We start from the raw sequence: 57,671 nt of genomic DNA, 5'->3' as shown, positions 1-57,671 counted from the left end.
GTAGCCTTTTGCATTACAACAGAAATATTATCATTTAATTCTTCATCAGAATAATTAAGGATATTCTTGTCATTAAGAATAATATCACCACTTGTAGGTTCATAGAAACCACAAAGTAGGTTCATTACACTTGTTTTACCACTACCTGTACCACCGATAATACCAACAGTATCACCTTTATCAACAGTAAAGCTAATGTTATTTAAGCTATATTCATTGTTCTTGTTGTAGCTTAGGGAAACATTTTCAAATGTAATATAGTGGTCACACTTTTTGTCTTTACCCTTAGGCTTCTTATATTCTTCCATAGTAAGAATAGCATCAACTCTGTTCTTACTTGCAATAGCTTTCATTTCTGTGATAATTAGGTTAGCTAACTTAATAAGTTCAACAAGAATCTGTGACATATAGTTATAAAGGGCAACAACTGCACCTTGACTGATAACACCAACATCAACTCTGATTGCACCGATATAAATTAGGAAAATTACACCAAGGTTAATTACAACAAATGTTGCAGGATTCATAATAGAAGAAATCCAACTTGCAACATTCTGTAGTTTTACAAGGCTTTGATTTTCTTCTTCAAATTCAGCAATCTCTTTATCTTCTCTTGTAAAGGCTCTGATAACTCTTACACCTTTTACATTTTCTTTTGTTCTAAGTAAAACAGAATCCAGCTTATTCTGTACACCCTTAAATCTAGGAATAGTCAGTGACATAATCACAGCAACTATAATTGCAAGAACCGGTACTACTACTGCAAAAACCAAAGCACCCTTAACATCAACATAAAATGCCATTATTGTTGCACCAAAAACTATAAACGGTGAACGCAGTAACAGTCTTAGGAACATATTAATACCGGTCTGAATTTGGTTAACATCACTTGTCATTCTTGTAATAAGTGTTGCAGAACCGATAGAGTCAAGCTGACTGAATGAAAGTGACTGTATCTTCTTAAACAATGCACTTCTTAACTTTGTTGTTGCACCTGTAGCTGACTTAGCAGCAAAGAACTGAGCAGATACAGCAGAGATAAGACCTACAACTGCAAGTAAAACTAACAGTAAACAACGGTGAAAAATATAGGCTTTGTCACCACTATTGATACCGTTATCAATAATATCAGCTACTACAAGTGGAACTAAAAGTTCAAAGGAAGCCTCCAGTAGCTTAAAAAGTGGTGCTAAAATTGACTGCACCTTATAATCCTTTAAATAAGACAAACTTTTCATAAATCATAATCCAATCTATTTATTATTACGGAAAACAAGCCACCAAATTACTTGGTGGCTATATTCAACTTAAAGTGAATTTATAGTGTTTTCAATTCTTTCCTTAACATTATCTTTACCAATAATCTGGCAAATAGTACATAGGTCAGGAGTATTTGCTTCACCTGTAATAGCAACACGAATTGCCTCAGAAACCTGAGCAACATTGCCCTTGAAACTTTCAGGTGACTTCTTGTATGCTTTCATATCAGTAGTAAAACCAAGTTCTTCTGAAAGTGTCTTTACCTTATTAAACCATGTTGAGTTGTCATCATTTTCATCATAAGATTCAAGATACTTTGTTAAGATAGCCTTCACTGTTTCATTATCAAAGTCATACTGATTCTTTGGTACAAATGTTTCCTTAAAGAAGTATGATAGACTAGCCATAATCTGTTTTGCATAAGCAAAGTCTTTTCTTCTTCTCTTTTGGTTAAGGCCCATACAAAGTGTTAGAACCTTTTCCATATATTCCTTGTCACCGAAGTACATATCGTAATGTTCAGCATCATATTCCTTAGTCCATTCTTCTAGGAAAGAATAAACTTCTTCAAGTGACATTTTTGCAAATTCTTTCTTACAAATATCATGGAACTTCTGTAAATCAAACAATGCACCACTCTGTGACATTTTCTTTACTGAGAATGGGAATTCATTAATATCCTTGTTAGGGTTTTTGTCATGCCATTCTTCAAAGTTACTGTTAAGTAGTGTTAATAGATAAATCTTAACAGTATATGGGTGGTAACCGTCTTGACGATAGAAGTCTAGAGAAAGTTCAGGGTCTTTTCTCTTAGATAGCTTTCTCTTCTTGCCTGTTTCTTCGTCAATCTTCATTAGGTGAGCAGTATGAGCATACTTAAACTGTCTAAAACCTAATACCTGATTTAGCTGGAAGTGAGTTGGTACTGAGCTTAGCCATTCATTACCACGAATTACAAGTGTTGTACCCATTAATGTATCGTCAACTACATGGGCAAAGTGGTATGTTGGAACACCGTCACTCTTTAGAATAACAATATCGTGAGTATTCTCAGGGAATGAGATTTTGCCCATAATCTTATCTTCGATTGTGATTTCTTTATCTTCACTACCAGGGGATTTTAGTCTTAGAACCCAAGGCTTACCTGCCTTTAGGTTTTCTTCAATTTCTTCAAGTGTAAGTGAACGACACTTTGCCCACTTACCATAGTAACCCGGAGTAGCATTTTCTGCCTGTTGAGCCTCTCTAAGTTGTGCATTATCTTCTTCAGTACAGAAACAAGGATAAGCTAAGCCTTTCTGAATAAGCTCCTTAGCAAACACATGGTAGTACTCTACTCTCTGACGCTGATAATAAGGACCATAGTTATTGTTGCCCTTATCTTCTTGACCTGCACCTTCATCAAATTCAATGCCAAAGTACTTCATAACATTGATAATAATATCAACTGCACCATCAACTTTACGCTTTAGGTCAGTATCTTCAATTCTTAAATAAAACACACCATCTGATAGGTGAGCAATTCTTTCATCTGCTACTGCAGAATATAGGTTACCAAGGTGAATAAAACCTGTTGGTGACGGTGCTATACGAGTAACCTGAGCACCTTCCTTTAAATTTCTTTTAGGGAATTTTGCAAAAACTTCTTCCCTAGTCATTTTACTATCAGGTAGTAAAAGTTCAGCTAACTTGTTGTAATCCATATTATCACCACAAACTCTAAATTTTTTCATTTTTTAATTTCAAACTATCAAAGTAAAATTTCTACTAAACTAAGTAAAAATCATACTTACACATACTAAATTATTATAAGATTATAGTAGTATTTTGTCAAGAATTATCCCCTTGTTTATAAATAATTTGTATCTGTGTTGTAAATAGATATGACCCATTTTAGGGTAAAAATAAAATACGATTTAATATTTCGCTTGTTTTACTGACTTTTGATTATGAATATTAATTAATGAATGGATTTCAATTCTAACTTTTCACTCAATAACTGCATTGGACTTTGTATTCAAGTGTTCTCATTGTCTTGTTATTACTCCATTCTAAATGTCCTTTTAACTTTGTATTTAATTCTTCAATATTTTTGAATGTTTCCCAATCATAGAAATATCTTTGGTCGTTTCTATGACTTCTTTCTACCTTCCCATTGTGCCAAGGTGTTCGTGGTGGTATTAATTTATGATTTATACCTAATTTGTTCAATTCTATTTCAAAAGGACTTTTCACTTCACTGCTTTGATATTTATATGTGAACTCTCTTCCGTTATCTGTTTGAACCGTTTTTATTTTAAACGGAAATTCTTTTAATAACATTTTCAAGAATTTAGTTGAGTTTTCCGGTGTATGTTCTTCAAACCCATATACAAATCTCATTCTTGTACATTCATCTATTGCAGTCCATTGATAAAAATGCTTTCCGTCCCTTAAAGCCTTGCCTCTTAAGCAATTGTATGGCACTTCTTTTACATCTATCTGCACCTTTTCTCCAGGTATTAACAGCTCCGGATATCTTCTATGATTACGGCTCTTTTTCTTGGTCTTTTTATATTTTACTAAGCCCATTCTTTTTGCAGCATATATCATTCCTGAATAGCTTCTTGTATATCCTTTTCTCTTTAAATCACTGTATACTCCATCCCATCCATATCTTTCATAGCACTTTTAAAAGAATTTCTAATTTGTCTTTCTTCTCTTTTGTGTGTCTGTTGGGATGACTATGTGGTCTGCGTGATTTAGGCAATAGCGATTGCCAGGTACCGTCATATTGTTTACACCATCTCTTTACGCTTGAAAGACTTACACCGTACACTCTACTTGCTTCGCTTTTTCCTTTCTTAGTGCGTATTTTACTATGGCTTGCTTTTTCTTTGCTTCTTGTGTTATTATATTCATGAGGAGTACTTCTTTCTTAGGTTAATGTTTTTGAGCGATTCCATTATACCATATTTTGAAGTTACTCCTCTTTTTTATTGGGTCATATCATTTTAGCACATACATATCCCCTTGTTTATAAATAATTTGTATTACTATAAAAAGGGTTGCCATATAACACAACGACAACCCTTAAAACTTTAATATTAATTTTATTATTCTGCTGAATTTTCTGTTTCTAAATACCTTTTGTAAGCATCTTCAAGAATCAAATATTTTTGTTCATCGGTAGCTTCCATATTCCACTTAGTACCATTCTCAGCAGTATCATCGTAAATCTTCTCTATCATTTTTCTATCATTTTCAGAAAAATCATGTATCATGCCAAGTCTTTGGGTTTCTGTATCTATGTAAATATTAGAACCTACCTGTACATCATTATATGACTTAACACTGGTGACAAAGATAACTTTATCCTTAATTTCCTTTATATTTAGAATATTGTTTAAACCGGATACAAAAAATCCATCTTCACAACTGATTTTGTAAAAGGCAACATTAGTTATAGGACATCCTTTAACACCATCAATTGTATTATAATCATCCCATTCATCTCTATTATTGTACAATACATCAATAATTTTCTTGTCTTCACTAGACAAAGTAATATCTTTAGTAATTACTGTATTAGTAATTTCTGTTTGTTGCATATTATTTGTTTCTTCAATATTTTCAGTATTTGAACTAACATTACTACTAATACTATTACCGGTTTTTGAACAACCACAAATTGATAATAAAAATATTAAACATAGTGATAAAACAATTAACTTTTTCATTTTGGTTTTACCTCACCACATCCACAAGTACCCACATAATTTTGGTTTTCTCTTCCACACTTTGGACATATCCATACATTACTAGTTTTAGTTTCTTTTTTATTGATTATTTCTATCAAGTCTGTTTTACATTTAAAACATTTTGTATTATTACTACTATTAAGCTCCCCACACTTTGGACAAGCAATAAATCTTGGTTTGTCTTTTTCAGCATTTTCTTCACTGTTCACATTAGTATTTTCACTCTTACTTGATTCACCTGCACAAAACATTACTATACTTAATATAAGAAAAATAATACCTAATACAATAAAAATGTAAAACAATGTTGAGTACATTTCCACTGCTTTTGAACTTCCACCAAGAGAACCGACTGAGGACATTTTTCCATTTATTATGCTTATTACTTTTGCCGGTTTAGCACTATGTTCTCCACGATAAGCAAAATAAGCAAAAATAAAATTGGCAATACTTAAAAATATAAACAATGCCCCACTACAACCACTTTTTTCTTTCATATATTGTACCTCCTATTCTACATTAGAATGTAGTCTTTACTATAATATACTACATTCTAATGTAGAGTGTCAAGAGGTTTTTTCTTTGTTATTCTCAATATAGAGGTGTTAATAATGAATAAAAGACCAAATCAAAATGAATCCGGAATTATATTTAAATTGGACAAAGTTATGAAAGAAAAAGGCTATTCAAAAAACAAACTATGTGTAAACTGCAATTTAAGATTTGAAACTGTACAAGGCTACTATAACGGTAATATTAGCAGAGTTGACCTTTATGTTCTTGCGTCCATTTGTAAAGAACTACATTGCAATGTTCAAGATATAATTGAATATGTAGGAGATTGATTGATACACACAACACATCTTTTGTCGATTGACTTTATATTGTGAAAATGTTATAGTATTCTAAAGGAAATAGGTGATATTATGAAGAAATGTGAATTTTGTGGCAAAGAAATTTCTTATTTTGATATGTACTGTCAGGATGAATGTCAAGAAAATGCCAACAAATTTTATGATTTAAGAGATAAATACGGCAAACTATTTGCATTTTTAGATGCTATATTTGTATTTTTAATTCCTATCGGAATTATGGCAGGTTCACTTTTTGGTGCTATTGGTGACAGTCTGATAGTTATTGGTTTTGGTGGTTTAGGAATTATGCTACTGCTACTTCCTTTTCCAACAGAAAGTATGATTAGAAAACATCAAATCAAAAAAGCAATACTTATGTGCAGAATTTTTGCATTGATACTTATTTTAATTGCAATTATAGGCATTTTTGTAATGTTCTAAAAATCAATAAAACTGAATATTTCTTATTTTTAGGTCAAAACTAATTTTGAAATCATTTATGGAGGTATATATATGATTGATAAAATAGCTTTGACCCTTTTAATTATCGGTGGTATTAACTGGGGTCTTGTGGGCATTTTTAAATTTGACCTTGTGGCATTTTTGTGTGGTGGTCAGACCGGTGTAATCAGCAGAATTATTTACATCATTATTTGTCTATGTGCAATTTGGTGCATTACTTTGCTTTTCAAAGATACCACTAACGCAAATTCCATTACCGATAACAATTCTAAATAGCAATTTCAAAAGCAAATCAAAAACAATATTAAATGTAGGTTTAAAAGAAAATCAAATAACATTTAGGATTAAAAAATCGTAACCGTCAAATCATCCTAAAAAACCCCTGCGAGTTTGTTCTCGCAGGGATTTCCACATATGTATCAAATTTTAACTTTGCACTCCTCTGGTGCATTCCAAGGCAGTAGAATATCAGCCGTTTCATTTTCCTTAATATTAGGGAACTTTTTGAAGATATAGGTCAGATATCTAAACGGATTCAGATTGTTCTCTTTGGCTGTTTCGATTATGCTGTACATAACAGCACTGCCAGTAGCTCCTGACTCAGTATTGGCAAACAGGAAATTCTTTCTGCCCATCACAAAGGCTTAATGCTTCTTTCGGCTCGGTTATTGTCAATTTCTAATCTGCCGTCCTCTAAATATCTTCTGAGATATTTCTCGTTATTCTTAAGATAGGTAAACGCACCACCAAGTTTGCTTTTAAATGCTATGCTTTGCTTTTCAGCCCAGCACAAAAGCGTCAAGAATTGGCTTTGATTTTTCTTGTCGCACCTTTAGTATTTCTTCATAGCTTTTATCAGCTATTTCTTTTCTATTGCATATAGCTGATTGCAGTAATCTAAAGCAATTCCAGCTGTTGAGTTTGCTCGTTCGTCCTTGCTTATCATTTCTAATGCTTCAGCAAATTTTCTTCTGCAATGCGCCCAGCAACCAACAACTGTGAAGTTATCTCCAAGTTTGTGATATCCCTGATAACCATCTGCGTGTATGTAGCCATTAAAACCTTCAAGAAAGTTCTCCGCATTTTCAATCTTTCTGTTTGGTTTGTAATCATACAGTACGATATTCTTTTCAGAGCATCCACTCGTTCTGTACAGCCACATATATGCTTTCTTTGGAGTAGGCTTCTCTTTGGTTTTCAGTACCTGCAGTGTTGTTTCATCTGCATGGATTACTTCCTCTTTTATGAGAAGCTCTCTTAACTTCTCATATATTGGTTCTAACCACAGCTGACTCGCTTTAAGTATCCAGTTAGACATTGTCTGTCTTGTTAATTCAACACCTTGCCTTTTCAGGTCTTGTTCTTGTCTATAGAGTGGTGAGTATATCACAAACTTCTGTGTCATAATGTGAGCCACTGCTTCTGGTGAAGCAAAGCTGCCTTTGATTACTGGCTTTTCCTGTGGTGTTTTACTATTGGGGTCTCAATACCGTGTTTCTCACAATTCTTGCAGGCGTAGGTGTAATATACATCCTCCTGAATAATCACCTCAGCAGGTTTGATTTTTAATGTTTTCTTTACTTCCTTACCAATAACCTCAAGCTGTTCATTACAGTTAGGACATACCTTTTCTTCTTCGGGAAGAGTATGCTCTACAACAACTGTCTTGATGTTTTCTGGTAATTTGTCAAGAGTAGCTTCTTTCTTTTCGGGTATGAGAAGCCACCTTAACCTCTTCCTTTGCTTCTACATCTGAGTAGAGCTCTGCTTCGTTATGAAGAAGACTAAGCTGTTCGTAAATATATTCCGATTGTTCACTTTTTGAGCCATAGGTCTTTTTATTATTTATCTTAAGCTGCTCCATCAGCCACTTCACCTGTGTTTCAAGTTCTGAACAGTGCTCTTTTAATGATTTTAGTTCATTATATTCATCCAGTGAAATAGTAATTGTTTCACTGTTTTATCCTTGATTATCATACCTATATTATACCACAAAACAAGGCAAAAGTACAGTATTTAAGCCATTTTATGAGAACTTTATTCCACTTATTTTTTGTGTTGACTTAGGCTGGATTATATTAAGTCCCTCCATTAACCAACGATATTGCTGAGGTGTTATTGTGACACATTCTTCAGATTTTCGAGGCCATTGAAACTTACCTTTTTCAAGCCTTTTATACAGAAGCAGAAATCCGTCACCTTCCCAATACAAACCTTTAATTCTATCCGTTCTTCGTCCACAGAAGAGAAACAAAGCATTTGTACAAGACTCAAGCTTAAACTGCTTTTCTATTATTGTTGCAAGTCCGTCTATTCCTCTGCGTAGATCAGTATATCCACTTGCAAGGTATATCGGGCAATTACAATTAAAATCATTAAGCATTTTTCATTGCCCTCAACACAGCTGTTATTGTAGCTTCGTCAGCACCATTATTGATTTCTACTGTGAAATCATTTCTTTGATAGAAATCATAGGTGAGTTAGCGTTTACTTCTGGTTCTACTGACACTTCTATGAATTGAGGTCTGTTTTTTGAGTGTAGGCTTCGTATACCTTTTTCTGTCTGCTCCAAAATGTACTTACAGGAATATTGTTATTTCTGCACCACTGCGCAACACTTAACCCACTGTTGTTGCATTTCTCTACTTGGTTTGCCCAAAGAGCCAGGTTCTGTTCTTTTCTTAATGTTCTGATACCTTTGTTCATACGAAACTCTCCAATCGTTTTTTGTTGTAGTCTATTGTAGATGTTCGTCTACAACTTATTTACTTGGATATTTTCGCATGTTTTCAAATCCGCTTCAAGACGCTGGCTTATTTGACGGTTACAAAAAATCAAACATTATAGTATTATAAAAGGTATTATAAAATATCAATTGTAAAATCAAATAACCCTAAAGTAAAAACGGCCGGTACATAAGTACCGGCCGTTTTAGTTTGTTTAATATTAATTTATAGTGTTACTTACAATAGTCTTATGCACTATTGTTCTACTTTCAGTAAAAATTTTTTGAACAGACTTTCTCCATAATTCTGGTATACTGTTCTAGTCAGTCCAATTATCTTGTATATGCTTATATGCTACAAATGGCTTATCAGTTTTTGGAGCATTATATCCTAAAACATCCTCAATACAATTTTCTAACACAACTAATTTACTATCATCACTTAAGGCTTCTCTTATTGGTTTATTAAAACACTCTGCGCCATTCACTCCAAAGTCACCATCATGTATAACATAGACATCTATAGTCATAGCTTTTAAATATTTAACTAATGGAATAATTGCAGCTTTTCCACGAGCCCTTACTATATGCCAATCAGAAAATATTTGATTTTTTAGAGAGTGTGGCATTCTGTTTATGGTCTCAGTCAAAACAACTTGTTCAGTGTCACCTTCCACAATCAAGACTTTTTTAACAAAAAAACATCTAGCAATTGATTCATCAATTTTTAAAATCATTTTAATATAATTTTTTGAATCTCCTTGTAGTTTTATAAACTCATCTGTAACATTAAAAGGCATAGATTCAACCAATTCAGCTTTTCCGTCTTCTGATATATCATCCCTTATAGTAGTCCATAAACTGTTAAGTACTTGAGATGGTTTTTTGCTAATATCAATCATATACGGAGAATGGGTTGTACAAACAATTTGATTATCTGCATTCTCTGCCAAGTTATATATCGTATCTCTCATTTTACTAATAGCATTCGGATGCAAATAAATTTCCGGTTCTTCAAATCCGATAATCAAAGGTCTTGTTTCAGAATTATTTTTTCGATTATCCCTTAAACTTTTATACCTTAATAAAGCAAACACTGTGGATCTAATAAGTCCGGTTCCCTGTAAATTGGCAGGTGTTGTAATATTGCTATTCATTTCTATACGGAATGTTGGCTTTATTACACTATCAGCATCACTTAAATTAGCTAATGTTGTAATTCCCGTACCAGGAAATATTTCCGATACAATGTTATTAAGTTCCACAATCATTTTAGAAATTTCAGTACTAGTATCTTCAGGATTTAATTCTTGGCTTAATTTATCCAAATATTCTTGAGCCTTTTTGTAATTTTCTGAAGATTCTCTTATTTCAGAAAATAATTCATTTAAGGTCTTTTGAAGTGTACCTGATGATCCTGTTATTTCATCTTCTCTATCCTGTGCCGGTATGAGTAAGTACTTAGGCAATTTACTCAATACATTCTGAGGAATACCACCGGGATTTTCTACCCATACTTCTTCAGTTTCATCAAAATCAAATATTTCATCTACTGAATCAAACATTCTTTTTTGCTTGTTCGTCAACTTCTTATCCCTATCTAATTGGTTTATTTCATCTGATAAATTACCTTCATCTAAACCATTATCCAAATAATCTTGTACAGTCTTACAATCTCTATAATTAGGTTTAATTTCTTTTTTAAATTCTTTGGTTTCAATTTTTGCTGAAGATGCACCAATACTAAAAGTTTTTCTGTATATAAAACTCAACCCGGTTTCACCGGCAACCTTGTTAATAGATGGTATTACTCTGCCTTTAAAGCCTCTCCATAACCTAGCTTCAGTAGGTAAATCACAGAATTCTGCTGTCAAAATAATATCATCAGCAATTCGTTTATTCTCTCCCTCTGTAGTGATACATGAAAAATATTCATTCTGATTTACTTTTTTACCATTCAACAAATAGTCAAGGGCATACAAAATACTACTTTTCCCAACATTATTTTCACCAATTAAGAATGTAGAATCAGAAAAAACAATTGTAGTATCGTAATGTTTTCTAAAGCCTTGAATTCTCAGTGAACGCAAATACATTACTACTCCTTCTTTCTTAAAAAACAATGAAATATATAATTAATTTTTGCATAATAGATGTTAATAAATATAAGATAAACTATTTATATTTTTCTTTTACATGTCCTGTCACATCTGCAATTTCAGGAAAGAGCTGACCTCTGTTAATTGAAAACTTGTCCAGCTGTTTTAAAATGCCCTTTTTAGCTTGTTTTTCTATTATATAAATTTGAATTTTTTTACCCTCTCTATACCTATACTTATTAATTACATTATTTGTTATATCAAATAACCCACAAATTATAAAAGCACCATCCTGCTTAATAATTCTATCATTCTTTTTCTCAGCAAGAACAAAAAAACAGTTTAAAATATCCTCTTTAACTATCTCATCTCTAAAGGCAGGTTTTTCTAATTTTACTTCATGAAGAAGTCTAATTGCTTTACAATTAAAATCACTTGTACTAAGAGTCTTATCCTTCGCCCATGTAAGCAATTTCTTCTTCATATTAGAATCTAATAGTGGTAAACTAGCTAATATTGAAACCGTATCGCTTTTTGGATACTTAATTTCATCAGTTTTCACATCAAAAACAACTAATTCACCTTGACTATTAAAATTATCACAACATGCAAAATAAAGTGCTACTAAAGGATTTCTTGTAATATCTAAAAGTCTTGTAGGTAATCCATAGTGTTGCATTTCAACTAAATAGTCAAGATGGGTAGAGGAGTTTTTAAATGAATCAGGACACTCTATTACAGTCTCATTGTATAGGTCACATTCATGCTCATACCAACTATTTAAACGCATTACCGAAGGAAGCAAAACATAATTCACATTAGAGTGACCTCTGTAATATATACTGTTTCCGGTTTTTCCGATTGATTGTAATATTTTATTTGCTTTATCAAAAGAAGTTATTAAATTAATCTCTACTTTAGATTTTATGTATATAATAGCCTGAGCAAATGACAATTCATCCAATTCAAAAGAAAAGCTAAGTTCACTTAACATTTCTTTTGTAGCTACTCTTCGCTGTTCTGCATTATTATAAATTCTATAAATCCAATAAACTATTGCCTTTGCTTCAATAGCACTCATTTCCATTTTCTCATTATAACAAACTAAATTATTTTTACTAAAAGAGTACCAATATTCGTTTGCCTTATCTCTTTGTGGATATGAATTTTTATAAAGATAAGCAAAAGGTGATTTCATTGCAGACAAAGAAGAATAAATCTCATTTTTATTTATTCTTGCAAATATATACTCAGACATATCACAATAGTAATCCTGTCTTAACTTGTTTATACATACTATTTCAAAAGCTTTTTTAATAATTGTATTTTCAATCAGATTGTTTTCAAAAAAGAAAAAAAACATAAATACTTACCCCTTTTCTTAAATTAAAGCATATTTATCATTAAATTTTAATACAATTATTTTTCCTCTCCTACACACAACTTCGACAAATAAAGGATAACTTTAAATTATCTATGGGAAAGGAAGTTAAAAATGATTAATGAAAAAATTGTATTAGTAACAGATAGTAACACAAAAATAAGTAAGGCTTCTATTTCTGACCGTAATTTGGAAGGAAACAGTTGCATATCCACTCAAAAAATTTCGGATGCAATCAAAAACTGTTGCAAAGAATTTGAAATGTATACGGAAATTGAAGATTTTGTTGATAATATTAAACAGCATAAAAGTAATTTGATATTCCCAATGAAATATGGTAAAAATACCCCTGATTCAAAAAGCATAGTTCCCGGTATATGCGAAGGAATGAATATGCGATATATCGGAGCAGATGATTATACACATATGATTTGCAACGATAAATACACATCTAAATTATTTGCAAAACAGTTTGGAATAAAATCTGCACCTTGTTTTTTAGTAAGGAATTTAGATAACAAAGATTATGTTATTAAATCTATAAGATCTTTAAAACTTCCCCTTGTCATAAAGCCAAATTTCGGAGGTGGCTCTACCGGAATATCTAATAATAATGTTTGTGTTGATTACGATAAAGCTATTACACTTTGCGAAGAATTATTTTACTATCACAAAATGCCTATATTGGTAGAGGAATATCTAGACGGACAAGAAGTTGAGTTAATTATAGTTGGTAATAAAAATCAAGTTGTCTTTAGTCAAGAAGTACAATTGACAATGGCAAATAAAGAACTTTTCGATAAAGAAATTTGGGGATTTGAAACCAAAAAAATTGATGACTCAAGTATAGGATTTAAATTAAGTAGCTATATTGATGAAAATACTAAAGAAAAACTTCATTGCTTATTCAAATCTTTTCATAAAATAGAATTTATGAGGGTGGACGGAAGATTTCATAAGGGCGAATTTCATTTAATAGAATTATCCCCTGATTGTTATTTAGGTGACGATTGTGCATTCTATTATGCGTTCCAAAAACAAGGATATTCTTTATCAGAAATGTTTGAATTTCTTATAAACAATGGCCTAACTCACTATCAATTGTGAACTCCCAATAACCTAAGAAATCAACTCTAAATGGAAATTTTGAATAAAAAGAATTACTATCACATAACCCATTTATACCTTCTGCAAGGCTTCTTGTAAATTCTTTTGTGTTAGGATTATTTATTATTGCTATGATTTTTTTGTAATAAAAATTTGTCATTTCAATATTTTTTATTCTTGAATAATAAAAAAATAAATCTTGATAAACAATATGTAGAAACTCCTCATATTGAAAGTTTGAATATAAATCTTCTATTTTTTTAACATAAAAAGATGCTGTATCATACTTATCTGTCAGGCAATAATAAATTAATAAGTTACAGTATATGAGTACAGTTTCATATACTGTAACTGATAATAAAGATGAATCAAGTAAAGCTTTTTCAGTTTTTTGATCGTATTTATTACCCAAAATGTCAATTACAGCAATGTTATTCAAATAATAGCATATTGTAGTACTACTTTGATCCAATGATAGAGCACTTTTTAGTGATTTTTTTGCTTCTAATAGATTTCCTTTATAAGCATAAATCATTGCTAAAGACATATATACGGACGAAACATTTAGGTTCATTTTTTGAGTTTTAAATATTTTTAATGCTTTCATATAATATTCTATTGCTGTTTCATTATCATCACATAATTCAGCATAATTTCTAAGTACATATGCATACTCCTTGAATTTCATATAAAAAGGATTATTTAAAATTTCTATACCTAGTTTTCCAGATATATTAGAACTGTGCATTTTCATACAATAATTCATTAGTGCTAATTCGAGAATAAGTTTCAGTCTGCTATTGGTTGGTGCATTTTCAATTAATGACTGTAACTTAACTTCAGTTTCAAATGATTCACTCAAGGAATAGATTAACCCTTGCAATGCCAAATGATAGTTATTATCGGCATCAAAAATAGTATTAAGGTTTTTCTGTGCTTCATCTGCAAGTTTATTTGAGATGCAAACTTCAATTAATAAGATTGTTAATTCATATATACCTTTTTGTATAATTATACTATTTGCTGTAATTTTTAATATAGATTCTCGATATTCCACTAGCTTATTAACTAATAATTGTGGATACTTTTGATTATTTAAAAATTCTTTTAATCTAGGTAATAAAGAAAACAATTCTTCATCAGAAAACTTCATACATAGAAATAATAACGTAACCGTCAAATAAGCCAGCGTCTTGAAGCGGATTTGAAAACATGCGAAAATATCCAAGTAAATAAGTTGTAGACGAACATCTACAATAGACTACAACAAAAAACGATTGGAGAGTTTCGTATGAACAAAGGTATCAGAACATTAAGAAAAGAACAGAACCTGGCTCTTTGGGCAAACCAAGTAGAGAAATGCAACAACAGTGGGTTAAGTGTTGCGCAGTGGTGCAGAAATAACAATATTCCTGTAAGTACATTTTGGAGCAGACAGAAAAAGGTATACGAAGCCTACACTCAAAAAAACAGACCTCAATTCATAGAAGTGTCAGTAGAACCAGAAGTAAACGCTAACTCACCTATGATTTCTATCAAAGAAATGATTTCACAGTAGAAATCAATAATGGTGCTGACGAAGCTACAATAACAGCTGTGTTGAGGGCAATGAAAATGCTTAATGATTTTAATTGTAATTGCCCGATATACCTTGCAAGTGGATATACTGATCTACGCAGAGGAATAGACGGACTTGCAACAATAATAGAAAAGCAGTTTAAGCTTGAGTCTTGTACAAATGCTTTGTTTCTCTTCTGTGGACGAAGAACGGATAGAATTAAAGGTTTGTATTGGGAAGGTGACGGATTTCTGCTTCTGTATAAAAGGCTTGAAAAAGGTAAGTTTCAATGGCCTCGAAAATCTGAAGAATGTGTCACAATAACACCTCAGCAATATCGTTGGTTAATGGAGGGACTTAATATAATCCAGCCTAAGTCAACACAAAAAATAAGTGGAATAAAGTTCTCATAAAATGGCTTAAATACTGTACTTTTGCCTTGTTTTGTGGTATAATATAGGTATGATAATCAAGGATAAAAACAGTGAAACAATTACTATTTCACTGGATGAATATAATGAACTAAAATCATTAAAAGAGCACTGTTCAGAACTTGAAACACAGGTGAAGTGGCTGATGGAGCAGCTTAAGATAAATAATAAAAAGACCTATGGCTCAAAAAGTGAACAATCGGAATATATTTACGAACAGCTTAGTCTTCTTCATAACGAAGCAGAGCTCTACTCAGATGTAGAAGCAAAGGAAGAGGTTAAGGTGGCTTCTCATACCCGAAAAGAAAGAAGCTACTCTTGACAAATTACCAGAAAACATCAAGACAGTTGTTGTAGAGCATACTCTTCCCGAAGAAGAAAAGGTATGTCCTAACTGTAATGAACAGCTTGAGGTTATTGGTAAGGAAGTAAAGAAAACATTAAAAATCAAACCTGCTGAGGTGATTATTCAGGAGGATGTATATTACACCTACGCCTGCAAGAATTGTGAGAAAACGGTATTGAGACCCCAATAGTAAAAACACCACAGGAAAAGCCAGTAATCAAAGGCAGCTTTGCTTCACCAGAAGCAGTGGCTCACATTATGACACAGAAGTTTGTGATATACTCACCACTCTATAGACAAGAACAAGACCTGAAAAGGCAAGGTGTTGAATTAACAAGACAGACAATGTCTAACTGGATACTTAAAGCGAGTCAGCTGTGGTTAGAACCAATATATGAGAAGTTAAGAGAGCTTCTCATAAAAGAGGAAGTAATCCATGCAGATGAAACAACACTGCAGGTACTGAAAACCAAAGAGAAGCCTACTCCAAAGAAAGCATATATGTGGCTGTACAGAACGAGTGGATGCTCTGAAAAGAATATCGTACTGTATGATTACAAACCAAACAGAAAGATTGAAAATGCGGAGAACTTTCTTGAAGGTTTTAATGGCTACATACACGCAGATGGTTATCAGGGATATCACAAACTTGGAGATAACTTCACAGTTGTTGGTTGCTGGGCGCATTGCAGAAGAAAATTTGCTGAAGCATTAGAAATGATAAGCAAGGACGAACGAGCAAACTCAACAGCTGGAATTGCTTTAGATTACTGCAATCAGCTATATGCAATAGAAAAGAAATAGCTGATAAAAGCTATGAAGAAATACTAAAGGTGCGACAAGAAAAATCAAAGCCAATTCTTGACGCAAGTTTGTGCTGGGCTGAAAAGCAAAGCATAGCATTTAAAAGCAAACTTGGTGGTGCGTTTACCTATCTTAAGAATAACGAGAAATATCTCAGAAGATATTTAGAGGACGGCAGATTAGAAATTGACAATAACCGAGCCGAAAGAAGCATTAAGCCTTTGTGATGGGCAGAAAGAATTTCCTGTTTGCCAATACTGAGTCAGGAGCTACTGGCAGTGCTGTTATGTACAGCATAATCGAAACAGCCAAAGAGAACAATCTGAATCCGTTTAGATATCTGACCTATATCTTCAAAAAGTTCCCTAATATTAAGGAAAATGAAACGGCTGATATTCTACTGCCTTGGAATGCACCAGAGGAGTGCAAAGTTAAAATTTGATACATATGTGGAAATCCCTGCGAGAACAAACTCGCAGGGATTTTTTAGGATGATTTGACGGTTACATAATAACTGTTCTAAAATTGAAAAATCATTAGTTTTACTTAATTTTTCAAAATAGTATCTTTTTATTGATGCATATGCACAAAATAGAATAGGATCATATTTTACTTTATCTAGTTCGTATTTTATGGAATCATGAATTGATAAAAATGTGTTATTATCAATTTTTAATATATTCTTATTTAATAAATTTGCAATCAATTCTTCTAAATTTTTTGATTTAAAATATTCAATAAGAGAATGATTGTTTATTACCTGATAACATAATAAGTAAAGTAAATTTTTATCAATTCTGCATTCATGTAGATAAACAATATATATAATATATTTTTCATAAATCGAAAGAGTATTAATTGAAATATTAATGTTACTATTATTTAATTTTGATTGTTCATTTGCAAGAATAATCTCCATTAGATTTCCTTGACTAGCATCATATAGCTTTTCAATTACATCAAAATTAAATGAATTATTTTTGGTGCTAACGATTTCGCTATACTGAAATCCATTTTTTCGACGACAAAGTTTTTAACAGTCATGCCTGTATCAATTAATTCTTTATAAAAATTATAAAAGTGTGTTTTCTCCTTTTCGCCAAGGGTATATTCAAAAATAAAAGTTTTATTCTTTGTGTTTTTAATGATAAACTGCAATAATTCAAAGGATTGAGTATCAATATTTTGAATGTTATCAATATTTAAAATAATATTTGAGTGGTTTAACAAATATATAATATAATCTTTTTTGCGTATAATAGAAGATTCTTCCCCAATTTCAGCAAGAGGTTCAGCATCTCCTAGACCAAGGACTGATCGCAATAAATAGAAAACATATCTTAATAGATTTCCAAAGTTTCTAATTCCATATTCTGTAGGTGTTGGTACTAAAGAAGAATTCTTAATTGAAAAATCTTCAAGTTCTTTATAAATATTATTAAAATATTGAAGATTCTCAATGGTCTCCACTGAACTTTTGTTCATCTTAACTGTTATTACATCATTAGAGATTAATTTACTCATTTTGAATTTTTCTATTATTCCACTTTTTCCTATTCCACTTATCCCACTGAGAACAATAATTTTATTTGTAGAACTTTGTGAGTTGACTAAATCCGACAAGTTTTGAATTTCGTGCTCTCTATCAATTAAATTTTCCATACTCATAAAATCCTTTTATGATAATTTAAAGTTATCTTATGTTCATAATTTTAGTTAAGGTAAATAATACATTTCTATTAACTAGGGAGTAACGTATATCACATTAAGATGATATATATCTATATAATAACCTAATCTCACCTATAAGAAAATGAAATATTAACCCTGTACTAAATCTATATTTTAAGTACATAATATATAAATATTTATATATTAGACTTTATGACACTAATTATACCATAATTATACATTTATTTAAACAACTTTTATAAAATTATGCAATAAAATTTCACAATATATTTTTATGCATATTGCATAATACAAATTTATACATTACATAAAAATAAATATAAGAATTTTAGTAGACTTTAGTTAAACTATAATGCATAATAATTTTATTAAAGATAAGGAGATATATACTATGAATATAAAAAATAAACAAACATCTAAGTTAACAACTGATTACCTTAACTTCTGTATTTCAAGAAAAAATCTTGATCAGAAAACGATAAAATCATACAAAATCGACTTAAGACAATACTTTGAATTTACCACCAACTGCAAACTTGAATGGACAAATAAAAAATCCATCGAACAATACATTGATTTACTGCACTACAAATACAAGCCTAAAAGTGTTAAGCGTAAAATTGCTTCCCTAAAAGCATTTTTTCACTATCTAGAAATTGAAGAACTTATTGAAATTAACCCATTTCATAAGATACAAATCAAGTACAAAGAACCGTTTATTCTCCCTAAAACTATTCCAATAAATAATATTGAACAGATTATAAGATATGCTTATCTACAACTAGCTAAATCTAATACAGAGTATACTAAGAAAGTTACTTTGAGGAACACGTTAATACTTGAATTATTGTTTGCTACCGGTATGAGGATTTCAGAACTATGCACACTTACAATTGAACAAATTGATTTTAATGACTACATAATAAAGATATATGGAAAAGGTTCAAAAGAACGATTAATACAAATTTGCAATGAAAATGTACGAGCTATAATAAAAAAATATTATGAAACATATAGATTAGGAACAAAAAGCAATAACTATTTCTTTATTAACAGGCTTGGTAACAGACTATCTGAGCAGTCTGTTCGCAATATGATTAACAGCTATGCAATCGGAGCAAAAATTCCAATACACATTACACCTCATATGTTTCGTCACTCTTTTGCAACGCTCTTGCTTGAAGAAGATGTTGACATCAGATATATTCAACAAATGCTTGGACACAGTTCAATTACAACAACACAAATTTATACACATACCAGCATTAATAAGCAGAAAAATATTCTTTCAGCCAAACATCCAAGAAATAAATTAGAAATCTATATCTAATAGAAATACCTTGCAAATTTAAAATCTACAAGGCAAAAAATTTTATTTATTTTTATCAAAATCATTTTCTATAACATCAGAAATGATATTTGAAAAATAAACTGCATTTTTAGGGACAAATGTCAGGTCATACATTTTCTTAATACCTCTTCTTTCATTTTCTACTACTTCTCCACCTTCCTTTGCAACTTTTCTGTTATCAAAAAAGACTGTAGACTTTTTTCTTTTAATAACGCAGTTGTAGTAGTTTCTGCCAACATATTAAGGACTAGTTCTAACGTACTCATATTATCTCTCAAATTCTCCTTTTAAGACCTTGAGGTTTTTATATTGACGAGTTGTCATGCCAGACCATGCTTTTGCAATTTCATTCGTAAAGATTGTACACTCTACACCCTTTTTTACAACATAAGAATTCCACATATCAGTAAGTTCTTTTATCACTTGAATAGTTGGAAGTCTTTGATTTATCCTTTCATTACCGTATCCTTTTTTAAGATAAATTTCAAGTACTCTTTCAATAGTAAGTTTCAGATCAATGGTTTCTTCTATCCGTTCTTTGCCAATTTCAATAATCCACATTATATAAGGTTCTGCTTTCGACGATAGAATTCACTATTGAAAGTTACACATCGGAAATAAAGTAACTCATCAAATCCCCTGGCTAAAAACAGTCCACCGGACTGTTTTCTTAACGTTCGCCTTCGATCCCATTGATATATAAAGAAAACAAACGAAAAAAACGAGCAACCAAAAGGCTACCCACAAAAAAGATAAATATGATTAAAAAAATGAGTCAATATTAACTCCCCAACTTACTATAGCTTAGAGGAAGTTACCTACCACGCTTGAGAATTACACATCAGAATTAAAGTAACTCATTAAATCCCCTCGCTAAAAAAAGTCCAATAATAGAAAAAAATAATATTAAGTTAGATAAATAATTGATAGAAAACAATACAATTCAAATTGAAAAACTCGCCGACCAGCCCATTGATATTAAGGAAAGAAACGAAAAAAACGAGCAACAAAATAAATTACAATAAAACTATGGCTCACAGTTGTAGGGTCCACCATTGGTGGACCGAGCAAACTCGCATTTGCATAGATACTTTGTCCTATGTAGGTATTAAAATTTAGCCTAAAAAAGAAAAACAGAGCAACATAATGGTTACTCAAAGCAAGGATAAATATAATTAAAAAGCCAAATTTAATAGGCATAAATATATAGAATTCCCTCAAACTTACTCTTGCTTAGAGAAAGTAACCTACCACGCTTGAAAATTACACATCAGAATTAAAGTATCTGATGAAATCCCCTCGCTAAAAACAGTCCACCGGACTGTTTTCTTAACGCTCGCCTTCGAGCCCATTGATATATAAAGGAAACAAACGAAAAAAACGAGCAACCAAATGGTTACTCATTTTCTTTGGCTCCCCCAACTGGGCTCGAACCAGTGACATCATGATTAACAGTCATGCGCTCTACCGACTGAGCTATGGAGGAATATATAAATGTTGGCGTCTTCCTATTTTCACAGGCCGCTTCCAGCCAACTATCTTCGGCACTACTGAGCTTAACTTCTGTGTTCGGGATGGGAACAGGTGGACCCTCAGCGTCATCGACACCAACTATTTATTTACCTCTATTTAATTGCTTGGGTCTTGGTGACCCGTGCGAGAATCGAACTCGCGTTGCCGCCGTGAGAGGGCGGAGTCTTAACCGCTTGACCAACGGGCCAATTCTCTTCGGCTAGAGCCGGTTGCCCAGCTCCAACCTTCTCTTTGGTGCGCCATCAGGGGTTCGAACCCGGGACACCCTGATTAAGAGTCAGGTGCTCTACCAACTGAGCTAATGGCGCATATTGTGCTCTGCACCTTCAAAACTGAATAAAGAATTTCTAGCTAAATTTGCTGACCAAAAAAGACTCTTGTGGTCAAGCCCTCGACCTATTAGTACTGCCAAGCTGAACATGTCACCATGCTTACACACGCAGCCTATCAACCTCGTAGTCTACAAGGGGTCTTACTCAGTAAACTGATGGGATATCTAATCTTGGAGTCGGCTTCACGCTTAGATGCTTTCAGCGTTTATCCGTTCCGTACATAGCTGCCCAGCTGTGCCACTGGCGTGACAACTGGTGCACCAGAGGTACGTCCATCCCGGTCCTCTCGTACTAAGGACAGAGCTCCTCAAATATCCTGCGCCCACGACAGATAGGGACCGAACTGTCTCGCGACGTTCTGAACCCAGCTCGCGTACCACTTTAATCGGCGAACAGCCGAACCCTTGGGACCGAATACAGCCCCAGGATGTGATGAGCCGACATCGAGGTGCCAAACCTCCCCGTCGATGTGGACTCTTGGGGGAGATCAGCCTGTTATCCCCAGGGTAGCTTTTATCCGTTGAGCGACGGCATTTCCATTCACATACCGCCGGATCACTAACTCCAACTTTCGTTACTGCTCGGGCCGTCACCCTCGCAGTTAGGCTGGCTTACGCGTTTACACTCTTATGCACGGTTTCCGTCCGTGCTGAGCCAACCTTTGAGCGCCTCCGTTACTCTTTCGGAGGCGACCGCCCCAGTCAAACTGCCCACCTGACAATGTCCCCTGACCAGTTTCATGGCCACAGGTTAGAATTCCAGCAATCTAAGTGTGGTATCCCAACATCGACTCCATTATGGCTGGCGCCATAACTTCCCAGTCTCCCACATATCCTGTACATAAATTACCGAAACCCAATATCAAGCTACAGTAAAGCTCCATGGGGTCTTTCCGTCTTGTCGCAGGTAACCGGCATCTTCACCGGTACTACAATTTCGCCGGGCGGGTAGTTGAGACAGTGCCCAGATCGTTACACCATTCGTGCGGGTCGGAACTTACCCGACAAGGAATTTCGCTACCTTAGGACCGTTATAGTTACGGCCGCCGTTTACTGGGGCTTCAATTCGAGCTCTCACTCCTCCTCTTAACCTTCCAGCACCGGGCAGGTGTCAGCCCCTATACTTCATCTTTCGATTTGGCAGAGACCTGTGTTTTTGCTAAACAGTCGCCTGGGCCTATTCACTGCGGCTCTCTCGAGAGGACTCCTTTCCCGAAGTTACGGAGTCAATTTGCCGAGTTCCTTAACTACCCTTCTCCCGCTGGCCTTAGAATTCTCTTCCTGTCCACCTGTGTCGGTTTGCGGTACGGGCACCAACATTACATTCACAAAACTTTTCTCGCCTCTATCTAAGCTTGCTTCCCTACTATTTTCGGTCCCTTACGCCCGGGATTACCAGCACCCGGGTCAAGCCCTTCTAAAGTGTCATTTTGTTTAAGTTGTCAGTGGTTACGGAATATCAACCGTATGTGCATCGACTACGCCTTTCGGCCTCGCCTTAGCTCCCGACTTACTTGGAGCGGACGAACCTTCCTCCAAAAACCTTAGACTTTCGGCCATTAAGATTCTCACTTAATTCTCGCTACTCATTCCGGCATTCTCACTCATGTAAAGTCCACCACCGCTTTCGCTATGACTTCACCCCTTACATGACGCTCTCCTACCATACCTTTCGGTATCCCAAGCTTCGGTTTATAGTTTAGCCCCGTTAAATTTTCGGCGCGGGATCACTCGACCAGTGAGCTATTACGCACTCTTTTAATGAGTGGCTGCTTCTAAGCCAACATCCTGGTTGTCTATGCAATCCCACATCCTTCTCCACTTAACTATAATTTGGGACCTTAGCTGTGGGTCTGGGCTGTTTCCCTTTTGACGATGAAACTTATCTCCCACCGTCTGACTCCTGAAAAACGATTATCTGGCATTCTGAGTTTGATAAGGTTCAGTAACCTTTCGGCCCCTAGCCAATTCAGTGCTTTACCTCCAGTAATCTATTTCAAGGCTAGCCCTAAAGCTATTTCGGAGAGAACCAGCTATCTCCGGGTTCGATTGGAATTTCTCCGCTACCCACAACTCATCCGCTACCATTTCAACGGGAGTCGGTTCGGCCCTCCATGAAGTTTTACCTTCACTTCAGCCTGGCCATGGGTAGGTCACCCGGTTTCGGGTCGTATACATCTAACTTGTCGCCCTGTTCAGACTTGCTTTCGCTTTGGCTTCACACCTTAAGTGCTTAACCTTGCTAGATACATACACTCGCCGGACCATTCTACAAAAGGTACCCGATCGTCCTTTGATGGACTTTCGGTGCTTGTAAACACAAGGTTTCAGGTTCTCTTTCACTCCCCTCCCGGGGTGCTTTTCACCTTTCCTTCACAGTACTTCTTCTCTATCGGTCACTAGGTAGTATTTAGGCTTGGAGGATGGTCCCCCCGTATTCCCACCGGGTTTCACGTGTCCGGCGGTACTCTGGATTCAACTGACTGACTCTTCCTTTCGCTTACAGGACTCTCACCTTCTTCGGTTAGCTTTCCCACACTATTCAGCTAGAAATTATCAATATCGTATGTTGTCCGAACCCCAAAGGTATTTCTACCTCTGGTTTGGCCTCTTCCGCGTTCGCTCGCCACTACTAGCGGAATCTCGGTTGATTTCTCTTCCTCGCCCTACTTAGATGTTTCAGTTCAGGCGGTTCCCCTCATATACCTATGTATTCAGTATATGATGACTGTGCATGACCACAGCCGGATTGCTCCATTCGGATATCTACGGATCAATGTTTACTTACAACTCCCCGTAGCTTATCGCAGTTAGTCACGTCCTTCTTCGGCTCCTAGTGCCAAGGCATTCCCTTGTGCTCTTTATAGCTTGACCATTGAGATATCTTTTTGGTTCTTTCGTTTAAGTAAATTAATTTACTCTACTCGCAGATAAATAGGCTTTATTTCCTATTTACCCTTTTTCAGCTTAATTGTAGTTTTATTACCTGTTAGTTTAAATAAATACTTGAGTTTTATTTTCCTGTTTGTAATAAACTATCTCGCTATCTTTTCTTTATTCAGTTTTCAAGGTGCATTTTAGAGGATCACTGACTTTTAGTCGGCTTTTCCTCTTTGGTGGGCTTAAGTGGACTCGAACCACCGACCTCCCGCTTATCAGGCGGACGCTCTAACCAGCTGAGCTATAAGCCCATATTCTCTGGCTTGGTGCTTCTATTACTCAAGCCTTTGGTGGAGATAAGCGGGATCGAACCGCTGACCCCCTGCTTGCAAAGCAGGTGCTCTCCCAGCTGAGCTATACCCCCATATCTCTTTAGGGTCGGACCCTGAAAATTAAACAACAAACTTGAAATCCATTCTGACCTTGGATATGAGTTACTTACTTTCACTCATTTCTCCATAGAAAGGAGGTGATCCAGCCGCACCTTCCGATACGGCTACCTTGTTACGACTTCACCCCAGTCGCCAATCCTACCTTCGACAGCGCTCTCCCTAAGGTTAAACTACTGGCTTCGGGTATTACCGGCTCCCATGGTGTGACGGGCGGTGTGTACAAGGCCCGGGAACGTATTCACCGCGGCATGCTGATCCGCGATTACTAGCAATTCCAACTTCATACAGGCGAGTTGCAGCCTGCAATCTGAACTGGGAATGCTTTTAGGGGTTTGCTCCATATCGCTATTTTGCTTCCCTCTGTTAACATCCATTGTAGTACGTGTAGCCCAGGTCATAAGGGGCATGATGATTTGACGTCGTCCCCACCTTCCTCCGTTTTGTCAACGGCAGTCCTATTAGAGTGCTCTTGCGTAGCAACTAATAGCAAGGGTTGCGCTCGTTGCGGGACTTAACCCAACATCTCACGACACGAGCTGACGACAACCATGCACCACCTGTCTTCGTGTCCCGAAGGAAAAATCTATCTCTAGATTCGTCACTCGATGTCAAGACCTGGTAAGGTTCTTCGCGTTGCTTCGAATTAAACCACATACTCCACTGCTTGTGCGGGCCCCCGTCAATTCCTTTGAGTTTCAACCTTGCGGTCGTACTCCCCAGGTGGATTACTTATTGTGTTAACTCCGGCACGGAAGGGGTCAGACCCCCCACACCTAGTAATCATCGTTTACAGCGTGGACTACCAGGGTATCTAATCCTGTTTGCTACCCACGCTTTCGTGCCTCAGCGTCAGTTAAAGCCCAGTAGGCCGCCTTCGCCACTGGTGTTCCTCCCTATCTCTACGCATTTCACCGCTACACAGGGAATTCCGCCTACCTCTACTTCACTCAAGCTCAATAGTTTCAAATGCAGTTCATGGGTTGAGCCCATACATTTCACATCTGACTTACCAAGCCGCCTACGCACCCTTTACACCCAGTAAATCCGGATAACGCTTGCTCCCTACGTATTACCGCGGCTGCTGGCACGTAGTTAGCCGGAGCTTATTCATTTAGTACCGTCATTGTTCGTCCTAAATAAAGAAGTTTACAATCCGAAAACCTTCATCCTTCACGCGGCGTTGCTGCGTCAGGGTTGCCCCCATTGCGCAATATCCCCCACTGCTGCCTCCCGTAGGAGTCTGGGCCGTGTCTCAGTCCCAATGTGGCCGTTCAACCTCTCAGTCCGGCTACCGATCGTCGCTTTGGTGGGCCGTTACCCCGCCAACTGGCTAATCGGACGCGAGTCCATCTTTGAGCGATAAATCTTTGGCATAAAAGCCATGCGACTTCTATGCTTTATGCGGTATTAGCATCCCTTTCGGGAAGTTATTCCCCTCTCAAAGGCAGGTTACTCACGCGTTACTCACCCGTCCGCCACTAAACTTAATCAACTTCCTTCCGAAGAATTCTGTCAAAGAAGTTCCGTTCGACTTGCATGTGTTAGGCACGCCGCCAGCGTTCATCCTGAGCCAGGATCAAACTCTCTAATAATTTGTATATTAGACCTTTCGGTTTAACATCTTATTAAATCGTCAAGCTCATTTCTGAATACTTGCGTGTTTGTGTATTTTTAGTGTTCACATTCACTATCCTCAACTTGAGTCATTCAACTCAAAGTCATTTTCGGGTTTCTTGTTCGTTGTTTAATTTTCAAGGTCCGTCGTTCCAAACTTACTGAACTTCTTACTCTCGATTTCTCTTAAGTTTTTCCGTTCCCTCAGCGGAACGTGTTTTATTATACGGCTATTTCGCCTCTTTGTCAACACTTTTTTTCAACTTTTTTTAATTTTTTTAAATTTCTTTTTGATACACTATATATAGATGTCTATATATAATATTATACAATATATAGTTATACTAAAATCCTAACTTAATAATATAATTTATAATTTCTTTGTATTTCCCACATATTTATTTAAAATATTTTTTAAATTTAATTTTTCTTTCAAATTTATTTCTATTATCCACATTAAATTTCAATTTTTCTTCTTATAACAAAACAGTCGGTGCTTTATTTTGCACCGACTATTATTAGTTTTATAATTTTTATATTATAAAGGGATATACTAATATTATTAAATCTATAATAATATTAATGAATTATTTATCATTCTTTTCAACTAGAGCCTGAGTATCTCTTGCAATAACAAGTTCTTCGTTAGTTGGGATAACATATACAGGGATTTTACTATCATCAGTAGTTAGTAGTGCTGTACCATCAGCAGTTTCATTTCTTTCGTCATCACACTTAATACCTAGTACATTTAGGTAATCTAGAACTGCTTTTCTTAGATGTGTCTGATGTTCGCCAATACCTGCAGTAAAGCAGATACCGTCACAACCACCTAGTGCAATATAATATGAACCGATTGTCTTAGCAATCTGGTAATATAGCATCTGGTGAGCTAGGTGTGCTCTTTCGTTACCTGAGTCTTCAGCTGCACAAACATCACGGTCATCTGATGATACACCGGAAATACCTAGTAGACCTGACTTCTTATTTAGGATTGTATCCATTTCTTTTGCAGATAGACCTTCTTTTTCCATAATATATGTGACAACAGAAGGGTCAAGTGAACCGGAACGAGTACCCATCATAAAGCCATCTAGTGGAGTTAGACCCATTGATGTGTCAATAACTTTGCCACCTTCAACAGCTGTGATTGAAGAACCGTTACCGATATGACAAGTGATAAGCTTTGTATCTTTAATATCCTTACCTAGTAATTCAGCAAGTTTACCTGAAACATATCTGTGAGATGTACCGTGGAAACCATATCTACGGATAGAATACTTTTCATAATATTCATAAGGTACTGCATACATATAAGCTTTTTCAGGCATTGTAGCATGGAAAGATGTATCAAATACAGTAACCATTGGAGTATCTTTACCAAATACACTTTGAGCAGCAGTAATACCCTGAACTGCACCTGGGTTGTGTAGTGGAGCTAAAGGTGAAAGAAGTTTAATCTTTTCAATTGTAATTGGTGTAACAACTGTTGATTCGTGGAAAATTGCACCACCCTGAACTACTCTATGGCCAACTGCACCAACTTCTTTAACATCAGAAATAACACCTACTTCTGGGTCAGTTAGAAGTTCCTTAACCTGCATAAATGCTTCTGTGTGGTTATTCATTTCAACTTTAATAGTCTTTTCTTGACCTTTATAGTTCTTATAACCAACTAGGCTATCGCCAACACCGATTCTTTCGCAATTACCTTTACATAGAACTGATTCGTCTTTCATATCAAACAACTGATACTTAAGAGAAGATGAACCAGCATTAATTACTAATACTTTCATTATATCCTCCTGTTGAATGATTCATTCATTTGTTATATAATAATTAACGATATTATTATAAGTCAAAAATTGTAGTATTTCAAGTATTTAGGAGATTTTTATGATATACGGTTTGGTATCGGAATTCAATCCTTTTCACAATGGTCATAAGTGGCTGATTGACAAGGTTAAAACTGAAGATGACACAGTAGTTACGGTAATGAGCAGTAGTTTTGTGCAAAGAGGTGACATATCTATTATTTGCAAAATGGATAGAACTTTTGCCTCACTAAAAAATGGTGTTGACCTTGTACTTGAATTGCCTTCTGTTTACTCATTATCAAGTGCAGAGGACTTTGGGAAAAGCTCTATTGAGATTTTGAAAGGTACTAATATAATTGACAAAGTTGTTTTTGGCAGTGAATGTGGTGATGTTGATTTACTGAACAAAGGAATTTCTGCTCTTAAAGATGAAAATGTACAAAACCTTATAAAAGAAAATATGAATAAAGGTGTTACCTATCCCAAGGCTATTCATAATTCTATATCAGAATTATATTCTGATGATATTGCAAATCTATTTGATGGTGCTAATAATATTTTAGGTATGGAATATTTAAAGTCACTTGAAAACAGCAACATTTCAGCAATTACTTTTTCCAGAAAAGGTGCAGGTCATAATGATGAATTTTCAAGTGGTGACTTTGCCAGTGGTAGTTATATAAGAGAAAATTATTCTAATAGAGAATTATACACACCTAAATACCCTATTACAGATACTGCAAAAATTGAAAATATTGAGAAAATTATTCTTTACAAACTATCTTCTATGACAGAAAATGACCTTAGAAATATTCCTGATGTTCATGAAGGTTTTGAAAATAGGATAATTAAAGTTGTTCAAAATACTAACAATTTTAATGAATTATGTGAAAAACTGAAAACTAAAAGATACACAATGTCAAGGATTAGGAGAATAATTTGTAGGGCAATTCTTGGTATTGATAATTCTGTTAAAGAAATTAAAGTACCATACATTAGGGTGCTTGGTTTCACAGAAAAAGGTAGTAAATTACTGAAAGAAATCAAGGAAAATGGCACTTTACCACTGATTACTAATGTGAAAATCGGTTATGATAATCTTGATGAAAATGGAAAGAAAATTCTTGAAATTGAGAACCTTGCAACAAGGTTGTGGTCACTTGCAAGTTGCAACAACACAATTCTAAACAATGAATTTACTCAGCAAATTATTAAAGGATAAGTTAATATACAGAACAAAACCTTCTAAATTTTAGAATGTTTTTCTTTAATAGAATATTAATTATAATTCCCACAAAGAATATTGATATTATTGTAAATATATTTAATTGCACTTCACCTATAAAAAATCCTATTAGTTGGTAAATGATTAATGATATTATGTAGGCAAAAATATTTTGATATAGCAATGCGAAAATAAATAACTTCCTGCTAACAAGCTCCTTTTTCATTGCAATTATTGAGGCTATACAAGGTGAATTCAGCAAATTAAAAACTAAAAAACTGATTGATGAGGAATATGTTGGCAATATTGATTTTATAGTTTCATTTGAATTTAGGAACACATTTAGTGATGAAACAATATTTTCTTTTGCGAAAACTCCTGAAAAAGTTGCACCGATACATTGCCAATTGTTAAAACCCAGTGGATAAAATACATTTGAAATTGATGCTGAAAAATAGCACATTAGTGAGTTATTTTGATTTTCACCATTTAGATAGGTGAATTTTCCATTAGCAAAACCGAAATTAGAAAGTAACCAAATGATGATACAAGCCACCACCAAGACAGTACCTGCCTTAATTAAAAAGGCTTTTATTCTCTGAAACAGATGTGAGCATATTGTACTTAATGAGGGTAAATGATAGTTGGGAATTTCCATTATGAATGGTGAATCTGTTGTGGTTATAATGATCAGATTACTGAGAATTAAAGAAGAAATCAGCACAAAAATAATTGAAGAAAAATAAATTATCGGTGCTACAAGAAAGTTATTTGAGAAAATTCTACTGCTAATAAGTGCAATAATTTGCAACTTTGCACTACAAGGTACATTTGTTGTGGTGATAACTGTAATAATCTTTTGCTTTTTATTTTCAATAGTTTTTGTTGACATTATAGCCGGTACACCACAACCTGAACTAATGAGTAAGGGAATTATACTTTTTCCTGAAAGTCCAAATTTTCTGAAAAGTTTATCCATTATAAAGGCTATTCGGGACATATAACCTATGTCCTCTAATATTCCTAAAAAGAAAAATAGAGCAATAAGTTCAGGTACAAAAGCTATAACACTACCTACACCATTGATTATACCGTCACAAATTAGTGAAATTAGAATATTTGAACAGTTGATAGTGGTGAGAAAAGTTTTTATACTGTTACTTAAAAAATCATCGAAAATTACTGATGTAATAAAGTCGGAAGTTAAATTTCCTACCAAACTAACTGATATGTGATAAATAAGAAAAATTATTAGAATGAATATTGGAATGGCAGTATATTTCCCTAACAGAATATTATCTACTTTATTTGAACTATCGCAAGACTTGCTGCAGCCTGAGTAGCAATTGCTGAGAAGAACTTCAACAAATTTATATCTTTCGTTTATTATTAGTGCTACTGACTCATCATTATATAATTCTTCACAAGAATTAATTTTACTATTTATTTTATTTATAGTTTCTAAATTTAGATTTAATGAATTTAAAATATATTTATCTTTTTCAAAAATTTTTACTGAATAATATCTTGATTTTTCTTTAGTAGAATTATTATTAATTTTACTTTCAATAAATTGCAAAGTATTTTCTATATTAGAATTATACTTCATAAATATGGGTGGTGAAGTTTTATTATTCGCAACTTGAATTGTTTTGCTGATTAAGTTATCTATGCCTAAATTTTTAAGTGCTGAGATTTCTACAACTTGGACACCTAACATTTTTGACAGTTTTTCTATATAAATTTTACCACCGTTTTTACGGACAACATCCATCATATTTATTGCAACAACTATGGGTACACCTATTTCCATAAGTTGAAGTGTTAAATACAAATTTCGCTCTAATTTTGTTCCGTCAACAATATTGATAATTACATTTGGTTTTTCGTTTACAAGGTAATTTCTTGCAACTACTTCTTCCGGTGAATATGGGGATAGTGAGTAAATCCCAGGTAAATCGGTTATAGTTATATTATTATGATTTTTTAATATACCCTCCTTCCTCTCTACCGTCACGCCTGACCAATTACCTACATACTGATTGCTACCGGTTAATAGATTGAACAAAGTTGTTTTACCACAATTAGGATTACCGGCAAGTCCGATTTTTATATTCATTTTGTCACCTAAACTTTCTACCATACAGTTTATTCTATAAATTAGAAAATATTACAAGGCAACAAAAAACACCACCCAAAATGGGTGGTGTAATTAATTTAGTTACAATCAAACCGGATGAATCATATTTTCTTTGTCAGCGTTGTTGTTAAGACCGATTTTCTTGTTTCTACGCTTTTCAAAGAAGTCCTTAGCTACCTTAGGGAACATAGCATAAGAAAGTACATCTTCTTCCTTTTCTGCGAAAGGAGCAGCTTCTTTCTTTAGTTCTTCTAGTTCAGGCTTTAGTAGATCAGCAGGACGACAGTCGATTGGCTGCATATCGCCGATAATCTTTGTTCTGAATTCAGGGTCGATTGGTAGTGGAGTTGTACCATACTTACCGGCAACAAGATCCTTAAATTCATTTGTAACCATCTTATATCTTTCACCTGTGATAACATTGAATACTGCCTGAGTACCAACAATCTGTGATGATGGTGTAACTAGTGGTGGGTAACCTGCATCCTTACGAACATTAGGAACTTCCTTCATAACATCAAGAAGTTTATCTTCCTTACCGGCCTGTTTTAGCTGAGAAAGTAGGTTAGATAGCATACCACCTGGAACTTGATATAGTAGAGCTGATGCATCTGTAGCAAGCATCTTAGGGTCAATTAGACCACTATCTAGGTACTTCTGTCTTAGTCCCATAAAGTATTCACGAATGTTAGCTAGAGCAGCTAGGTCAAGACCTGTGTCATATTCTGTACCCTGGAATGCAGCAACGATTGATTCTGTTGGTGAATGAGATGTACCGTCAGCTAGTGGTGACATAGCAGTATCAACAACATCACAACCATTTTCTACAGCCTTCATAATACACATTGAAGATAGACCTGCAGTAGCATGTGTGTGTAGCTGAATTGGAATATTAACTGCCTTCTTAAGGTCCTTAATTAGGCTTTCACACTTATATGGTGTAAGTAGAGCAGCCATATCCTTGATACAGATAGAATCTGCACCGATAGCTTCAATCTTCTTAGCATAGTCAACATAGTATTTGTTATCAAATACAGGACCTGTTGTGTAACTCATAGCGATCTGTGCATGAGCACCTTCCTTTTTAGCAGCCTTAACAGCTGTTTCAAGGTTCTTAATATCGTTAAGAGCATCGAAAATTCTGATAATATCAATACCGTTAGCTACTGACTTCTGAACAAAATATTCAAGAACATCATCAGCATAGTGACGGTAACCAAGCATATTCTGACCACGGAATAACATCTGTAGCTTTGTGTTAGGACATTCCTTACGAAGTGTACGAAGTCTTTCCCATGGGTCTTCATCTAGAAATCTTAGGCAAGCATCAAATGTTGCACCACCCCAACATTCTAGTGAATAAAATCCGATTTTATCTAGTTCTGGGAGAATTGGTAGCATATCAGAAAGTGGCATTCTTGTAGCAAGAAGTGACTGATGTGCATCTCTAAGAACTGTTTCTGTAATTTTTAGTTTCTTAGCCATTTTAATCTTCCTTCCAGTTATTAGCCGATTGTTACAAGTACTGTACCTGAGTCAACAGAGTCACCCTTGTTAACACAAATAGAAGTAACTGTACCTGAGCAAGGAGCATTGATTTCGTTTTCCATCTTCATAGCTTCCAAAATTACAACTGGATCGCCTTCGTTAACTGTTGCACCGTTAGCAACCTTAATATCAAGAACTGTACCAGGCATAGGTGATTCAACCTTTGTACCTGCACCTGCTGATGGAGCCGGAGCAGCTGCTGGTGCTGGAGCCGGTGCTGCAGCTGGAGCTGGAGCAGAAGCTACTGGTGCTGAAGAAGCACCTGTTTCTTCAACCTGTACATCATATGTTGTGCCATTAACTGTAATCTTTAAATTTTTCATCTTAAATTCCCCTTTGATTGTAATATATTAACCGATTGTTGAATGTTTCTTTGGTAGAGTGGAAACTCTCTTGCTCATTAGCATTGTTACTGACTGACCAAGAACAGTTCTTAGTTCTGCTTCCGTAACGATATTTTCGATAACACCGTCTTCAGCAGCCTTAAATGCTGATAGGTTAGCCTGAGCAAATTCTTCAGCTACCTTTGGCTGATCCTTAACAGGAACTTCCATCTTTTCAGGAGCTAGTAGGAATGTTGCTGCCATTTCGTTAAGTGGAGAAACAACTGCTTCAGGTAGAGCAAATGTTAAATCTGTCATTGCACCTGAACCTGCCATTGCTACATATACAGGACCTACTGCCTTACCTGTAATAACTGTAATCTTTGTTGTTGTAGCTTCTGCATAAGCATTTGTAACAGAAGTTGCTGCACCAAGACAATCAAAGCCTTCACTATTTAGGAATGTGATAACAGGAATTGAGAAAGCATCACAGAAAGAAACAAGCTTTGTAATCTTCTTGCCGTCAGGCTTCTGAATCTTGCCACCCTTAGTCTGTACAACACCAACAACTTCGCCCTGTAGTCTAGCAAAACCAACCTTTGCAGTTTCGCCAATGTGGTCATATAGCTTAACATCAGAACCTGCGTCAAGTGTCTTGCATACAATGCACTTGCCTTCAGGATCAGGACCGAATTCTTCTGCACAAGGAGCAGTTGAAAGGTTGTTAGATGGCATATAAAGGATAAGATCCTTAGCTTTTGAAATAGCGTCTTCCTTATCGTCAGCGATAATTGCAACTGAACAGTTACAACCTTCATCATCAGAAGTCTGAACAGAAATCTTAGCATCCTTAGCCTTGATAACAAAGTCAGCAGAAGAAGCTGTAATAGCAGAAGTACCTAGACAATCTGATAGTACAACAGAAATCTGTGGTACAACACCTGAAAGAGTACTTGCTGCATGAAGAACTGTACCATAAGCGTTTAGAAGTTCATTACCTTCCTTTAGCTTACCACCTAGGCTGTCATAGATACCTACAACAGGTGCACCGTTCTTTAGTGCAAGGTCATATACCTTCTTTAGTTTTGCTGCCTGTGCCTTACTCATAGCACCGTTTGCAACATCAATATTCTGACAAAAAGCATAGCAAGGTAGTCCGTTTACAGAACCATAACCGGCAACAGCTTCTGCATAGTTGTCACCTGACTTTGCATATGTGTCAATTTCAATAAAGCTACCCTCATCAAAAAATTCTGTAATTACCTTATAAGCAGAAGTTTTTGAGATTTCAGCCTTAGCCTGAGTAATTTTTTCTGTACTCATCTCTATTCCTCACTTTCGTGTATTTATACTGTGTCTATATTAAAATACTACATAAATCATTATATCCCAAAATATATTTTTTTACAAGAAAAAAGTGTGCAAAGATTTATTTTTGCACACTTTAAATAATTGTTGAAGATTTATGCGTAATTTATAGTCAAATTGCTCAAAAATACGCAAATCCATAAGCATAGAATTAATAGTGTATTTTCCTATTATTATGAACAAAATGTATATAATTGTACACATTTATTTTAATAATAAAATGCTTTGTTAATTATATATGAGAATAACATTTTTAGTCCTTAAAAAGTATAACATCTACGGATTTTTGCCTTATATCCAGTTTTAAATTTCATTTAATATGTTTCACTTATCGCTAAAAAATTGTAAATAGGACAAACTGCCTATAAACAGGCAAATTTGCTCGGTCCACCAATTAAGTGAACATCAAAGAAAACGAGCCATAGGCGAAGTTTGATTTGATAATGTGAACTTATGCAAAAGTTTTTTGCATAAAAAACTTTTGTTGAAAGACCCTACAACTGTTAACCAAAATTTTCATAGACATTTCTACAACTGTTAGCCATACTTTTTATAGAATTTCATAATTAAATTGAATGTGATGATGGGTTTGGATTTGCCACTAATTTATCAATTTCTTTTTGTGTTAAATCTCTCCAGTCACCTGTTTTCAGCATACCAAGTTTTACTGTACCGATTGCAGTTCTCTTTAGTCTTGCAACTTCTAGGCCAAGTTGTTCACACATTTTTCTAATCTGTCTGTTTCTACCTTCGTGAAGTAGAATTTCAAGCACAACTCTGCCCTCTTGACGAGTGATAATACGAACTTCACAAGGCTTAGTCTTGTAACCGTCAATAGTCATACCCATCATCATTTGTGTAACTTGTTCGTCACTGATGCTAGGTCTTACTGTTACTCTGTAAACCTTATAAATATCTTTCTTTGGGTGAGTTACTGTGTTTGCAAATTCACCGTCATTTGTCATAAGCAGCATACCCTCACTATCTCTGTCAAGTCTGCCTACAGGATATACTCTTTCTTCAATGTCAGAAACTAATTCTGCAACACATTTTCTTCCCATTTCATCACTCATAGTTGTAACATAACCACGAGGTTTGTGTAGCATAATATATCTTTTCTTAGGCATAGCAGTACCCTTGATTCTCTTACCCTTAACAAAAACCTTATCATTTACAGGGTCAACCTTGTCACCGATAACCGCAACTCTGCCGTTAACTTTTACGCTACCTTGTCTGATTAAATCTTCTGACTTTCTTCTGGATGCTACTCCACAATCAGCCATCATTTTCTGTAATCTTACTAATTCTTTCTTAGCCATTGAACAATTCCTTTATAAAATCCCAGAAACTTTTTTCTGCTTCCTTATACTCAATATCTTCTTGGTACTTTATTATATTTTTCTCAAGAAGTTTTCCATTCCTATAATAATTTATAACACCTGCTTTGTCACCTTCTTTTATTGGACAATAAGCAAATGGTGAAAGAAATATCTTTCTTTCTATTTTATCACTTTTGTTATTTAGTATAAATACCTTTTCTTTTAGCTTTATATTTGTTTTATCCTTAGTTCCACCCACTAACTGCTGTACTAAAGTTTCCTCTTTAAAAACTTTTGTCTTTATCTTAGAAAAACCATAGTCATATAAATTTATGTGGTCTTTCCAATCATTCTTATCGCCTAAAGTTACTGCAATCAGTGTTATGCCATTCTTCTTAGCAATAGTAACAAGGCATCTTCCGGCACTTTCCGTATAACCTGTTTTGCCACCAATACAATTTTCATACAGAGATAGAAGTCTGTTGTGGTTTTGATATGTAACAATTTTATCCTTTGGTGAAACGAAAGAAACTGTCATAAATTTACTACCACAAATCTTCATAAGTTCTTTATTCTTAGAACATTCTTTCATCAAAAGAGCCATATCATAGGGTGTGCTAAAATGGTTATCATCATCAAGTCCCGAAGGTGTTACAAAGTTGGTATTATTCATACCAATCTGTTTTGCTCTTTTGTTCATTAATTCTGCAAACTTTTCTTTACTACCTGCAATCTTTATTGCTGAGGCAGTGGCAGCATCATTACCGGAAGGTAAAAGCATACCAACACACAAGTCCTTTAGAGTTACCTTTTCATTAACTTTAAGGTACATTGAGCTACCTTCTTCAATCATAGATTTCTTAAAGGTAACTATAGGGTTATTGTGCTTTTCTGCATATTCAATAGTTAATAAAGCAGTCATTAACTTTGTAGTTGATGCCATCTTCATTTTTACATTTTCATTTTTTCCATACAATACTGAATTATTGTCCACACAATAGAGAACTGTTCCCATTGCTGATGTGGTAACTTCAGTTGCCTTAAAATTTATAGTAAGTAATGAAAATGAAAAAACAAATAAAACTAAAAGTGAAATTACTCTTTTCAAAATACCACCTCAAAATATGTTATGAAGCAGTACATACTATTAGTACAAATGTAAATTACATTTCTACTTCGTTATCATCAACTGTAATTTCCGGTGTTGTACCGTTGTCTTTATTTTTCTTTTTATCTTTCTTAAAGAAACTACCGATTTTGTCGAATGCCTCCGGTACAATATCCATAACCTTATCAAATGTACCTTCACTTTCAGTAACCGGAATCATTCTTACTTCACCCTTGCAAACAGTTAAGAAACCTACAGGTGTGATTTTGATACCTGCACCTGAACCACCACCAAAGCAATCTCTACCGTCTTTCTTTGATGGAAAATCAGAACCACCACTTGCAAAACCATAACTAACCTGAGAAACAGGCACAATTACAGTACCGTCTGGTGTTGTAATTGGATCACCGATAATGGTATTTACATCTACCATTTCTCTAATTTTCTGCATTGTAACGCCCATTAGGCTTTCAATAGGATGTTCACTCATAGCAATTCTCCTTATCTAAATTTCATTTTTAAATATGTGTTAATTAGTTTGAACAATGCACCAAATGCAATCTTCAAAATAAATATTATTCTTATTGAACCATATAAATAAGCAAAAGCTGTTGTTTTGCTATCATCTTTAAAGTCACATACCACATCGGCAGTATAGTCCTCAATATTAAGAATAGTATATAACCTACCCATTACAGGATAAACCACTGCACAAACTGCACCATAACCTAAAGCAGTATCACTTGGGTCATCTCCACCTAAAGTGATTTTTACATCAAAGTTATGAATTATAAAGTACTTAAAGAAATTACTTAAAGAACCTTTTGCAATAGAAAGTAGTCTTTTCAAAATATCTAAAAGACCTGACACACCTTGCTTTTTCAGTAAAGCAGTAGATTTACTTTCCTTTTTAGTGTCGTTCTTCTTAGGATTTTTCTTAGATTTCTTCTTAGTATTTTTCTTTTTAGTTTGTGATTTTGGTTTATTGGAAGTACTTTTCTTTTTTGCTTTCTTTTCTTTAATAATATTAATTTTTATGAACAGTATTTTTAGGGTAACTTTCGGTTTGTCCCTATACTCTGCTATAACATTAATTTTAATTAAACTTATTAAGAAAAGCAAAAGTAATATAGAAAATATTATGATGAGAGCAGTCATCACTTACTCCTTAGTTGCCATATCAACAATTTCTTCCGGTGTACCTGTGACTTTTTCATCTTCATTATTTTGTGTAGAAGTTTCCTCATTATCCTGATTATCAGAGTCATTTTCTTCCTTTTCATCCTTTGGAATCGGAGGAAGTTCATCAATTGAACTGATGTTGAAACATTTTAGGAAATTCTCAGTTGTACCATAAAGCAAAGGTCTGCCGGGTAATTCAAGTCTGCCTTGTTCCTCAATCAGTCCTTTAACAGTCAGTGAACCGATTACACCGGAACAGTCAACACCACGAATTTGCTCAACAAATGCTTTAGTTACAGGTTGGTTATATGCAATAACAGACAGGACTTCCATTGCAGCACCGGAAAGTGGTTTCTTTCTGCTTAAATCCATAACTGTTCTTATTTGTTCTCCAAACTCCTTATGAGTTACAAACTGAAAGTTATCCTTGTATCTCATCAGCTTAAAGCCATGATTTTGAGAATTAAATTCTTCTTTAAGTTCTTCCAAAAGGCTTTCTGCTTTTTTAGGAGTTATCTCAAGGGACTGGGCAATTCTTGTAATTTCTACCGACTCACCGGCAGCAAAAAGTATTGCCTCCATAGCTCTTTTCATTTCTTCATTACTCATATATTATTCCTCAAAAGAATTAAATCATTTTTACTTCAGCATTATCTCCATCACCCTCAACCCTTACTCTCTTGCCTTTTACAAGCTCAAGAACTGCAAGGAAAGTTGCTACAAGGTCACTTCTGCCTTCAGCAGCCTCAAAAAGTGAACTGTACTTTACAGTTTTTCCTTTATATAGCTTTCTCATAACGGTAATAATCTTAGATGAAACAGAAACAATCTTTCTGCTGACAATACCTGAAAAAGCATCTTTAGGTGGTGGTAGCTTTGCTTTACCTCTGCCTACTGCTGAGATATATGCCTTTACCATATCATTAGGGTCATGACTTCTGTTATAAGTCATATCAAAATTCATCTTACTAGGTTCTTTTGAATAATAATCAAAACAAACCATAGGTGCAAGTTTCTGTGCAATCTCTTTACACAATTTATATTCAATCAGCTGTCCTGTAAGTTCTTTTTGAAGTTCCTCAGCCTCTTCTTCATACTTAGGAAGTAGCATTACCGACTTAATATGAACAAGCCTACTTGCCATTTGTAAAAATTCAGACTCAATATCCATTTCGTTTTCTTCCATAATCTTGATTTGTTCAAGATACTGGTCTATTAAGTCAGAAATAACAATATCACAAATGTCAATCTTATTCTTTGCAATAAGAGTCAGCAATAAATCAAGTGGTCCGTCAAAAACCTCTGTATGGTACTGAAACTTTTGATTTTCGTTATTCTCAGGTGTATTCACCATTAAATTATTTTCTGCCATAGTTAGAATGCCCACAAGAAAGGTAACTTGGCAATAAAGTCAATACCGTTCTGTACAAAATTACTTAAATATGCAAGTGGAGTTGATAGGAATCCCATCCATAGCAAAGCAAATAGTGCAAACATAATATATCTTTCATACTGATAGAATTTATAAACAATTCTGTCCGGTAAAAATACAAATAGAATTTTTGAACCGTCAAGTGGTGGGATTGGCACTAGGTTAAATACTGCAAGATATACATTAATCATTACATAATATCTTAGGAAATAACCGATATAACCACCAACAGTAGTCATAAAGAATGATGGTGCAAATGCTCCGATAGCAAAGAAAATAAGGTCACCTACAAGGGCTGCAATTAAGTTTGCAACAGGTCCTGCCAAGGCAGTAATAGCCATACCTGTCTTTTCATTCTTAAAATTACGAGGATCAATTGGTACAGGTTTTGCCCAACCAAAACCAAAGCATAATAGACAAATTGAACCCATTACATCTATATGTGCAAGTGGATTAAAGGAAAGTCTACCTCTGTATTTTACAGAAGTATCACCTAGTTTTAGTGCAGTAAATGCGTGAGCCCATTCATGGAAAGGTAGCACAAGAAAGATAATTACAAGTAGTGCCAAAAGCTGAATTACAATTGACTGAAAATCAACTTGACCTCCACGAAAAGCAGAGATTAGTTCACTTAACATAAATTCACCTATTTTCAATTTAATATTCATTTTATTATAGCTTATATATAGAAAAATTACAAGGTTATTAAAGAAAAATTACAGGAATATTACAAAATAATTATTTTTCTGTACATTTCCGTTGAGAAGTGTTGATTTTTTCAATATTATTCAATATAAAAATAATTTATTTTCAAAAAACACTTGCAAAATCAAGAAATATCTGTTATTATATCATAGTTGCTAAATGCAAAACGACTATTTAAATTGCTAAGGAGGTGCAGACACATGGCAAAGTGTGATTTCTGCGGTAAAGGCGTTACTTTTGGTATTAAGGTATCTCACTCACATAGAAGATCTAACAGAACTTGGAAGCCTAATGTACAGAGAGTTAAGGCTATTGTTGACGGTCAGCCTAAGCGTGTTTACGCTTGCACCCGTTGCTTACGTTCAGGTAAGGTTACAAGAGCAGTCTAATTTAATAGATAACTTAAACGAAAGTACTGACCAGAGTTTTTACTCTGGTCTTTTTCTTTTGTCTTTTATTTTTATGTTATTATAACACTTATATAGAATTAAACACAATATTAATATCTCGTCTTTATAAGTATTTTTCTTCATCAATATCATTTTATATTTCTTGACTATTCTTCTTTCGTTGGTTACAATATATACTAAGGTGATATGTATGAAAAATATTGACATTGAAAAAAGAAAAAGAGCAGTAAAAATTGCCTCTGCAATCAATAGTATTGAGGGTGTTAATATTCCAAAAAATGCAGAGGAAATTTTAAAAAAATGGTCTGATGGTAAATTGACTGATGAACAACTTACTTCTATGATGTTATCAATTTGTACAAAGGCATAATATGAATAAATACGATATTTACTTACAAGAAAATAGTAATACACTAAAAAATAAATTGGGAATTACTAATGAAAAAGATTTAGATGTTGCTGAATCAATGATGGTTAGAACAAGAATGACACTTTTATATAATAGTGGTTTTTCTGACTTTTCTGCTAAAGGTTTTTGTGAACTTCATAAAATATTATTTGGCGATGTATATGATTGGGCAGGAAAGTACAGAGAAATTAATGTTAGAAAAAGTGAACCTATTCTTGTAGGTAAGAGTGTTTGGTACTCTAATTGGGACGCAATAGATAAAGATTTAAATAATTGTTGGAATAAAATAAATAAAGTAGATTGGCATAGTTTAAATCATAAAGAATTTGCAGAAAATATTGCCCATTTATTTCCGACTATATGGCAAGTTCACCCTTTTAGAGAGGGCAACACCAGAACAACAGTAATGATGATTGCATTATTTGTAGAACACTATGGTTATTATTTTGATTATGAATTAATGGCTAATAGTGCCGGATATGTTAGAAACGCTTTTGTGCTTTGTTGTTTTGATGATAACTCTGAGTTTGAACATTTAGAGAAAATTTTGTTTGATGCTATTTCTGAAGAGCCTATTGAGGATTATGTTGATAGTGAAAATGTCATTGAAACAAAAAATTCTAAATATGAAAAATACTACACAAAGGATTATACTCCTACACCTCACGAGTATATAGAAAAATAATCTTTATTTAGTGGTTTTATAATATACCATATTTTTAACTTAATACAACACAAAAGCAAAAGTAGCAGATTTTTTAATTTATCTGCTACTTTTTTATATTATTTATTAAGTTTTAATTAACTCACAATAAAACTGAAAGATTTAAATTTGTTGAATTTCATTATAACAATAACAACAATTCATTACCAAAATTAAGTCTAAACAGAATTGAATAATTAAAATATTAGTCCTCTAGGCCTAGAGAATCTGCCATTTCCTTAACGATGCCTTCAACTGCAATAATTGCGTCATCAACCTTAGTAACATCCTTAGCACCGGCCATAGCCATACTTGGCTTACCACCACCGTTACCACCAGCGATTTGAGCAACCTTACGAACAATATCACCGGCCTTTAGACCGTTTGCTACTGCATCTTTACCACAACCACAGATAAATGTTACCTTGTCACCGTTGATACTTGCAAGAACAATAACTGTTGTTGGGTCAGTATCTACTGCTCTAGATGACATATCACGAAGTAGGTCAACTGTTGCACCGTTAATAGCAACTGAGATAATACGGATACCCTTGTATCTCTTAGCATTCTTAAATACTGCTTCTGTTGCATTCTTAGCAAGTTTCTGATTTAGTTCTTCAATCTTCTTATCCTTTGCTTTCATTTCTTCAGCAATACGGATACTACCCTGTACTAGTTCCTTAGGGTTGTTAATTCTTAGTGCTTCAGTACACTTGTTAACAACAAATAGAACACTGTTTAGATAATTTAGAACACCCTCACCTGTAACGGCTTCAATTCTTCTAACACCGGAAGCTACTGAGCTTTCAGACTTAATCTTGAATAGACCAATGTTAGCAGTATTAGTAACATGAGTACCACCACAGAATTCAATTGAGAAGTCACCTGCGTTTACTACTCTAACTCTGTCACCATACTTTTCACCGAATAGCATCATAGCACCTAGCTTCTTAGCTTCTTCAATGTCCATTTCTTCAGAAACAACATCTAGCTGATCTAGGATTTTTTCGTTAACTAGGTTTTCAACCTTTTCAAGTTCATCATCAGTCATAGCTTCATAGTGAGTAAAGTCAAATCTAAAGTAATCATCAGAAACTAACTGACCTGCCTGTTCAACATGAGTACCAAGAACTTCTCTTAAAGCTGCCTGTAGTAAGTGAGCTGCTGTATGGTTACGAGTAATGTTCATTCTTCTCTTACTGTCAACCTTAGCAAATACAGTGTCATCAACTGCAACAACACCCTTTTCTACCTTTACTGTGTGCATAAAGATACCTGATGCATCCTTAGTTGTGTCATTTACAGTAACAACTGTGTTGTCTGCAACTAATACACCTGTATCACCAATCTGACCACCACTTTCAGCATAGAAAGGAGTTCTGTTTAGAATGATAAGACCTTCTTCACCTTCAGTAAGAGCCTTTACTCTCTCACCGTCTTTAACCATAGCAACAATCTTGCTTTCACAAGAAGTTACCTTATAGCCCTTAAATTCTGTCTTGTCAACATCAGAAAAATCAATGCTATCTGATAGCCAAGCCTCAGCACCGGCATTTTTGTGAGCATCTCTTGAACGGTCTTTCTGTTCTTGTAGAAGTTCCTGGAATCTTTCAATATCAACTGACATTTCATTTTCAGAAACAATTTCCTTAATTAAATCAATTGGGAAACCGAATGTATCGTTTAGCTTAAATGCATCATCACCGGAAAGAACCTTGCTATCTGCTTTAGCAATAATATCTTCAAGCATCTGCATACCTTGCTTAACTGTCTTGCTGAAAGAATCTTCCTCAGCTTCAATAACCTTAACAATAAAGTCACGCTTATCACGAAGTTCAGGGTAAGCACTTTCGTTTTCTTTAATAACAGTATCGGCAACTTTATATAGGAATGGGTCTGTGTAACCAAGAATTCTACCATGACGAGCTGCTCTTCTAAGTAGTCTTCTTAGAACATAACCTCTACCTTCATTTGATGGCATAACGCCGTCACCAATCATAAATGTTGTAGAACGGATATGGTCAGTAATAACTCTAAGTGAAATATCTGTCTTAGGGTCTTCACCATAGTTAACACCAACAATTGAAGAAATATGCTTCATAATGTTCTGTACAGTATCAACTAGGAATAGGTTGTCAACACCCTGCATTACACAAGCAAGTCTTTCAAGGCCCATACCTGTATCAATATTTGGATGATCAAGTGGAGTGTAGTTATCGTGACCGTCATTATCAAACTGAGTAAATACTAAGTTCCAAACTTCCATAAATCTGTCACATTCACAACCAACACCACAGTCAGGTTTACCACAACCGTGTTCTTCCCCTCTATCGTAATAGATTTCAGAACAAGGACCACAAGGACCACTACCATGTTCCCAGAAGTTATCAGCCTTGCCTAGTCTAACCATATGGCTAGGGTCAACACCTACTTCTTTAGTCCAAATATCAAATGCTTCATCATCATCTTGATAAACTGAAATATATAGCTTTTCTGCAGGAATTTCAAGAACCTTTGTAAAGAATTCCCATGCCCAAGCAGTAGCTTCTCTCTTAAAGTAATCACCGAATGAGAAGTTACCTAGCATTTCAAAGTAAGTACCGTGACGGTCTGTGATACCTACTTCTTCAATATCAGGAGTACGGATACACTTCTGACAAGTAGTAACTCTTGTCTTAGGAGGTGTAACTTCACCTGTAAAATATTTTTTCATTGGAGCCATACCACTGTTGATTAGTAGTAAGCTTTTGTCATCCTTTGGAATTAGTGGGAATGAAGGAAGTCTTAGACAACCCTTTGATTCCATAAATGATAAGAATTTTTCTCTTAACTCATTAAGACCAGTCCACTGCATTGTTTTCTCTCCTTAATTAATATAAAAAATAATTGTTTATGAAAAATAAAACCTGCCCCTAAAAATTAGGGGCAGGATAATTCCTGTGGTACCACCCTAGTTGAAGTGCAATAATGCTCTCCCTCTCGGACTCTTTAACGCAGAGATACGCTGTGTTCATCACACAGAGCTAATAGGTTGGCCCTGTAAAAATTCTTTAAGTAGTTTCACCAACCCTACTCTCTCTAAAAAAGAACATTTTACATTCTTCCTACTCACGGCTTTTTCATATTCTTTTAGTATTATAAACCAGCAAAAATAGTTTGTCAAGAACGCTTTTTACGAATTACAGAAGATGGTGGAATTTCTTTATCTGTAGTCATAATCAGTTCTTCCATTGCGTGAGGTGCACTGTCTACTGCTACACCGTATTTATTCTTTAGTTCCTTACAAACTGTTGTAAACGGAATACCGGATGGTGGTAGTACATCAAGTGTATCACCAACAAAGAATTTGTTTCTCTGAGTGATATTTGACACATTACCCTCATTACTTTCACAAACTGCCACAACATCATAATGTCTGATATAGCCACCGTTTGAAGTAACTTGTCCCGGTTCTTTACCAAGGTAAAAACCTGTATTGTATTCTCTATGGCTGATTTTTTCAAGTTCTTCTTTAATCCAAGGCTTTAGAGTGTAGTTCTCTCTTTCCTTCATATAGTCATTTACTGCATGACGATATGCATTGGTAGTAACTGCACAGTAGTAAGCACTCTTTGCTCTACCCTCAATTTTTAAAGAAGAAATTCCACTTTCAACAAGTTCAGGAATATGCTCAATCATACACATATCTCTACTGTTATATAGATATGTGCCTCCATCAGCCTCTTCTACAGGGAAGAACTGACCTTCCCTATTCTCTTCATAAAGATGGTACTTCCATCTGCAAGGCTGAGCACAGTCACCACGGTTCGCATCTCTGCCTGTTAGGTAACTGCTGATTAAACATCTGCCTGAGAATGAAACACACATTGCACCATGTACAAAACATTCAATCTCAAGTTCCTTAGGAATCTTTGCTCTAATATCAACAATATCATCAAAAGTCATTTCTCTTGCAAGAACAACTCTACTTGCACCCATATTGTACCAAGCATTTGCAGTATCGCTGTTTACAATACCAGCTTGAGTTGAAATATGTCTTTCAACATTCGGTGCATATTTCTTAGCAAGTTCAAACACACCTAGGTCTGCAATAATAAAAGCATCAACACCGATTTCATCAGCATAACTAAGGAAATCAGGTAGTACTGCCATTTCGTTATTTCTAGGTAAAGTGTTGCAAGTTACATAAAGTTTACTGCCATAAGAATGAGCAAGTTCTACTGCTTTCTTAAGTTCATCATTGTCAAAGTTTTTAGATGCAGTACGCATACCAAACTGTTTACCGGCAAGATAAACTGCATCTGCACCAAACTTTAGTGAATTCTTTATACACTCCACATCTCCGGCAGGAGCTAAAATTTCCGGTCTTTTAATTTCAATATTACTCATTATTTGTTACCACTTATAGATAGATTATATTCATGTTCTTCTGCTGTAGAAGCATAGTAAGCCTGTCCTGTCTTAGTATCGTGACAGAAGTAGTAGTAGCTTGTGCTATTTGGATAAATAGCAGCTTCAATAGCCTCTGAACTTGGGTTACAGATTGGGCCACTTGGTAGTCCCTTAATCTTATATGTGTTGTATTTACTGCTATACTTTTTGCCACCCTTAGATGCAGGTACATGCTTTGCATCACGATAAGGATAGTAAATTGTAGAGTCAAGACCCAGCTTTGCAAATTCAGATGCATTACCGGAATCAAGTCTGTTATGAATAACAGAACTTACATTGTACATATCGTCCTTATCGGCAGCTTCTGCTTGAATTAGTGAAGCAATAGTCATAATCTGGTCAAATGTATAACCTGTATCTTCTGCTCTATCTTCAACAGAAACTTTCTTAGAATAACCGTCAGCCTTGCTTAGAGTATTAACATTCTTTTCAGCAAAGTTACTTAACATTCTACTAACAGTTAGTGAAGGGTCTTCGTTTTCATAGAAAGTATATGTATCAGGATACAGGTAACCTTCCAGCTTATAGTATCTACCATTTGACTTAGCCTTACCCAGAACTTTTAGGAAAGCATAATCATCATCAAACTGATCACTGTTACATAGGCTTAGGAACTCATCCTTATCAGAAAGAACTTTCTTCTTAACAAGTTTGTTGGCAATTTCGTTAATGTTCATACCTTCTGTAATCTGTACTTCAACAGACTTAACATTTTCGTATGGACTTTCCAAAGTATTAATAATAGCCTCATAGTCTTGGTTAGTCTTTAGCTTAATAGTACCATGTTCAAGGTACTTATCAACATGTTTCATACTACCATAGAACTTAAAGAACTTCTTATCCTTGATAACACCTTTATCATATAGCTTATCAATTACATCATCAAATGTATCTGTCTTTGAGATTTTAACAGTAACTTCATTTGCTTCAGGTCGAGAAATAGCAAGTAGGTCATCTACACCTGTTAGCATATATTTAGAAAGAACTACACCTGCCATAATGACCATTACAAGCCAAATAATTGTAAAGATACGCTTATTCTTCTTAGACTTACGCTTTTCCCTTTTCTTGGCTTCTTTCTGATGTTTCTTGTCAGCTTTCTTCATATCTTTTTCTACTTCAGCTCTGGTTTTGCCACCACTAAAGGAATTAAGCTCTTGACTATCAGTCAGCCTTGGCATAGGTTCTCTCTCTGCTCTTTGTCTTCTTGGTCTTTCTTCCCTTTTATGATAAGGTCTGTCAAGCTCATCTTCATCAATATGTAGATGGAAAGAAGCTACCTTTTTTTCTCTTTCTTTCTTAAGTCTTAGCTCTTCATTTTCAAAATTATTATTACTCATATTGCACCTTCAATCAGATGTTTCTGGTATATTGCTCTGTGATTAAAACATTGATATTTTCATCAGTTTCTTCCACAGGAATATTCATTTTCACTTGCTGATGGTAGCACATACCAACAACTTTCCCATTATAATGGGAAATAAATCTATCATAATATCCTCTGCCATAGCCAATTCTCTTGCCATCGGGACTAAATCCCAAACCCGGCACAACAAGGACACTATTTCTAAAATCAAGTATTCTACTGCATTTTCTAACATCAGGTTCCATAATACCAAATGAACCAACCATTAGGTCATCAAGACCTCTAACATAATAAAAGTCAAGAATATCCCCATTACAACGAGGAAGTCCTACTCTCTTGTGGTTAGCTAAAGCAGCATAAATAAGATACCTTGTATCTATTTCATCCTTAGTACCTGCATAACAAAGGACAGTATCAGCCTTGTTATATTCCTCAGTCATAAGGAATCTGCAAGTAATTTCAAGGTCATAATCTTTTTTCTTTTCTCCGGTGATACTCTGTCTTATTTTCTTAAGACTTTTTCTCATTTCATCTTTAGTTAGTTGGGACATTGTAATGAATCAAACACCTTTTTCATAGTTTCTTCGCCTTTAATATTCTTTAGAATTTCAAGACCAAAATAAATACCTGCACCACAGCCTTTGCCTGTAATAATGTTATCACAAGCAGTAACTACTTCACCGGTATATTCGCCACCGTCAAATGAGTCCTCAAAACCCGGGAAACAAGTAGCTTTCTTATCCTTTAAGTAACCCTTATGGCCTAGGATTGACGGTGCAGCACAAATAGCACAGATAAGTAACTTCTTATCATAAGCATACTCAACAATCTCTTGTACCTTTTCATTCTTTTCAAGGTTAAGTGTACCCGGCATACCACCCGGAAGAACAACAGCCTCCATATCACCTAGGTTTACTTCTTCTAAAGAAATATCTGTATTAACAGAAATATTATGACTGCCTGTAACAGTTTTTCCTGTAACACCAACAGTTGTTACTTCAACACCACCTCTGCGTAGCATATCTACAGGTGCAAGTGCTTCAATTTCCTCACAGCCATCTGCCATAAAAACATATACCATAATAATCTCCTTTACAAATTGCGAAGTCCGATATAGGCTTCATTTACTTTTGTATTACCCAGAAATTTTACCATTCCATCCGGTACAATTTCTTCATTATCAAATATATTTAATGTTGGTGAATAATTAAACACAAATGTATCGGCATCGGACTCTTTTAACATTTCACCAAGCAAAGGAAAAATATCATCTTCCTTGGCAAAAAGTTCCGATACAACACATTTCTTGTACTCATCTTCATCAACAAAGCAATAACCGTCACCACTACAAATTACATAACCACCATAATTCTTAACATTGGCAACAGAATATTTTATATAATCTTGGCTAAACTGCAATGAGTTTCCCTTTAGATAATTTTCTCTTAGCTTACCCATACCGGTTACACTAAGTGACATACAAAAGGGACTGTATTCTGCAATATGCATTAGCTTATCCCTAGAAACAGTAGCTTGTTTTCTAAAGCAATTTCTCTCATAACCAAGTGAATAGTAATAACCGTATAGGTGGTCATCAGCAGGATATAAGAAAGAAAATTCTTCACCTAAAGTTTTGGCATCTTCTAAACTAAAATCAATAAGATTTTTCATTATTCCTCTGTTTCTATACTTACTTTCAGTAGCAGCACCATAAAGGTAATGTGCCTTATACTCAAGAAATTTACAAGGAATATGATACAACATAGCAACAGTACGATTACCGTCTTTTGCTACATAAATTCTCATTTTGTTTTTGTTGTTTTTCATAAAAGTTTTGAAACCTTTTAGTGTATCGTTAAATGATGCAATCCAAAGTGTTTTCAGTTCTTTTAAGTCAGCCATTGAGCCTTTAGAATATTCAATCATTGTTTAACCTTTGCGTTATATTTCATTAAAATTATATTTGGCTTATAGGACAATTTACTTTTTCTTAAGTCCTCAAGTCCCATATCTTCTTCTCTGTTTATATATTTAAAATCAGTTAGTGTCTTAACAAATTCATTATTAATTACCGGATAACCGTTGTCAATTATAGATTTTTCAAAATGAACATCACATATACCGTCACGAATTTTTGATGCAACTGTCATTGCAACAGCTTTGTTGTCAACATAGATAATGCCACCAAACAAATCAAGTTCATGGAAATGTAAGAAACAATCCTCTATTGCCACATAATCAGCACCATATTCTTCACCATCAATTTCATTTCTATCGGATGCCCACTTAGCAGCAATTAAAAGTGCATCGGAATAATGCTCCCTTGTTAATGGTTCATAAACATAATCGGGATTTGCTCTTTTGAACTGACTGATATGGTTTCTCTTACCATGATATTTCTTGCCGGAAAGATTTGCTAAATCCTCTTGCAAATAAATATAATCTGCATCATCCCTATTTTCAGTAAATTCAAATTTATTTGGGAACAATGTTTCCAGCTTTTCCTTAACTTCTTCTGTTAACAAACCAAGTTCAAATTCTGTAGCATTTCTATCCTTTGCATCTTGCAAAATTTCTTCTACTGCCCACTTTAAATCTTCTCCACCAAATGGAATTGTGTAGCCAACAGGTTTGTCATCTTCAAAATAACATCTAAAAACAAAGTCATTCTTAAAAGCTATTCTTGTATCGTAATGTTCACTCCACATATAAGTATTGGCAAATGAACATTCACCATCCATAAAATTAGTTTTGTCTAAAGCATTTTGATACTTTTCTTTATCTTCAATTTTTGGTTTCCTGAATTCTAACATAAATATCCTTATACTTTTCCTTTTACTTTGGAATATACCTCATTAGAAATTTCTTCAATAGACCTTGGTTCACCGTTAAAAGCACAATCAACAACTTCCCAACCAAGTTTGTCTGCACAATACTTAGCCGATGAATGACATTTTTCTAAAAAAGAAATATTCTTTTCGTGAATATCCTTTCTATTTTCGTCACCGTTATATCTTTTAGCCATTAATTTCTGGCTAACTTCTATTGGCATATTTAAGTAAAGCACAAAGTCAGGTGCAGGTATTTCCAACTTAATATGCTCAAAATCATTGAGCCATTCTAAATATTCATCATACTCATTTTCATTTAATTTACTTAACTGATAAATCGGATTTGATGTACTATATCTGTCACAAAGAAAGATTGTGCCATTGTCATAGTCATTTTTCCAATCCTTTAAGAATGAGGCTACCCTATCAACTGCATAAAAAGCTGATGCAGTATATGGATTTACCAAGTTAGGGTCATCACCAAGTTCACCACCAAGGTACATTTTTACCAGTGCTGAGCTGTCGCTATCATAACAAGGGAAAGTAAGTTTCTTAACATTCTTTCCTTCAGACAATAGCTTTTTATATAAAAGGTCAGTTTGGGTAGCTTTACCACTACCGTCAAGACCTTCAATTACAATAATCTTACCTGCCATACTTCTCTCTCATTTCTTTCATTTTGCCACAACTCATTTTGCCCTCAGGACAAGGACCAAACAGACAAGATGGACCACAATTTTTAAATAGTGTTGGGGCAACCTCTAGACATTGCAGTAACATTTGTTCAGCTACTTCTCTAATTTCCCACTGAGCTCTGTTACAACAACGGTGAGCAAAGAAGTTGTGAAGTGAACGAGCATTGAAAGTACAAACAATCTTTGTAGTACAAGCATTTGGAAGTACAAATCTTGCATCTTCATTCGCTTTCTTAATGAAAGCGTTGCACTGTCTTTTGTTTTCTTCTTTAAAAGAATTAATTATTTCATCATTTGTACCGGATAGTTCTTCACCTTTAAATTCTTTAATGTACTTAACAACAAGTGCATCACGAATTTTACTGTAAGCATCACTCTGTAAATCAATTACCTTTTTGTATTCTTCATAAGCCTCAGGACAACTCTTGATTTCAGGTGGTGTTACAAATTCAAAAGAAGTACCGTCAACATATCTCTGTGACTGCTGACTGTATGATGCAATTCTATGGCGTACCAACTGATGAGAACAAGCTCTTGAGATACCCTCAATTCCGAAAGTAAATGATACATGTTCTGTTGGGCTACCATGACCTAAATCGCTAAGCATATTTAAGAAAGAAGTAGTTTTTTCCTCTGTTAAACCATCTCTCAAATCTTCAATACCGGATGGTGAATAACAAAGTTTTGCAGCCATAGCCACAACTTGCTCAGGATTTGGTGTATGGGTTAACAAAGTTACTTTTACTGACATTTTCCTACTCCTTAATACTATCTATAATTCCAGTATGACATTATGACATACTAATAGTTATACTATACTATAAATTACACATTATTATAACACAGTTCATTCTTTATGTAAAGACTTGTAACATACTAGAAAAGCCCTGAAAATCTACATTTATTTTATGATTTTTATCAAAATAATTTTATAAATTAACAAAACCTAACTTAGCGATAAGATAGGTTTTTCTTTTACGGAATATTAAGTTTTTTAATTTGTGTTTTATTTTGTTTGTGGGTAAAAATAAGTTAGTTTTATAAATTTGTGTTTGTGGGGATGTTTAAATACTAAAAAGTGTATACTATGTCCTTTCTCTCTTTTATACCAAGTTATTGCACAATTAATAATATAACAATATTTTGTAGAATAAACAGTACCGATTTTTATATCATATTATGGCTCACAGTCGTAGGGGCGAACAGTGTTCGCCCGTTTAATAGTAAAATGTTTTATGTGACTTAGTCCTATGTAGAAACTAAAAATTATAATTTACTACATAGGACAATATACCAATAAAGAGGCTGATTTGCTCGGTCCAACAATGTTGGACCCTACAACTGTAAGCCAAACTTTTGTAATAATGTTAGGTAATATATTTTTTCTAATTTTCCTTTATATTAAATAAAAAATATACTTTTCTTTAACCACAATAAAAGCTAAAAAACAAATTTACCTTTACCCACAGACAAAATTGAAAAACCCTAATTTGTTAAAGGGTTTTTAGATTAGCGCAATCAAAATTAAAAACAAGCTTATATAACTGTCTTAACAAAATGAAAATAAAAAATGTAGGATTGTATTAATACAACCCTACAAAAGTTTAAATGATATTAAGATTATTATAATGCTAAAATTATTCTAACATAAATTATTCTAAAATAATAACCATTTTAAAATTAAAATCACTCTAACATTTTCTTTAGATACTGACCGGTATAACTTTCCTTAACTTTAGCTACTTGTTCAGGAGTACCTGTAGCAACAAGAGTACCACCTCTATCGCCACCCTCAGGGCCAAGGTCAATAATATGGTCGGCAGTTTTGATTAAATCAAGGTTATGCTCAATAACCACAACTGTGTTACCGGTATCAACTAGCTTTTGAAGAACTTCAATAAGTCTGTGAACATCGGCAATGTGCAAACCTGTTGTTGGTTCATCAAGAATATAAATTGTCTTGCCGGTACTTCTTTTGGAAAGTTCTGTTGCAAGTTTAACTCTCTGTGCCTCACCACCTGAAAGTGTTGTTGAGGACTGACCAATCTTAATATATCCCAAACCTACATCATAAAGGGTTTGTAGCTTTCGAGCAATCTTAGGAATGTTTTGGAAGAACTCACAACCCTCTTCTACTGTCATTTCAAGTACATCATAAATTGACTTACCTTTGTACTTAACTTCAAGAGTTTCTCTGTTATATCTCTTACCTTTACAAACATCACAAGGTACATAAACATCAGGTAAAAAGTGCATTTCAATCTTGTTAATACCGTCACCTTGACAAGCCTCACATCTGCCACCTTTTACATTAAAACTAAATCTACCCGGACCATAGCCACGCATTTTGGCATCATTTGTGTTGGCATAAAGTGAACGAATATCACCGAACACACCTGTATATGTTGCAGGGTTACTTCTTGGTGTTCTGCCGATTGGACTTTGGTCAATTTGAATAACCTTATCTAGATTTTCAATTCCCTCAATTTTCTTATGTTTACCGGCTTTACATTTTGCTCTGTTAAGTTCTTTTGCTAATTTCTTATAAAGAATTTCATTGACAAGTGAACTTTTGCCACTACCTGATACACCGGTAACACAAACAAACTCACCTAGTGGAATTTTTACATTTATATTCTTTAGATTATTTTGCTGAGCACCGATAATTTTTAGGAACTTACCGTTACCCTTTCTTCTTTCAGTAGGCACAGGAATTGTTCTTTTTCCTGATAGGTACTGCCCTGTTATGGACTTTTCGTTTGCCATAATTTCTTCACAAGTACCTTGTGCTACAATTTCACCACCATGAATACCAGCTCCGGGACCTACATCAACAATGTAGTCAGATGCTCTCATTGTGTCCTCATCATGTTCAACAACAAGCACAGTATTGCCATTATCTCTAAGTGCTTTTAGAGTATCAAGTAACTTGTCATTATCTCTCTGATGAAGTCCGATTGATGGTTCGTCAAGGATATACACAACACCCATTAGTGATGAACCGATTTGTGTTGCAAGTCTGATTCTCTGACTTTCACCACCTGAAAGAGTACCTGTACTTCTTGATAGTGTTAAATATTCAAGACCCACAGAATTTAGGAATGACAGTCTGGAATTGATTTCCTTTAGAATAGATTTACCGATAAATTTCTCTCTATCTGTCAGTTGCAAATTCTTTAAGAATTCCACAGCTTCAACTACTGACATATCACAAAAGTCTGAAATATTCTTACCACCCACTGTAACAGCTAAGCTTTCTTTTCTAAGTCTTTTACCGTCACATTCATCACAATGGTGTTCAGACATATAACCTTGGATTTCTTCTTTAATCCAATTTGAATTAGTTTCTTTATATCTTCTTTCAAGGTTACCTATGATACCCTCAAAATCGGTTTCGTAACTTTCAAAACCCTTTCTCTGAGAAAATCTATGAATTTTGAACTTCTCACCTTTAGTACCGTAAAGCAGAATATCAACAATTTCTTTTGGTAAATCTTCAATAGGTGTATCAAGTGAAAAACCATAGTGGTCAGCAAGACCAACCATATATGCCTCAGCAATAGTGTTGCCTTCTAAAGCCCAACCACTACCCTTTAGGCCACCTTGTCTAATTGACTTACTAGGGTCAGGGATAATTAGGTCAGGGTCAATTTTCATAAACACACCGATACCTGTACACTTAGGACAAGCACCAAATGGGTTGTTGAAAGAGAACATTCTCGGTGTAATTTCTTCAACAGAAATACCATGTTCAGGACAAGCATAATTTTGGCTATAAGTGATTTCTTCACCACCTACTATGGCTACAACTGCAATACCCTTTGCAAGTTTCATTGTTGTTTCTAAAGAGTCGGTAAGTCTGCCTCTGATAGAATCCTTTACTACCAGTCTGTCTACAACAATTTCTATATTATGTTTTTTATTTTTTTCTAATGAAATTTCTTCTGATAGGTCATAAATATTACCGTCAACTCTAACTCTTGAGAAACCACTTTTTCTTGCTTGTTCAAGGACTTTTTGGTGCATACCTTTCTTTCCTCTAACAACCGGTGCCAGTATTTGGAACTTTGTACCTTCTCCGATTTCCATAACAGAATCAACAATTTGGTCAATAGTTTGTTGCTCAATTTTCTTGCCACAAACAGGACAATGAGGAATACCTATTCTTGCATATAGTAGTCGCAAGTAATCGTAAATTTCCGTAACAGTACCAACTGTTGACCTAGGGTTCTTGGAAGTTGTTTTTTGGTCAATAGAAATAGATGGTGAAAGACCCTCAATAGACTGTACATCAGGCTTTTCCATTTGACCGATAAACATTCTTGCATATGAAGAAAGTGACTCCATATATCTTCTTTGACCCTCAGCATAAATAGTATCAAAAGCAAGTGAACTTTTGCCACTACCGGATAAGCCTGTAATAACCACAAGTTTATCCCTAGGGATAGTAACATCAATATTCTTTAAATTATGTTCATTTGCACCTTTTACTACAATTTTATCAAGACTCATAATTCTCCTACCCACATAAAAACAGATAGAGGCAGACTAAGAAAGGTCTGCCTCAAGTTTATTAATTTTCTTCAACAGAATTATTTTCTTCTGTTTCTTCCATTGGCATAACGAATGTGCCGTCCATTACAGCAGCAAAGTCTTCGCCATTCATCTTTTCATACTTAATTAGATACTGAGCAACTTGGTGTAGCTTGTCAATATGTGTCTTTAGAATATTAACAGTCTTATCATAAGCATCAGTAATAATTGTATGAATTTCATCATCAATAGCAGCAGCAGTCTTTTCGGAATAATCCTTAACCTGACCCATATCTCTACCGATGAATACTTCTTGGTTACCACTACCATATAGGATTGGGCCTAGCTTGTCGCTCATACCAAACTTAGTAACCATCTTCTTAGCAGTATTTGTAGCCTTTTCAATATCGTTACTTGCACCGGTAGAAATGTCACCCATAATTAGAGCTTCAGCAACTCTACCACCTAGGCAAACAATAATATCTTCAAGCATTTCTTGTTTACTGTTGTATGACTTATCTTCAGATGGTAATGGCATTGTGTAACCACCTGCCATACCTCTTGGAATAATTGAAATTTCATGAACAGGGTCTTGTGTTTCACATTCATGGAATGCAATAGCATGACCTGCTTCATGGTAAGCAGTAAGTTTCTTTTCCTTATCAGACATAACCTTGGACTTCTTCTCAGCACCAACAACAACCTTCATTGTAGCATCTTGAATCTGTTCCATTGTAATTGCCTTAAGATTCTTTCTTGCTGCTAGAAGTGCTGCTTCGTTAAGTAGGTTAGCTAGGTCGGCACCTGTAAAACCGGCAGTAGTCTTAGCAATATCTCTTAGGTTAACATCAGGAGCAAGTGGTTTTTGTCTTGCGTGAACCTTTAGGATAGCCTCTCTACCTGCAACATCAGGGTAAGAAACAACAACCTGTCTGTCAAATCTACCGGGACGCATTAGAGCCGGATCAAGAACATCAGGACGGTTAGTAGCTGCAATTAGGATAACACCTTCGTTTGCACCGAAGCCATCCATTTCAACAAGCAACTGGTTAAGTGTTTGTTCTCTTTCATCATGGCCACCACCAAGGCCTGTGCCTCTCTGACGACCTACTGCATCAATTTCATCAATGAAAATAATACATGGTGAATTTTTCTTAGCAGTCTGGAACAAATCTCTAACTCTTGATGCACCAACACCAACGAACATTTCAACAAAATCTGAACCTGAAATTGAGAAGAATGGTACACCGGCTTCACCTGAAACAGCCTTTGCAAGTAAAGTTTTACCTGTACCCGGAGGGCCTACAAGTAGCACACCCTTAGGAATTCTGGCACCTAAAGCCTGGAACTTAGCAGGGTTCTTTAGGAATTCAACAACTTCTTCAAGTTCTTCTTTTTCTTCATCAGCACCGGCAACATCATCAAATGTTGTTTTGCGTTTTTCATCATTTTCGTTCTTAAACTTGGCTTTACCGAACTGCATTT

54 protein-coding genes, 5 tRNA genes, 3 rRNA genes, 2 pseudogenes and 1 other annotated feature (2 of these 65 running past the window's edge) are annotated in these 57,671 nt (G+C 34.7%); of the genes and pseudogenes, 15 read left to right on the top strand and 49 right to left on the bottom strand.

Annotated features, from left to right (window positions below; all coding sequences use genetic code 11):
• The 6 genes from E5Z56_RS08705 to E5Z56_RS08680 form a co-directional block, all read right to left on the bottom strand.
• On the bottom strand, nt 1–1,238 hold the 5' portion of the coding sequence (locus E5Z56_RS08705) for an ABC transporter ATP-binding protein (RefSeq protein ID WP_138157436.1). 472 nt of this gene lie to the left of the window's left edge; the window shows 1,238 of its 1,710 coding nt (coding positions 1–1,238); it begins with the start codon at nt 1,236–1,238; the stop codon falls past the left edge of the window.
• 69 nt (nt 1,239–1,307) lie between these two features.
• Entirely contained in the window at nt 1,308–2,963 is a 1,656-nt protein-coding gene (gene gltX, locus E5Z56_RS08700; protein WP_138157981.1) for a glutamate--tRNA ligase, read from the bottom strand.
• Nucleotides 2,964–3,252: 289 nt separating this feature from the next.
• Nucleotides 3,253–3,852 carry a DDE-type integrase/transposase/recombinase gene (locus tag E5Z56_RS08695; protein ID WP_138157435.1) on the bottom strand — a complete coding sequence of 200 codons (600 nt, stop codon included), beginning with the start codon at nt 3,850–3,852 and terminating at the stop codon, nt 3,253–3,255.
• A gap of 67 nt (nt 3,853–3,919) precedes the next feature.
• Nucleotides 3,920–4,114: a helix-turn-helix domain-containing protein gene (locus E5Z56_RS08690; protein WP_138157434.1), complete on the bottom strand. Its 195-nt coding sequence runs from the start codon at nt 4,112–4,114 to the stop codon at nt 3,920–3,922.
• A gap of 241 nt (nt 4,115–4,355) precedes the next feature.
• Nucleotides 4,356–4,979 (bottom strand): hypothetical protein, encoded by a 624-nt coding sequence (locus E5Z56_RS08685; RefSeq protein WP_138157433.1) that lies wholly within the window; start codon nt 4,977–4,979, stop codon nt 4,356–4,358.
• A complete protein-coding gene (locus tag E5Z56_RS08680; RefSeq protein WP_138157432.1) occupies nt 4,976–5,497 on the bottom strand; it encodes a zinc ribbon domain-containing protein in 522 nt (173 codons plus the stop codon). Before E5Z56_RS08680 ends, E5Z56_RS08685 begins: the two co-directional genes overlap by 4 nt.
• A 114-nt stretch (nt 5,498–5,611) precedes the next feature.
• Between E5Z56_RS08680 and E5Z56_RS08675 the strand changes: the two genes are divergently transcribed.
• The 3 genes from E5Z56_RS08675 to E5Z56_RS08665 all read left to right on the top strand — a co-directional run bounded on the left by E5Z56_RS08675 (nt 5,612) and on the right by E5Z56_RS08665 (nt 6,592).
• Nucleotides 5,612–5,845 (top strand): helix-turn-helix domain-containing protein, encoded by a 234-nt coding sequence (locus E5Z56_RS08675; protein WP_138157431.1) that lies wholly within the window; start codon nt 5,612–5,614, stop codon nt 5,843–5,845.
• An 81-nt stretch (nt 5,846–5,926) separates the two neighbouring features.
• A complete protein-coding gene (locus E5Z56_RS08670) occupies nt 5,927–6,295 on the top strand; it encodes a hypothetical protein (protein ID WP_022506266.1) in 369 nt (122 codons plus the stop codon).
• Between the two features lie 72 nt (nt 6,296–6,367).
• Nucleotides 6,368–6,592 (top strand): DUF378 domain-containing protein, encoded by a 225-nt coding sequence (locus tag E5Z56_RS08665; RefSeq protein ID WP_138157430.1) that lies wholly within the window; start codon nt 6,368–6,370, stop codon nt 6,590–6,592.
• A gap of 143 nt (nt 6,593–6,735) precedes the next feature.
• On the opposite strand, the gene E5Z56_RS08660 is transcribed toward E5Z56_RS08665, so the two are convergent.
• From E5Z56_RS08660 to E5Z56_RS08620, 8 genes and pseudogenes are all read right to left on the bottom strand, one after another.
• Nucleotides 6,736–6,951 carry a transposase domain-containing protein gene (locus E5Z56_RS08660; protein ID WP_138156894.1) on the bottom strand — a complete coding sequence of 72 codons (216 nt, stop codon included), beginning with the start codon at nt 6,949–6,951 and terminating at the stop codon, nt 6,736–6,738.
• Nucleotides 6,951–7,769, bottom strand: a pseudogene (gene tnpC / locus E5Z56_RS08650) (IS66 family transposase); the annotation flags it as partial. The pseudogene tnpC (E5Z56_RS08650) and the gene E5Z56_RS08660, both read right to left, overlap by 1 nt.
• Entirely contained in the window at nt 7,763–7,987 is a 225-nt protein-coding gene (locus E5Z56_RS11930) for an IS66 family transposase zinc-finger binding domain-containing protein (protein WP_408638890.1), read from the bottom strand. The gene E5Z56_RS11930 and the pseudogene tnpC (E5Z56_RS08650), both read right to left, overlap by 7 nt.
• A 16-nt stretch (nt 7,988–8,003) precedes the next feature.
• Nucleotides 8,004–8,180 (bottom strand): IS66 family transposase, encoded by a 177-nt coding sequence (locus tag E5Z56_RS08640; protein ID WP_138157428.1) that lies wholly within the window; start codon nt 8,178–8,180, stop codon nt 8,004–8,006.
• Between the two features lie 162 nt (nt 8,181–8,342).
• On the bottom strand, nt 8,343–8,699 hold the full coding sequence (gene tnpB, locus E5Z56_RS08635; RefSeq protein WP_138156313.1) for an IS66 family insertion sequence element accessory protein TnpB: 357 nt from the start codon (nt 8,697–8,699) through the stop codon (nt 8,343–8,345).
• Between the two features lie 128 nt (nt 8,700–8,827).
• Nucleotides 8,828–9,022, bottom strand: a complete 195-nt coding sequence (tnpA, locus tag E5Z56_RS08630) for an IS66 family insertion sequence element accessory protein TnpA (protein ID WP_138156583.1) — start codon at nt 9,020–9,022, stop codon at nt 8,828–8,830.
• A gap of 339 nt (nt 9,023–9,361) precedes the next feature.
• Nucleotides 9,362–11,137: an AAA family ATPase gene (locus E5Z56_RS08625; RefSeq protein WP_207668582.1), complete on the bottom strand. Its 1,776-nt coding sequence runs from the start codon at nt 11,135–11,137 to the stop codon at nt 9,362–9,364.
• A 79-nt stretch (nt 11,138–11,216) separates the two neighbouring features.
• Entirely contained in the window at nt 11,217–12,503 is a 1,287-nt protein-coding gene (locus E5Z56_RS08620) for an FRG domain-containing protein (protein ID WP_138157427.1), read from the bottom strand.
• Nucleotides 12,504–12,635: 132 nt separating this feature from the next.
• Between E5Z56_RS08620 and E5Z56_RS08615 the strand changes: the two genes are divergently transcribed.
• The gene (locus E5Z56_RS08615; protein WP_138157426.1) at nt 12,636–13,628 is read left to right on the top strand and encodes a D-alanine--D-alanine ligase family protein; all 993 of its coding nucleotides are present in this window, start codon (nt 12,636–12,638) and stop codon (nt 13,626–13,628) included.
• Here E5Z56_RS08615 and E5Z56_RS08610 read toward each other — a convergent pair.
• On the bottom strand, nt 13,594–14,781 hold the full coding sequence (locus tag E5Z56_RS08610; RefSeq protein ID WP_138157425.1) for a tetratricopeptide repeat protein: 1,188 nt from the start codon (nt 14,779–14,781) through the stop codon (nt 13,594–13,596). The genes E5Z56_RS08615 and E5Z56_RS08610 overlap by 35 nt on opposite strands.
• Before the next feature lie 138 nt (nt 14,782–14,919).
• Here E5Z56_RS08610 and tnpA (E5Z56_RS08605) point away from each other — a divergent pair, with 138 nt between their 5' ends.
• The 6 genes and pseudogenes from tnpA (E5Z56_RS08605) (at nt 14,920) to E5Z56_RS08575 (ending at nt 17,209) form a co-directional block, all read left to right on the top strand.
• Nucleotides 14,920–15,186 carry an IS66 family insertion sequence element accessory protein TnpA gene (gene tnpA, locus E5Z56_RS08605; protein WP_138156897.1) on the top strand — a complete coding sequence of 89 codons (267 nt, stop codon included), beginning with the start codon at nt 14,920–14,922 and terminating at the stop codon, nt 15,184–15,186.
• Between the two features lie 56 nt (nt 15,187–15,242).
• Nucleotides 15,243–15,599, top strand: a complete 357-nt coding sequence (tnpB, locus tag E5Z56_RS08600) for an IS66 family insertion sequence element accessory protein TnpB (RefSeq protein ID WP_138156313.1) — start codon at nt 15,243–15,245, stop codon at nt 15,597–15,599.
• 49 nt (nt 15,600–15,648) lie between these two features.
• A complete protein-coding gene (locus E5Z56_RS08595; protein ID WP_138156312.1) occupies nt 15,649–15,939 on the top strand; it encodes an IS66 family transposase in 291 nt (96 codons plus the stop codon).
• Nucleotides 15,911–16,153 (top strand): IS66 family transposase zinc-finger binding domain-containing protein, encoded by a 243-nt coding sequence (locus E5Z56_RS12075; RefSeq protein WP_138157979.1) that lies wholly within the window; start codon nt 15,911–15,913, stop codon nt 16,151–16,153. Before E5Z56_RS08595 ends, E5Z56_RS12075 begins: the two co-directional genes overlap by 29 nt.
• 56 nt (nt 16,154–16,209) lie before the next feature.
• Nucleotides 16,210–16,994, top strand: a pseudogene (gene tnpC, locus E5Z56_RS08585) (IS66 family transposase).
• On the top strand, nt 16,994–17,209 hold the full coding sequence (locus E5Z56_RS08575) for a transposase domain-containing protein (protein WP_138156894.1): 216 nt from the start codon (nt 16,994–16,996) through the stop codon (nt 17,207–17,209). Before tnpC (E5Z56_RS08585) ends, E5Z56_RS08575 begins: the two are co-directional and overlap by 1 nt.
• On the opposite strand, the gene E5Z56_RS08570 is transcribed toward E5Z56_RS08575, so the two are convergent.
• Together E5Z56_RS08570 and E5Z56_RS08565 are read right to left on the bottom strand one after the other, a co-directional pair.
• The gene (locus E5Z56_RS08570) at nt 17,165–17,686 is read right to left on the bottom strand and encodes a hypothetical protein (RefSeq protein ID WP_138157421.1); all 522 of its coding nucleotides are present in this window, start codon (nt 17,684–17,686) and stop codon (nt 17,165–17,167) included. The two genes, E5Z56_RS08575 and E5Z56_RS08570, sit on opposite strands and share 45 nt — an antisense overlap.
• 35 nt (nt 17,687–17,721) lie before the next feature.
• Nucleotides 17,722–18,429, bottom strand: a complete 708-nt coding sequence (locus tag E5Z56_RS08565; protein WP_175405431.1) for an AAA family ATPase — start codon at nt 18,427–18,429, stop codon at nt 17,722–17,724.
• A 421-nt stretch (nt 18,430–18,850) separates the two neighbouring features.
• Between E5Z56_RS08565 and E5Z56_RS08560 the strand changes: the two genes are divergently transcribed.
• Nucleotides 18,851–19,789: a tyrosine-type recombinase/integrase gene (locus E5Z56_RS08560; protein WP_138157419.1), complete on the top strand. Its 939-nt coding sequence runs from the start codon at nt 18,851–18,853 to the stop codon at nt 19,787–19,789.
• A gap of 288 nt (nt 19,790–20,077) precedes the next feature.
• Here the strand turns inward: E5Z56_RS08560 and E5Z56_RS08555 are convergent, their stop codons facing one another.
• From E5Z56_RS08555 to E5Z56_RS08510, 10 genes are all read right to left on the bottom strand, one after another.
• Nucleotides 20,078–20,371, bottom strand: coding sequence for a hypothetical protein (locus E5Z56_RS08555; protein WP_138157418.1), 294 nt, complete (start codon nt 20,369–20,371; stop codon nt 20,078–20,080).
• Between the two features lie 849 nt (nt 20,372–21,220).
• Nucleotides 21,221–21,296: transfer RNA gene (locus E5Z56_RS08550), tRNA-Asn, on the bottom strand.
• Nucleotides 21,297–21,305: 9 nt separating this feature from the next.
• Nucleotides 21,306–21,422, bottom strand: a 5S ribosomal RNA gene (gene rrf, locus E5Z56_RS08545).
• Between the two features lie 33 nt (nt 21,423–21,455).
• Nucleotides 21,456–21,530 (bottom strand) — tRNA-Glu (locus E5Z56_RS08540).
• 45 nt (nt 21,531–21,575) lie between these two features.
• Nucleotides 21,576–21,651, bottom strand: a tRNA-Lys gene (locus E5Z56_RS08535).
• 71 nt (nt 21,652–21,722) lie between these two features.
• Nucleotides 21,723–24,548 (bottom strand): 23S ribosomal RNA (locus tag E5Z56_RS08530).
• 240 nt (nt 24,549–24,788) lie between these two features.
• A tRNA-Ile gene (locus E5Z56_RS08525) sits at nt 24,789–24,865 on the bottom strand.
• A gap of 37 nt (nt 24,866–24,902) precedes the next feature.
• Nucleotides 24,903–24,978, bottom strand: a tRNA-Ala gene (locus E5Z56_RS08520).
• A 98-nt stretch (nt 24,979–25,076) separates the two neighbouring features.
• Nucleotides 25,077–26,598, bottom strand: a 16S ribosomal RNA gene (locus tag E5Z56_RS08515).
• Together the 16S, 23S and 5S rRNA genes with 5 tRNA genes alongside form the textbook arrangement of a ribosomal RNA operon.
• Before the next feature lie 609 nt (nt 26,599–27,207).
• Nucleotides 27,208–28,416: an acetate/propionate family kinase gene (locus E5Z56_RS08510; RefSeq protein WP_138157417.1), complete on the bottom strand. Its 1,209-nt coding sequence runs from the start codon at nt 28,414–28,416 to the stop codon at nt 27,208–27,210.
• Between the two features lie 100 nt (nt 28,417–28,516).
• On the opposite strand from E5Z56_RS08510, the gene E5Z56_RS08505 reads away from it, so the two are divergent.
• Nucleotides 28,517–29,659: a tRNA(Met) cytidine acetate ligase gene (locus tag E5Z56_RS08505; RefSeq protein WP_138157416.1), complete on the top strand. Its 1,143-nt coding sequence runs from the start codon at nt 28,517–28,519 to the stop codon at nt 29,657–29,659.
• A gap of 1 nt (nt 29,660) precedes the next feature.
• On the opposite strand, the gene feoB is transcribed toward E5Z56_RS08505, so the two are convergent.
• The 11 genes from feoB to E5Z56_RS08450 form a co-directional block, all read right to left on the bottom strand.
• Nucleotides 29,661–31,781, bottom strand: coding sequence for a ferrous iron transport protein B (feoB, locus tag E5Z56_RS08500; RefSeq protein WP_175405430.1), 2,121 nt, complete (start codon nt 31,779–31,781; stop codon nt 29,661–29,663).
• Nucleotides 31,782–31,889: 108 nt separating this feature from the next.
• Nucleotides 31,890–33,287, bottom strand: coding sequence for an oxaloacetate decarboxylase subunit alpha (locus tag E5Z56_RS08495; protein ID WP_138157414.1), 1,398 nt, complete (start codon nt 33,285–33,287; stop codon nt 31,890–31,892).
• A gap of 20 nt (nt 33,288–33,307) precedes the next feature.
• A complete protein-coding gene (locus tag E5Z56_RS08490) occupies nt 33,308–33,673 on the bottom strand; it encodes a biotin/lipoyl-containing protein (RefSeq protein WP_138157413.1) in 366 nt (121 codons plus the stop codon).
• A 27-nt stretch (nt 33,674–33,700) separates the two neighbouring features.
• A complete protein-coding gene (locus tag E5Z56_RS08485) occupies nt 33,701–34,996 on the bottom strand; it encodes a carboxyl transferase domain-containing protein (protein WP_138157412.1) in 1,296 nt (431 codons plus the stop codon).
• Between the two features lie 611 nt (nt 34,997–35,607).
• Nucleotides 35,608–36,360: a pseudouridine synthase gene (locus tag E5Z56_RS08480; RefSeq protein ID WP_022505473.1), complete on the bottom strand. Its 753-nt coding sequence runs from the start codon at nt 36,358–36,360 to the stop codon at nt 35,608–35,610.
• A complete protein-coding gene (locus E5Z56_RS08475) occupies nt 36,353–37,468 on the bottom strand; it encodes a D-alanyl-D-alanine carboxypeptidase family protein (protein ID WP_138157411.1) in 1,116 nt (371 codons plus the stop codon). Before E5Z56_RS08475 ends, E5Z56_RS08480 begins: the two co-directional genes overlap by 8 nt.
• 55 nt (nt 37,469–37,523) lie before the next feature.
• Nucleotides 37,524–37,958, bottom strand: coding sequence for a GerW family sporulation protein (gene ytfJ / locus E5Z56_RS08470; protein WP_022505475.1), 435 nt, complete (start codon nt 37,956–37,958; stop codon nt 37,524–37,526).
• An 11-nt stretch (nt 37,959–37,969) separates the two neighbouring features.
• A complete protein-coding gene (locus tag E5Z56_RS08465) occupies nt 37,970–38,626 on the bottom strand; it encodes a DUF2953 domain-containing protein (RefSeq protein WP_138157410.1) in 657 nt (218 codons plus the stop codon).
• Nucleotides 38,627–38,629: 3 nt separating this feature from the next.
• Nucleotides 38,630–39,259 (bottom strand): SMC-Scp complex subunit ScpB, encoded by a 630-nt coding sequence (gene scpB / locus E5Z56_RS08460; protein ID WP_138157409.1) that lies wholly within the window; start codon nt 39,257–39,259, stop codon nt 38,630–38,632.
• 19 nt (nt 39,260–39,278) lie between these two features.
• Nucleotides 39,279–40,022, bottom strand: coding sequence for a segregation and condensation protein A (locus E5Z56_RS08455; protein WP_232842420.1), 744 nt, complete (start codon nt 40,020–40,022; stop codon nt 39,279–39,281).
• 2 nt (nt 40,023–40,024) lie between these two features.
• Nucleotides 40,025–40,720 (bottom strand): site-2 protease family protein, encoded by a 696-nt coding sequence (locus E5Z56_RS08450; RefSeq protein WP_138157408.1) that lies wholly within the window; start codon nt 40,718–40,720, stop codon nt 40,025–40,027.
• A gap of 267 nt (nt 40,721–40,987) precedes the next feature.
• Between E5Z56_RS08450 and rpmB the strand changes: the two genes are divergently transcribed.
• From rpmB to E5Z56_RS08435, 3 genes are all read left to right on the top strand, one after another.
• Nucleotides 40,988–41,176: a 50S ribosomal protein L28 gene (rpmB, locus tag E5Z56_RS08445; protein ID WP_022505480.1), complete on the top strand. Its 189-nt coding sequence runs from the start codon at nt 40,988–40,990 to the stop codon at nt 41,174–41,176.
• Between the two features lie 211 nt (nt 41,177–41,387).
• Nucleotides 41,388–41,567, top strand: coding sequence for an antitoxin VbhA family protein (locus E5Z56_RS08440; protein ID WP_138157407.1), 180 nt, complete (start codon nt 41,388–41,390; stop codon nt 41,565–41,567).
• Nucleotide 41,568: 1 nt separating this feature from the next.
• Nucleotides 41,569–42,291, top strand: a complete 723-nt coding sequence (locus tag E5Z56_RS08435) for a Fic/DOC family protein (RefSeq protein WP_138157406.1) — start codon at nt 41,569–41,571, stop codon at nt 42,289–42,291.
• Nucleotides 42,292–42,514: 223 nt separating this feature from the next.
• On the opposite strand, the gene alaS is transcribed toward E5Z56_RS08435, so the two are convergent.
• The 11 genes from alaS to ftsH all read right to left on the bottom strand — a co-directional run.
• Nucleotides 42,515–45,163 (bottom strand): alanine--tRNA ligase, encoded by a 2,649-nt coding sequence (alaS, locus tag E5Z56_RS08430; protein WP_138157405.1) that lies wholly within the window; start codon nt 45,161–45,163, stop codon nt 42,515–42,517.
• A 64-nt stretch (nt 45,164–45,227) separates the two neighbouring features.
• Nucleotides 45,228–45,430: a binding site (T-box leader), on the bottom strand.
• 38 nt (nt 45,431–45,468) lie between these two features.
• Complete coding sequence (locus E5Z56_RS08425; protein ID WP_138157404.1) at nt 45,469–46,698, bottom strand: peptidase U32 family protein; 1,230 nt, start codon at nt 46,696–46,698, stop codon at nt 45,469–45,471.
• Nucleotides 46,698–48,101 (bottom strand): endolytic transglycosylase MltG, encoded by a 1,404-nt coding sequence (gene mltG / locus E5Z56_RS08420; RefSeq protein WP_138157403.1) that lies wholly within the window; start codon nt 48,099–48,101, stop codon nt 46,698–46,700. The genes E5Z56_RS08425 and mltG overlap by 1 nt, the downstream gene beginning before the upstream one ends.
• 13 nt (nt 48,102–48,114) lie before the next feature.
• On the bottom strand, nt 48,115–48,678 hold the full coding sequence (locus E5Z56_RS08415; RefSeq protein WP_022505484.1) for a 5-formyltetrahydrofolate cyclo-ligase: 564 nt from the start codon (nt 48,676–48,678) through the stop codon (nt 48,115–48,117).
• Nucleotides 48,666–49,208, bottom strand: a complete 543-nt coding sequence (locus E5Z56_RS08410; RefSeq protein ID WP_138157402.1) for a DJ-1 family glyoxalase III — start codon at nt 49,206–49,208, stop codon at nt 48,666–48,668. The genes E5Z56_RS08415 and E5Z56_RS08410 overlap by 13 nt, the downstream gene beginning before the upstream one ends.
• Before the next feature lie 11 nt (nt 49,209–49,219).
• Nucleotides 49,220–50,053, bottom strand: coding sequence for a GNAT family N-acetyltransferase (locus tag E5Z56_RS08405; protein WP_138157401.1), 834 nt, complete (start codon nt 50,051–50,053; stop codon nt 49,220–49,222).
• A complete protein-coding gene (locus E5Z56_RS08400) occupies nt 50,050–50,940 on the bottom strand; it encodes a DUF2156 domain-containing protein (RefSeq protein ID WP_138157400.1) in 891 nt (296 codons plus the stop codon). Before E5Z56_RS08400 ends, E5Z56_RS08405 begins: the two co-directional genes overlap by 4 nt.
• An 8-nt stretch (nt 50,941–50,948) precedes the next feature.
• On the bottom strand, nt 50,949–51,614 hold the full coding sequence (locus tag E5Z56_RS08395) for a dTMP kinase (RefSeq protein ID WP_138157399.1): 666 nt from the start codon (nt 51,612–51,614) through the stop codon (nt 50,949–50,951).
• Nucleotides 51,604–52,404, bottom strand: coding sequence for an FAD-dependent thymidylate synthase (thyX, locus tag E5Z56_RS08390; protein WP_022505488.1), 801 nt, complete (start codon nt 52,402–52,404; stop codon nt 51,604–51,606). The genes E5Z56_RS08395 and thyX overlap by 11 nt, the downstream gene beginning before the upstream one ends.
• A gap of 935 nt (nt 52,405–53,339) precedes the next feature.
• Complete coding sequence (gene uvrA / locus E5Z56_RS08385) at nt 53,340–56,165, bottom strand: excinuclease ABC subunit UvrA (protein ID WP_138157398.1); 2,826 nt, start codon at nt 56,163–56,165, stop codon at nt 53,340–53,342.
• A 61-nt stretch (nt 56,166–56,226) separates the two neighbouring features.
• Nucleotides 56,227–57,671, bottom strand: partial view of an ATP-dependent zinc metalloprotease FtsH gene (ftsH, locus tag E5Z56_RS08380; protein ID WP_138157397.1) — the 3' portion only. The gene runs 442 nt beyond the window's last position; only the last 1,445 of its 1,887 coding nucleotides appear in the window; its start codon lies beyond the right edge, outside the window; its stop codon occupies nt 56,227–56,229.

It is taken from the genome of Ruminococcus bovis, assembly GCF_005601135.1.
Classification (GTDB): Bacteria; Bacillota; Clostridia; order Oscillospirales; family Acutalibacteraceae; genus Ruminococcoides; species Ruminococcoides bovis.
The sequence above is the reverse complement of the archived record's forward strand: the minus strand, read 5'-3'. Positions and strand labels throughout refer to the sequence as shown.

Coding starts and splice junctions, on each gene's coding strand:
- E5Z56_RS08395 (WP_138157399.1), bottom strand. CDS start 51,614: ATGGCAGGTAAGATTATTGTAATTGAAGGTCTTGACGGTAGTGGTAAA.
- E5Z56_RS08560 (WP_138157419.1), top strand. CDS start 18,851: ATGAATATAAAAAATAAACAAACATCTAAGTTAACAACTGATTACCTT.
- E5Z56_RS08565 (WP_175405431.1), bottom strand. CDS start 18,429: ATGGAAAATTTAATTGATAGAGAGCACGAAATTCAAAACTTGTCGGAT.
- E5Z56_RS08455 (WP_232842420.1), bottom strand. CDS start 40,022: ATGGCAGAAAATAATTTAATGGTGAATACACCTGAGAATAACGAAAAT.
- E5Z56_RS08485 (WP_138157412.1), bottom strand. CDS start 34,996: ATGAGTACAGAAAAAATTACTCAGGCTAAGGCTGAAATCTCAAAAACT.
- E5Z56_RS08410 (WP_138157402.1), bottom strand. CDS start 49,208: ATGGTATATGTTTTTATGGCAGATGGCTGTGAGGAAATTGAAGCACTT.
- rpmB (WP_022505480.1), top strand. CDS start 40,988: ATGGCAAAGTGTGATTTCTGCGGTAAAGGCGTTACTTTTGGTATTAAG.
- thyX (WP_022505488.1), bottom strand. CDS start 52,404: ATGTCAGTAAAAGTAACTTTGTTAACCCATACACCAAATCCTGAGCAA.
- E5Z56_RS08480 (WP_022505473.1), bottom strand. CDS start 36,360: ATGGCTAAGAAAGAATTAGTAAGATTACAGAAAATGATGGCTGATTGT.
- E5Z56_RS08640 (WP_138157428.1), bottom strand. CDS start 8,180: ATGGAGCAGCTTAAGATAAATAATAAAAAGACCTATGGCTCAAAAAGT.
- E5Z56_RS08465 (WP_138157410.1), bottom strand. CDS start 38,626: ATGACTGCTCTCATCATAATATTTTCTATATTACTTTTGCTTTTCTTA.
- E5Z56_RS08575 (WP_138156894.1), top strand. CDS start 16,994: ATGGGCAGAAAGAATTTCCTGTTTGCCAATACTGAGTCAGGAGCTACT.
- E5Z56_RS08670 (WP_022506266.1), top strand. CDS start 5,927: ATGAAGAAATGTGAATTTTGTGGCAAAGAAATTTCTTATTTTGATATG.
- E5Z56_RS08425 (WP_138157404.1), bottom strand. CDS start 46,698: ATGAGTAATATTGAAATTAAAAGACCGGAAATTTTAGCTCCTGCCGGA.
- E5Z56_RS08510 (WP_138157417.1), bottom strand. CDS start 28,416: ATGAAAGTATTAGTAATTAATGCTGGTTCATCTTCTCTTAAGTATCAG.
- tnpB (WP_138156313.1), top strand. CDS start 15,243: ATGCTTAATGATTTTAATTGTAATTGCCCGATATACCTTGCAAGTGGA.
- E5Z56_RS08405 (WP_138157401.1), bottom strand. CDS start 50,053: ATGATTGAATATTCTAAAGGCTCAATGGCTGACTTAAAAGAACTGAAA.
- E5Z56_RS08620 (WP_138157427.1), bottom strand. CDS start 12,503: ATGTTTTTTTTCTTTTTTGAAAACAATCTGATTGAAAATACAATTATT.
- E5Z56_RS08610 (WP_138157425.1), bottom strand. CDS start 14,781: ATGAAGTTTTCTGATGAAGAATTGTTTTCTTTATTACCTAGATTAAAA.
- E5Z56_RS08685 (WP_138157433.1), bottom strand. CDS start 4,979: ATGAAAAAGTTAATTGTTTTATCACTATGTTTAATATTTTTATTATCA.
- E5Z56_RS08450 (WP_138157408.1), bottom strand. CDS start 40,720: ATGTTAAGTGAACTAATCTCTGCTTTTCGTGGAGGTCAAGTTGATTTT.
- feoB (WP_175405430.1), bottom strand. CDS start 31,781: ATGAATATAAAAATCGGACTTGCCGGTAATCCTAATTGTGGTAAAACA.
- tnpA (WP_138156897.1), top strand. CDS start 14,920: ATGAACAAAGGTATCAGAACATTAAGAAAAGAACAGAACCTGGCTCTT.
- E5Z56_RS08660 (WP_138156894.1), bottom strand. CDS start 6,951: ATGGGCAGAAAGAATTTCCTGTTTGCCAATACTGAGTCAGGAGCTACT.
- E5Z56_RS08680 (WP_138157432.1), bottom strand. CDS start 5,497: ATGAAAGAAAAAAGTGGTTGTAGTGGGGCATTGTTTATATTTTTAAGT.
- E5Z56_RS08490 (WP_138157413.1), bottom strand. CDS start 33,673: ATGAAAAATTTAAAGATTACAGTTAATGGCACAACATATGATGTACAG.
- E5Z56_RS08625 (WP_207668582.1), bottom strand. CDS start 11,137: ATGTATTTGCGTTCACTGAGAATTCAAGGCTTTAGAAAACATTACGAT.
- tnpB (WP_138156313.1), bottom strand. CDS start 8,699: ATGCTTAATGATTTTAATTGTAATTGCCCGATATACCTTGCAAGTGGA.
- E5Z56_RS08415 (WP_022505484.1), bottom strand. CDS start 48,678: ATGTCCCAACTAACTAAAGATGAAATGAGAAAAAGTCTTAAGAAAATA.
- E5Z56_RS08665 (WP_138157430.1), top strand. CDS start 6,368: ATGATTGATAAAATAGCTTTGACCCTTTTAATTATCGGTGGTATTAAC.
- uvrA (WP_138157398.1), bottom strand. CDS start 56,165: ATGAGTCTTGATAAAATTGTAGTAAAAGGTGCAAATGAACATAATTTA.
- tnpA (WP_138156583.1), bottom strand. CDS start 9,022: ATGAACAAAGGTATCAGAACATTAAGAAAAGAACAGAACCTGGCTCTT.
- E5Z56_RS08695 (WP_138157435.1), bottom strand. CDS start 3,852: ATGATATATGCTGCAAAAAGAATGGGCTTAGTAAAATATAAAAAGACC.
- E5Z56_RS08570 (WP_138157421.1), bottom strand. CDS start 17,686: ATGGAGATTATTCTTGCAAATGAACAATCAAAATTAAATAATAGTAAC.
- E5Z56_RS08435 (WP_138157406.1), top strand. CDS start 41,569: ATGAATAAATACGATATTTACTTACAAGAAAATAGTAATACACTAAAA.
- alaS (WP_138157405.1), bottom strand. CDS start 45,163: ATGCAGTGGACTGGTCTTAATGAGTTAAGAGAAAAATTCTTATCATTT.
- E5Z56_RS08440 (WP_138157407.1), top strand. CDS start 41,388: ATGAAAAATATTGACATTGAAAAAAGAAAAAGAGCAGTAAAAATTGCC.
- mltG (WP_138157403.1), bottom strand. CDS start 48,101: ATGAGTAATAATAATTTTGAAAATGAAGAGCTAAGACTTAAGAAAGAA.
- E5Z56_RS08595 (WP_138156312.1), top strand. CDS start 15,649: ATGATAATCAAGGATAAAAACAGTGAAACAATTACTATTTCACTGGAT.
- E5Z56_RS08675 (WP_138157431.1), top strand. CDS start 5,612: ATGAATAAAAGACCAAATCAAAATGAATCCGGAATTATATTTAAATTG.
- ytfJ (WP_022505475.1), bottom strand. CDS start 37,958: ATGAGTGAACATCCTATTGAAAGCCTAATGGGCGTTACAATGCAGAAA.
- E5Z56_RS08495 (WP_138157414.1), bottom strand. CDS start 33,287: ATGGCTAAGAAACTAAAAATTACAGAAACAGTTCTTAGAGATGCACAT.
- scpB (WP_138157409.1), bottom strand. CDS start 39,259: ATGAGTAATGAAGAAATGAAAAGAGCTATGGAGGCAATACTTTTTGCT.
- E5Z56_RS08400 (WP_138157400.1), bottom strand. CDS start 50,940: ATGTTAGAATTCAGGAAACCAAAAATTGAAGATAAAGAAAAGTATCAA.
- gltX (WP_138157981.1), bottom strand. CDS start 2,963: ATGGATTACAACAAGTTAGCTGAACTTTTACTACCTGATAGTAAAATG.
- E5Z56_RS08555 (WP_138157418.1), bottom strand. CDS start 20,371: ATGTGGATTATTGAAATTGGCAAAGAACGGATAGAAGAAACCATTGAT.
- E5Z56_RS08505 (WP_138157416.1), top strand. CDS start 28,517: ATGATATACGGTTTGGTATCGGAATTCAATCCTTTTCACAATGGTCAT.
- E5Z56_RS08615 (WP_138157426.1), top strand. CDS start 12,636: ATGATTAATGAAAAAATTGTATTAGTAACAGATAGTAACACAAAAATA.